The organism is Ralstonia sp. 25mfcol4.1 (assembly GCF_900104095.1).
In the GTDB taxonomy this organism is placed as follows: Bacteria; Pseudomonadota; Gammaproteobacteria; order Burkholderiales; family Burkholderiaceae; genus Cupriavidus.
This window is the reverse complement of sequence record NZ_FNJO01000005.1, coordinates 171,776-229,053: the sequence shown is the minus strand read 5'-3', so window position 1 is coordinate 229,053 and position 57,278 is coordinate 171,776. Positions and strand designations below refer to the sequence as shown.

Annotated in this window: 49 protein-coding genes (2 of these 49 running past the window's edge); 18 read left to right on the top strand and 31 right to left on the bottom strand. The window is 66.7% G+C overall.

The window, feature by feature from the left end; all coding sequences use genetic code 11:
- Positions 1–98, bottom strand: partial view of a GlxA family transcriptional regulator gene (locus tag BLQ58_RS11345; RefSeq protein WP_092597819.1) — the start only. Its footprint begins 889 nt before the window's first position; 98 of the gene's 987 nt are visible here — the first part of the coding sequence; its start codon is at positions 96–98; its stop codon lies off the left edge, out of view.
- A gap of 149 nt (positions 99–247) precedes the next feature.
- Between BLQ58_RS11345 and BLQ58_RS11340 the strand changes: the two genes are divergently transcribed.
- Entirely contained in the window at positions 248–889 is a 642-nt protein-coding gene (locus BLQ58_RS11340; protein ID WP_092597817.1) for an HD domain-containing protein, read from the top strand.
- Positions 890–913: 24 nt separating this feature from the next.
- Here the strand turns inward: BLQ58_RS11340 and BLQ58_RS11335 are convergent, their stop codons facing one another.
- The 11 genes from BLQ58_RS11335 to BLQ58_RS11285 form a co-directional block, all read right to left on the bottom strand.
- Positions 914–1,318: a response regulator gene (locus tag BLQ58_RS11335; RefSeq protein ID WP_092597814.1), complete on the bottom strand. Its 405-nt coding sequence runs from the start codon at positions 1,316–1,318 to the stop codon at positions 914–916.
- Positions 1,319–1,501: 183 nt separating this feature from the next.
- On the bottom strand, positions 1,502–2,506 hold the full coding sequence (locus BLQ58_RS11330; protein ID WP_092597811.1) for a D-2-hydroxyacid dehydrogenase: 1,005 nt from the start codon (positions 2,504–2,506) through the stop codon (positions 1,502–1,504).
- 8 nt (positions 2,507–2,514) lie between these two features.
- Complete coding sequence (locus tag BLQ58_RS11325) at positions 2,515–3,513, bottom strand: Bug family tripartite tricarboxylate transporter substrate binding protein (RefSeq protein ID WP_092597808.1); 999 nt, start codon at positions 3,511–3,513, stop codon at positions 2,515–2,517.
- 55 nt (positions 3,514–3,568) lie between these two features.
- Entirely contained in the window at positions 3,569–4,459 is an 891-nt protein-coding gene (locus BLQ58_RS11320) for an amidohydrolase family protein (protein ID WP_092597805.1), read from the bottom strand.
- A 35-nt stretch (positions 4,460–4,494) separates the two neighbouring features.
- Positions 4,495–5,463, bottom strand: coding sequence for a Bug family tripartite tricarboxylate transporter substrate binding protein (locus tag BLQ58_RS11315; RefSeq protein WP_092597802.1), 969 nt, complete (start codon positions 5,461–5,463; stop codon positions 4,495–4,497).
- Between the two features lie 180 nt (positions 5,464–5,643).
- Positions 5,644–6,432, bottom strand: coding sequence for a class II aldolase/adducin family protein (locus BLQ58_RS11310; RefSeq protein WP_092597799.1), 789 nt, complete (start codon positions 6,430–6,432; stop codon positions 5,644–5,646).
- A 47-nt stretch (positions 6,433–6,479) separates the two neighbouring features.
- The gene (tcuB, locus tag BLQ58_RS11305; RefSeq protein WP_092597796.1) at positions 6,480–7,652 is read right to left on the bottom strand and encodes a tricarballylate utilization 4Fe-4S protein TcuB; all 1,173 of its coding nucleotides are present in this window, start codon (positions 7,650–7,652) and stop codon (positions 6,480–6,482) included.
- Positions 7,639–9,078, bottom strand: a complete 1,440-nt coding sequence (gene tcuA, locus BLQ58_RS11300) for an FAD-dependent tricarballylate dehydrogenase TcuA (protein WP_092597793.1) — start codon at positions 9,076–9,078, stop codon at positions 7,639–7,641. The genes tcuB and tcuA overlap by 14 nt, the downstream gene beginning before the upstream one ends.
- Before the next feature lie 199 nt (positions 9,079–9,277).
- Positions 9,278–10,867, bottom strand: a complete 1,590-nt coding sequence (locus tag BLQ58_RS11295; protein WP_092597790.1) for a gamma-glutamyltransferase family protein — start codon at positions 10,865–10,867, stop codon at positions 9,278–9,280.
- Between the two features lie 70 nt (positions 10,868–10,937).
- Positions 10,938–11,915 carry a Bug family tripartite tricarboxylate transporter substrate binding protein gene (locus BLQ58_RS11290; protein ID WP_092598111.1) on the bottom strand — a complete coding sequence of 326 codons (978 nt, stop codon included), beginning with the start codon at positions 11,913–11,915 and terminating at the stop codon, positions 10,938–10,940.
- A 287-nt stretch (positions 11,916–12,202) separates the two neighbouring features.
- Positions 12,203–13,468: a 4-aminobutyrate--2-oxoglutarate transaminase gene (locus tag BLQ58_RS11285; RefSeq protein WP_092597787.1), complete on the bottom strand. Its 1,266-nt coding sequence runs from the start codon at positions 13,466–13,468 to the stop codon at positions 12,203–12,205.
- 140 nt (positions 13,469–13,608) lie between these two features.
- On the opposite strand from BLQ58_RS11285, the gene BLQ58_RS11280 reads away from it, so the two are divergent.
- Both BLQ58_RS11280 and BLQ58_RS11275 read left to right on the top strand, forming a co-directional pair.
- A complete protein-coding gene (locus BLQ58_RS11280) occupies positions 13,609–15,132 on the top strand; it encodes a MocR-like pyridoxine biosynthesis transcription factor PdxR (RefSeq protein WP_092597784.1) in 1,524 nt (507 codons plus the stop codon).
- Positions 15,133–15,227: 95 nt separating this feature from the next.
- The gene (locus BLQ58_RS11275) at positions 15,228–16,247 is read left to right on the top strand and encodes a protein kinase family protein (protein WP_092597781.1); all 1,020 of its coding nucleotides are present in this window, start codon (positions 15,228–15,230) and stop codon (positions 16,245–16,247) included.
- A 23-nt stretch (positions 16,248–16,270) separates the two neighbouring features.
- On the opposite strand, the gene ybaL is transcribed toward BLQ58_RS11275, so the two are convergent.
- Both ybaL and BLQ58_RS11265 read right to left on the bottom strand, forming a co-directional pair.
- Positions 16,271–17,998, bottom strand: a complete 1,728-nt coding sequence (gene ybaL / locus BLQ58_RS11270) for a cation:proton antiporter domain-containing protein (protein WP_092597778.1) — start codon at positions 17,996–17,998, stop codon at positions 16,271–16,273.
- 155 nt (positions 17,999–18,153) lie between these two features.
- Positions 18,154–18,990, bottom strand: a complete 837-nt coding sequence (locus BLQ58_RS11265; protein WP_139186095.1) for a hypothetical protein — start codon at positions 18,988–18,990, stop codon at positions 18,154–18,156.
- Between the two features lie 96 nt (positions 18,991–19,086).
- Here BLQ58_RS11265 and BLQ58_RS11260 point away from each other — a divergent pair, with 96 nt between their 5' ends.
- Positions 19,087–19,956, top strand: a complete 870-nt coding sequence (locus BLQ58_RS11260; RefSeq protein ID WP_254775903.1) for a lysozyme inhibitor LprI family protein — start codon at positions 19,087–19,089, stop codon at positions 19,954–19,956.
- Between the two features lie 49 nt (positions 19,957–20,005).
- Here the strand turns inward: BLQ58_RS11260 and BLQ58_RS11255 are convergent, their stop codons facing one another.
- Both BLQ58_RS11255 and BLQ58_RS11250 read right to left on the bottom strand, forming a co-directional pair.
- Positions 20,006–20,308 (bottom strand): hypothetical protein, encoded by a 303-nt coding sequence (locus tag BLQ58_RS11255; protein ID WP_254775902.1) that lies wholly within the window; start codon positions 20,306–20,308, stop codon positions 20,006–20,008.
- A 42-nt stretch (positions 20,309–20,350) separates the two neighbouring features.
- Positions 20,351–23,095 (bottom strand): aminotransferase class I/II-fold pyridoxal phosphate-dependent enzyme, encoded by a 2,745-nt coding sequence (locus BLQ58_RS11250; protein ID WP_092597770.1) that lies wholly within the window; start codon positions 23,093–23,095, stop codon positions 20,351–20,353.
- 329 nt (positions 23,096–23,424) lie between these two features.
- On the opposite strand from BLQ58_RS11250, the gene BLQ58_RS11245 reads away from it, so the two are divergent.
- Positions 23,425–25,041, top strand: coding sequence for a bifunctional aspartate transaminase/aspartate 4-decarboxylase (locus tag BLQ58_RS11245; RefSeq protein ID WP_092597767.1), 1,617 nt, complete (start codon positions 23,425–23,427; stop codon positions 25,039–25,041).
- Between the two features lie 63 nt (positions 25,042–25,104).
- Entirely contained in the window at positions 25,105–26,793 is a 1,689-nt protein-coding gene (gene aspT, locus BLQ58_RS11240) for an aspartate-alanine antiporter (protein WP_092597764.1), read from the top strand.
- A gap of 36 nt (positions 26,794–26,829) precedes the next feature.
- On the opposite strand, the gene BLQ58_RS11235 is transcribed toward aspT, so the two are convergent.
- The gene (locus tag BLQ58_RS11235; RefSeq protein WP_175459887.1) at positions 26,830–27,804 is read right to left on the bottom strand and encodes a Bug family tripartite tricarboxylate transporter substrate binding protein; all 975 of its coding nucleotides are present in this window, start codon (positions 27,802–27,804) and stop codon (positions 26,830–26,832) included.
- Positions 27,805–28,162: 358 nt separating this feature from the next.
- Between BLQ58_RS11235 and BLQ58_RS11230 the strand changes: the two genes are divergently transcribed.
- Both BLQ58_RS11230 and BLQ58_RS11225 read left to right on the top strand, forming a co-directional pair.
- Positions 28,163–30,007, top strand: coding sequence for a CocE/NonD family hydrolase (locus tag BLQ58_RS11230; RefSeq protein ID WP_092597761.1), 1,845 nt, complete (start codon positions 28,163–28,165; stop codon positions 30,005–30,007).
- A gap of 39 nt (positions 30,008–30,046) precedes the next feature.
- Positions 30,047–31,060 carry a LysR substrate-binding domain-containing protein gene (locus BLQ58_RS11225; RefSeq protein WP_254775901.1) on the top strand — a complete coding sequence of 338 codons (1,014 nt, stop codon included), beginning with the start codon at positions 30,047–30,049 and terminating at the stop codon, positions 31,058–31,060.
- On the opposite strand, the gene BLQ58_RS11220 is transcribed toward BLQ58_RS11225, so the two are convergent.
- Positions 31,022–31,960 (bottom strand): LysR family transcriptional regulator, encoded by a 939-nt coding sequence (locus tag BLQ58_RS11220; protein ID WP_254775900.1) that lies wholly within the window; start codon positions 31,958–31,960, stop codon positions 31,022–31,024. The genes BLQ58_RS11225 and BLQ58_RS11220 overlap by 39 nt on opposite strands.
- 121 nt (positions 31,961–32,081) lie before the next feature.
- On the opposite strand from BLQ58_RS11220, the gene BLQ58_RS11215 reads away from it, so the two are divergent.
- Both BLQ58_RS11215 and ggt read left to right on the top strand, forming a co-directional pair.
- Positions 32,082–33,065, top strand: a complete 984-nt coding sequence (locus BLQ58_RS11215; protein ID WP_092597755.1) for a Bug family tripartite tricarboxylate transporter substrate binding protein — start codon at positions 32,082–32,084, stop codon at positions 33,063–33,065.
- Between the two features lie 10 nt (positions 33,066–33,075).
- Complete coding sequence (ggt, locus tag BLQ58_RS11210; RefSeq protein WP_254775899.1) at positions 33,076–34,701, top strand: gamma-glutamyltransferase; 1,626 nt, start codon at positions 33,076–33,078, stop codon at positions 34,699–34,701.
- A gap of 41 nt (positions 34,702–34,742) precedes the next feature.
- Here the strand turns inward: ggt and BLQ58_RS11205 are convergent, their stop codons facing one another.
- Positions 34,743–36,557: an ATP-binding cassette domain-containing protein gene (locus tag BLQ58_RS11205; RefSeq protein WP_254775898.1), complete on the bottom strand. Its 1,815-nt coding sequence runs from the start codon at positions 36,555–36,557 to the stop codon at positions 34,743–34,745.
- Positions 36,558–36,752: 195 nt separating this feature from the next.
- Here BLQ58_RS11205 and BLQ58_RS29115 point away from each other — a divergent pair, with 195 nt between their 5' ends.
- Positions 36,753–36,890: a hypothetical protein gene (locus BLQ58_RS29115; RefSeq protein WP_175459886.1), complete on the top strand. Its 138-nt coding sequence runs from the start codon at positions 36,753–36,755 to the stop codon at positions 36,888–36,890.
- Positions 36,891–37,029: 139 nt separating this feature from the next.
- On the opposite strand, the gene BLQ58_RS29675 is transcribed toward BLQ58_RS29115, so the two are convergent.
- The 7 genes from BLQ58_RS29675 to BLQ58_RS11165 form a co-directional block, all read right to left on the bottom strand.
- The gene (locus tag BLQ58_RS29675; RefSeq protein WP_092597749.1) at positions 37,030–38,655 is read right to left on the bottom strand and encodes a methyl-accepting chemotaxis protein; all 1,626 of its coding nucleotides are present in this window, start codon (positions 38,653–38,655) and stop codon (positions 37,030–37,032) included.
- A 334-nt stretch (positions 38,656–38,989) separates the two neighbouring features.
- On the bottom strand, positions 38,990–40,189 hold the full coding sequence (locus BLQ58_RS11195; protein WP_092597746.1) for an MFS transporter: 1,200 nt from the start codon (positions 40,187–40,189) through the stop codon (positions 38,990–38,992).
- A 370-nt stretch (positions 40,190–40,559) separates the two neighbouring features.
- Positions 40,560–41,501 (bottom strand): LysR family transcriptional regulator, encoded by a 942-nt coding sequence (locus BLQ58_RS11185; RefSeq protein ID WP_092597740.1) that lies wholly within the window; start codon positions 41,499–41,501, stop codon positions 40,560–40,562.
- A 195-nt stretch (positions 41,502–41,696) separates the two neighbouring features.
- Positions 41,697–42,914, bottom strand: coding sequence for an alanine transaminase (gene alaC, locus BLQ58_RS11180; RefSeq protein ID WP_092597737.1), 1,218 nt, complete (start codon positions 42,912–42,914; stop codon positions 41,697–41,699).
- Positions 42,915–43,035: 121 nt separating this feature from the next.
- Positions 43,036–43,425 (bottom strand): hypothetical protein, encoded by a 390-nt coding sequence (locus BLQ58_RS11175; RefSeq protein WP_092598099.1) that lies wholly within the window; start codon positions 43,423–43,425, stop codon positions 43,036–43,038.
- A gap of 72 nt (positions 43,426–43,497) precedes the next feature.
- The gene (locus tag BLQ58_RS11170; RefSeq protein WP_092597734.1) at positions 43,498–44,334 is read right to left on the bottom strand and encodes a siderophore-interacting protein; all 837 of its coding nucleotides are present in this window, start codon (positions 44,332–44,334) and stop codon (positions 43,498–43,500) included.
- A gap of 2 nt (positions 44,335–44,336) precedes the next feature.
- The gene (locus BLQ58_RS11165; RefSeq protein ID WP_254775912.1) at positions 44,337–44,948 is read right to left on the bottom strand and encodes a PadR family transcriptional regulator; all 612 of its coding nucleotides are present in this window, start codon (positions 44,946–44,948) and stop codon (positions 44,337–44,339) included.
- A 271-nt stretch (positions 44,949–45,219) separates the two neighbouring features.
- Here BLQ58_RS11165 and BLQ58_RS11160 point away from each other — a divergent pair, with 271 nt between their 5' ends.
- Positions 45,220–45,813, top strand: coding sequence for a 2-hydroxychromene-2-carboxylate isomerase (locus BLQ58_RS11160; RefSeq protein ID WP_092597731.1), 594 nt, complete (start codon positions 45,220–45,222; stop codon positions 45,811–45,813).
- Between the two features lie 45 nt (positions 45,814–45,858).
- On the opposite strand, the gene BLQ58_RS11155 is transcribed toward BLQ58_RS11160, so the two are convergent.
- The 3 genes from BLQ58_RS11155 to BLQ58_RS11145 form a co-directional block, all read right to left on the bottom strand.
- Positions 45,859–47,403, bottom strand: a complete 1,545-nt coding sequence (locus tag BLQ58_RS11155) for a methyl-accepting chemotaxis protein (protein WP_092597728.1) — start codon at positions 47,401–47,403, stop codon at positions 45,859–45,861.
- 148 nt (positions 47,404–47,551) lie between these two features.
- The gene (locus tag BLQ58_RS11150) at positions 47,552–48,052 is read right to left on the bottom strand and encodes a DUF6644 family protein (protein WP_092597725.1); all 501 of its coding nucleotides are present in this window, start codon (positions 48,050–48,052) and stop codon (positions 47,552–47,554) included.
- A 3-nt stretch (positions 48,053–48,055) separates the two neighbouring features.
- A complete protein-coding gene (locus BLQ58_RS11145; RefSeq protein ID WP_092597722.1) occupies positions 48,056–48,430 on the bottom strand; it encodes a DUF6152 family protein in 375 nt (124 codons plus the stop codon).
- A 166-nt stretch (positions 48,431–48,596) separates the two neighbouring features.
- Here BLQ58_RS11145 and BLQ58_RS11140 point away from each other — a divergent pair, with 166 nt between their 5' ends.
- Complete coding sequence (locus BLQ58_RS11140) at positions 48,597–49,745, top strand: DSD1 family PLP-dependent enzyme (protein ID WP_092597719.1); 1,149 nt, start codon at positions 48,597–48,599, stop codon at positions 49,743–49,745.
- Positions 49,746–49,759: 14 nt separating this feature from the next.
- Here BLQ58_RS11140 and BLQ58_RS11135 read toward each other — a convergent pair whose 3' ends face one another.
- Positions 49,760–50,242: a hypothetical protein gene (locus BLQ58_RS11135; protein ID WP_092597717.1), complete on the bottom strand. Its 483-nt coding sequence runs from the start codon at positions 50,240–50,242 to the stop codon at positions 49,760–49,762.
- 471 nt (positions 50,243–50,713) lie between these two features.
- Between BLQ58_RS11135 and BLQ58_RS11130 the strand changes: the two genes are divergently transcribed.
- Positions 50,714–50,896, top strand: a complete 183-nt coding sequence (locus tag BLQ58_RS11130) for a hypothetical protein (RefSeq protein WP_092597714.1) — start codon at positions 50,714–50,716, stop codon at positions 50,894–50,896.
- Between the two features lie 64 nt (positions 50,897–50,960).
- Positions 50,961–53,111 carry a phosphocholine-specific phospholipase C gene (locus BLQ58_RS11125; RefSeq protein ID WP_092597711.1) on the top strand — a complete coding sequence of 717 codons (2,151 nt, stop codon included), beginning with the start codon at positions 50,961–50,963 and terminating at the stop codon, positions 53,109–53,111.
- A gap of 1 nt (position 53,112) precedes the next feature.
- Here BLQ58_RS11125 and BLQ58_RS11120 read toward each other — a convergent pair whose 3' ends face one another.
- Positions 53,113–54,372 carry a glutamate carboxypeptidase gene (locus BLQ58_RS11120; protein WP_092597708.1) on the bottom strand — a complete coding sequence of 420 codons (1,260 nt, stop codon included), beginning with the start codon at positions 54,370–54,372 and terminating at the stop codon, positions 53,113–53,115.
- A gap of 193 nt (positions 54,373–54,565) precedes the next feature.
- Here BLQ58_RS11120 and BLQ58_RS11115 point away from each other — a divergent pair, with 193 nt between their 5' ends.
- The 3 genes in view from BLQ58_RS11115 to BLQ58_RS11105 are tightly spaced (at most 23 nt apart) and all read left to right on the top strand, a layout consistent with a single transcriptional unit that may run on beyond the window.
- The gene (locus tag BLQ58_RS11115; RefSeq protein WP_092597705.1) at positions 54,566–55,480 is read left to right on the top strand and encodes a LysR substrate-binding domain-containing protein; all 915 of its coding nucleotides are present in this window, start codon (positions 54,566–54,568) and stop codon (positions 55,478–55,480) included.
- Between the two features lie 23 nt (positions 55,481–55,503).
- A complete protein-coding gene (locus BLQ58_RS11110) occupies positions 55,504–56,535 on the top strand; it encodes a M14 family zinc carboxypeptidase (protein ID WP_092597703.1) in 1,032 nt (343 codons plus the stop codon).
- A protein-coding gene (locus BLQ58_RS11105; RefSeq protein WP_092597700.1) for an alpha/beta fold hydrolase crosses the window boundary here: on the top strand, positions 56,532–57,278 show its 5' portion. 3 nt of this gene lie beyond the right edge of the window; 747 of the gene's 750 nt are visible here — the first part of the coding sequence; it begins with the start codon at positions 56,532–56,534; its stop codon lies beyond the right edge, outside the window. The genes BLQ58_RS11110 and BLQ58_RS11105 overlap by 4 nt, the downstream gene beginning before the upstream one ends.

The window sequence follows — 57,278 nt, the reverse complement described above, 5'->3', positions numbered from 1 at the left end:
TGGACATTGGCTTCGGCAAAAACGTCAAGCGGGCCGGATACGTCCAGCAGCTGGACGCCTTCGACGGCCAACAGGCCGATGGTACGGGTAGCGGGCATGGCGAAATGGGGCCTTTCAGGCACGGCCGAGCAGTTTGTCCGGATTGTCCGGATTGTCCGGGTATGTCTTGATTCGTCGCATCACGACGATTGAAGACATGCTACTGCGAACCCTAGACTCGAGGCAACCCCAATGAACAGGAGCCACCATGCGTTTCACCGCCGCCGACATTGCCATTCCCGACAGCCAGCTGGCCCGGGACATCACCGAACTCGTGCGCGACACCGAGTCGCCGCTGCTTTTCCACCACTCCAGCCGCGTCTACTACTGGGCCGCGCTGGCTGGCCGCCACCGGGGACTCGCATATGACCCCGAACTGCTCTATGCCGGCGCGATGTTCCACGACATGGGCCTGACCCAGGCCCACAGCAGCGCCGACAAGCGTTTCGAAGTCGACGGCGCCAACGCGGCCGCCGATTTTCTGCGCAGCCGTGGCATTGGTGAATGGGAAGTGGAAAAAGTGTGGACCGCCATCGCGCTGCACACCACGCCCGGCATCCCCGAGTTCATGGCTCCGGAGATCGCGCTGGTGACGGCCGGCGTCGAGATGGACGTGCTGGGCATCGGGTACGACACGTTTGCCGAGGCCGATCGCGAAGCCGTGGTGCATGTCCATCCGCGCACCGCCCGCTTCAAGGAAGACATCATCCAGGCGTTCTACGACGGCATCCGGCACAAGCCCGACACCACGTTTGGCAACGTCAAGGCCGATGTGCTGGCCGACAAGGACCCGCATTTTCATCGTGGCAACTTTTGCAGCGTCATCCGGGCGTCGGCCTGGAAGGGCTGATGCCGGCCTGCCGGCGTGTGTCCGTCAGGCCGGCTGGCGGCTGACATGGTGGCTGACATGCTGGCTGACATAACGGCCCAACAGGTGCGTCAGCATGTCCCGGCCGACGGGCTTGGCCAGCACCATGTCGATGCCTGCGGCGCGGCACTCCCGGCGCGTCTTGCTGTCGGCCGTGGCCGTCACCGCGATGATCGTCAGCCGACGGCAGCCCGGCTGCTCGGCATGACGAATCGCTCGCGCCAACGCCAGGCCACTCATGCCCGGCAGGCCGACATCGGTCAACAGCAAATCCGCGCCGCCCTGCAGCGCAGCCCAGGCATCGTGGCCGTCCTCGCAGGCCACGACCTCGCATCCGCCAATGGCACGTAACTGCTCGACAAGCACCAGCAGGCATACAGGATTGTCTTCGGCGACGACGATGCGTGGCAACGTCTGGAGGGTTGCCGCCTGTGCGGCCGTCGGTGCGGCTGTCGGTGCAGGGGTCGGTGCGGGGGTCGCGGTATTGGGCACGGTCGTGGCGGGTCGAAAATGCGATGACCTATTGTCGACGCGTTTGCCGCCGCGCAGGTTGCTGAAATTTCCGCAATACCATGCAGACGCGTCTGAAATTGATCACTCCACCCGGTTTACAAGGGTTTCGCCCGTCGACCAACGTCGCAGATTATCCAGGAAGATATCGACCACGCGCGCGGCATTGCCGTCCGAGAAGCCCGCGCTGTGCGGCGTGGCAATGACGTTTGGCAGCGACCAGACTGGCGACGACGCCGCCAGCGGCTCATGGGCGAACACGTCCAGGTACGCGCCGCCAAGTCTTTGGGCGCGCAAGGCATCGATCAGTGCCGGTTCGTCGACCACCTCACCGCGCGCCACGTTCACCAGCCGAGCCCCGGCGGGCAGCCGCTGCAAGGCGGCGCGATCGACCAGCCCGCGCGTGCGATCGGTCAACGGACAGGCGAGGATCAGCCAGTCGGTATCCGGCAGGACGGCGTCGAACTGCTCGAACGTGACCGCCTGGAATCCGGTCTCCATCGGCGAGGCACGCTGTCTGACCACCGTCACCGCCAGCCCCAGCACGCGCAGCACCGCACCGATCTGCTGCCCGATCGGGCCCCACCCGACGATGGTGGCACGCTGGCCCTGCAGGTCCCGCGGCAGCCCGCTACCGATCAGCGGCGCCCAGCGCGACTCCCGTTGCGCGTCGATCAGTTGCGGAAGATGGCGCGCCAGCGCCAGCAGGCCGGCCAGCGCCGTCTGGGCCACTACGCCGGCGTTGGCACCCGACGACGTGGTAACCGTCACGCCCCTCTGGCGCAGCTGTCCAAAGATCGCGCGATCCGCGCCCGCCGAATGCGTATGGGTCCAGCGTAGCGACGGTGCATCCAGCATCGCCGTATAGAACCGCTGCGTGGCGGGCAGGATCTCGTGCTTGGTGGACAGCCCGGTCACGTCGCGCGACACAAAGGCCACGTCGGCGTCGACGGTGTGCGGTTCGTCCACCTGGGGCACGAGCACCGCTTGCCACGGCACACCGGCCGCCGCCATGGCCGTGTCGATAGCCGCGTGGTGCGACTGCAAGGCAGCGGCGGACAGCAGGATACGCAGGGCTTCGTTTGACATGGCGCGGCTCAATCCACCGTGGCGCCGGAGGCTTTCACCACGGCCTTCCACTTGACATATTCCTTGCGCGTGAAGTCGCCGAACTGCTTCGGCGACCCGCCCACCGGATCGGCGCCCTCGCGGATCATCTGCGCCTGCAGCGACGGCAGCGCCTCGTTGACGGCCTGGTTGACCTTGGCGATCACATCCTGCGGCGTGCCCTTCGGCGCAAAGAAGCCGAACCAGGAACCGGCTTCGAAGCCCGGGAAGCCTTTTTCAGCGACCGTGGGCAGGTCTGGCAGCGAGCGCGAACGTTTGGCGCTCGACACCGCCAGTGCGCGCAGCTTGCCGGCCTGGATATGCGGCATCACCGAAGGAATGGTCGCGAACATGAACTGCACGCGCCCGGACAGCAGGTCGTTCAGCGCATCTGCGCCCTTGTACGGAATATGGGTGGCCTGCGTGCCGATCCGCTCGGTCAGCATGAAGCCCGACAGGTGCGACGACGTGCCCACGCCCGTGGAGCTGTAGTTCAGCTTGCCGGGGTTGGCCTTGGCATACGCCACGAACTCCTCGAACGACTTCACAGGCAGCGACGGATGCACCACCAGCACATTGGGCACGTCGGCGATTTGCACAACCGGCACCAGATCGGTCAGCGGGTCGTAGTTGAGCTTCTTGTAGAGCGTCTGGTTGATCGAGATCGGCCCCACCGAGTTGACCAGCATCGTGTAGCCGTCGGCGGGCGACCGCACCACGAATTCGGTGCCGATATTGCCGCCGGCGCCGGGCCGGTTGTCCACCACGAACGATTGCTTGAAGCGTTGGGCCAGCTGCTGGCTGACGCTGCGCGCCAGCATGTCCGTGGTACCGCCCGCCGTGAAGGCCACCACCACGCGCACCGGCTTGGTGGGATAGTCGTCGGCGCGAGCCGGCGCGGCCAGCGTCAGGCCGGCCGTCAGCGCGCAGGCCAGCAGCCTGATGGCGACGTTGTTCCAGCGGGTATTCCGGGGCGTTGTGGGGGGCATGCGATGTCTCCGTTCCAGTCGTTGTCGTTGTGGTGTCTTGGTTGCTTCGGTGCCGTTATCCGAAGTCGTATAGCCGGGCCGGGTTCGCCACCAGCACGCGGTGGCGGGTGGTCTCGTCGGGGATCCAGCGCGACAGCAGGTTGAACAGCACGCCGTCGTCTGGCATCTGCGCCGGATCGAAATAGTTGATGTGCGGCCAGTCGGAACCCCAGACGATCTGCTCCGGATTGGCCGCCAGCAGCGCCGCCACGAACGGATCGACCTCGCGGTACGGCGCGCCGGCGGGCTGCAGGCGGTCGGCGCCCGATATCTTTGTCCAGGCCACGCCCTCGGCCAGCAGCGCGCACAGCGCCTGGAATCCCGCATCGCCCACACCGCGCGACGTGGCCATGCGGCCCATGTGGTCGATCACCAGCGGCAGCCCCAGCGCCTTCAGGCGCGGGCCTAGTTCCACCAGATCGGGAGCGTGGATCCAGATCTGCGCGTGCCAGCCGCGCGCCTTCAGCCGCGGCGCGAGGGCCTCCAGCACGTCGATGCCCACGCCATTGCGGTACACCGCATGGCCGCCGATCTGGTACAGGTTGATGCGGACGCCGCGCACGCCGGCGTCGTGCCAGGCGTCAAGCTTTGCATCGGTGGTATCGGCTGCCGGCACGGCAATGCCGCGCAGCCGGGCGGGGTACTGGCGCAGGGCGTCGATCACCACGCTGTTGTCGGTGCCGCTGGCGCTGGCCGTCACCAGCACCCCACGCGTCAGGCCCAGTTCGTCGAGATGGGCTATGAACGCTTCGGCCGGATGCTCGGCCGGCGTGTAGCTGCGGTCATCGGCCAGCGGGTGGCGGCCATAGGGCCCGAATACGTGGGCATGGCTGTCGCAGGCGCCACTGGGTGCCCGGAACGACAGCGGCGTGATCGATGCCAGCGGGGGCAGGCAGGGGCGTGTCATGGATTCCTTCGCTTGTTCAGGTGCCTTCGGTGCGATTACTCGGCAGCCTTGAGCCGGCCGGCGGTGGCCAGCGCCTGCGCGCGGGCGTCTTCCTTCTGCAGCGATGCCAGCAGTTCCTGCGGCGACGATGCCTGCGCTACGCTGCCCACGTTCTGCAGACGGCTCTTGACGCTGCCTTCGGTCAGCGCCTTGCGCAGCGCGGCGTTAATGGTGTCGATCACCGTGGCCGGCGTGCCAGCAGGCGCCAGCAGGCCGGTAGCCGTGGTGGCCTCGAAATTGGCCAGACCCGCTTCGCGCAACGTCGGCACCTTGGGCAGCGTGGCATCGCGGTCGCGCGACATCACCGCCAGCGCGCGCAACGCGCCGGACTGGATATGCGGTGCCGAGCTGGTCAGCTGGTCCACCACCATGTCGATCTGGCCGCCCATCAGGTCGACCAGCGCCGGGGCCGACCCCTTGTAGGGCACCTGGTTGAGCCGGATCTTCGCGGCATCCTCCAGCTGGAGCAGCGCCATGTGGTTGGTCGTGCCAGGGCCAGCGTGGCCCGCCGCCAGCTTGCCCGGATTGGCCCGCGCATAGGCCAGCAGCGCCTCGACATCCTTGAAACGCGTATCGCCGCCCTTCACGACCACGACCAGCGACGTGGTGGACACCAGGCCCACCGGACTAAAGCTCGCCAGCTTGAAGTTGGTGCGCGTCATCTTGGGCAGCACCACCACCGCGTTGGGCGTGGTGACCAGCAGCGTGGACCCATCGGGCTCGGCCCGCGCCACGGCCGAGGCGCCGATCACGCCGCCCGCGCCGGGGCGGTTATCGACGATCACGTTGCGGCCGAGGGTCTGTTCCAGCGCCGGGGCAATGGCGCGCGCCACGACGTCGAGGTTGCCGCCGGGCGCGAACGGCACGATCAGCGTCACGGGCTTGCCGGGCTGCGCGCGGGCGCTGAGTACATAGGGGGCGGCACCCAGCGCAAGGATCTGCGCCAGCAGGGTTCTGCGGTTCATTTGTCTACTCCAGCCTGCGAAGCGGGGCTTTATCAGGTAATAGTTCTTATGCGCTGCGTTTTTCGCCCCGGCGTAGGGGCGAGAGCTTTGGGGGGTCGAAAGGCCCTGCCCCGGGCCCCCTCAGCCGCAACGTGGCGGCAGGGCGAAAACCGATAGCGAAGGATCGATGCCGTCCGCCCGTCAGTCCCGGAAGCTCGGGTCAAGCCGGTCGAGCTTGCGCAGCAGCGCCGGCCATTCCATCAGGCCGTAGGGACGGCGCGTGCCGGGCTGATAGTTGTTCCAGGTTTCCTCCAGCACCTCGGGCGAGACCTGTTGCAGCGGCGTATTGCACGACATGGCCGCCACCTGCGAGCGGCAGGCCAGTTCCAGCCGGTGCATCCAGTTGAAGGCCTCCCCTACCGAATTGCCCACGGTCAGCGCGCCGTGGTTGCGCAGGATCAGCGCCTCGCCACGGCCCAGGTCTGCAATCAGGGACTCCTGCTCGGCGGTGTCCAGCACCACACCCTGGTAGTCGTGGTAGCCGATCTTCAGGAAGCGCATGGCGGTCTGGGTGATCGGCAGCAGCCCGCATGCCAGCGACGACACGGCCATCGATGCCCAGCTGTGCGTGTGGATCACGCAGGCCACCTCGGGGCGCGCGTGGTGCACGGCGCTGTGGATCACGTAGCCGGCCTTGTTCACGCCGTAGTTCAGCGGGCCGAAGTCGGGCGTCGAAAGGATCTTGCCGGCGTGGTCCACCTTGATCAGGCACGACGCCGTGATCTCCTCGTACATCATGCCGTACGGGTTGATCAGGAACGCGTCTTCCTCGTCCGGCACACGCACCGAGATATGGTTGGCCATCATGTCGGCCATGCCATACAGCTCGACCAGCCGGTAGCAGGCGGCCAGGTCCACGCGCGCCTGCCATTCCACATCGCTGCACTGGCCGCGCATCGACGGGATGCTCAGCACACCGGGTTTCGTCATGATGTGTCTCCTTGGTGGATTCGGTATCTGGATTCAGTGGATGCGGTTCAGTCCGAGCCCAGCGCAAGATCGCTGGGCCGGCGTTTTTCGATATGGAACTTGAGCAGCGCCGCGCTGCGGAAGATGCCGTGCGCGAACTTGCCATAGGGCAAGGTCAGGAACAGCGCCATCACAATGCCGAGGTGGACGGCCAGCAACGCGGCCATGGCGCCGGTGTCGCGGAACGCCAGCAGCGCCAGACCGCTTGCGCTGGTCAGGAACAGCAGCGCGATGAAGCCACGGTCCATCGGCTTCTGCTTCGTATCCATCGTGCGCTCGTCGCGCTTCAGGTTCAGCCAAAGCAGGCCGGCCGGCCCGACCAGCAGGCCGATGCCTCCCGCGATGCCCAGCAGCACCGGCAGGCTCGTGACCGGATACGGCGCGTGCAGGTTCAGCAGGTAGTGGTAGAGCGTGGCCACGGCTGTGGCCGCAAAGCACAGCATGAAGCCGTAGAACGTGAAGTGATGGAAGCGGCGGCGCAACAGCGTGAACGCGTCGTCGTCGTTGTTGCAGCCCTGCCCGTGCCCGCCATCCAGGTACTTCAGCTTCAGCGCATCGTGTACCGCGCCGCCGGTGGCGGCACCGCGTTCGTCGCCGCTGCGCGTGCCGGGCGTGACCTTGCGCCAGAACCGCGTCACGCCGATGCCCAGCGCCCCGCAGGCAAACAGGAACACCACGCCGAACATTGCCGCCAGCAGGTTGTGCGGGAAGATGGCGTAGAAATTGCCGGCCAGCGGTTCATGCCAGAGCGTGCCGCGCATGGCCAGCACCATCAGCAGGAACAGCGCCAGGCCGCCGGCCAGTGCCAGCGCCATCGTCATGCCGGCGCGCCGGTACAGGCCACCCAGCGCGGCCGGAAACGCGTAGTCGCCATACGTCTGCACGCGGACCTTGGCCATCGCCTGCGGGATGTTGACGGCAAACTCATGGGGCGGCGCGTACTGGCACGCGTGATAGCAGGCGCCGCAGTTGTGGCACAGGTTGGCCAGGTAGTGGATATCCGCCTTGGGGAATTCCAGCCGCCGCGTCATGGCCGGGAAGACCGCGCAGAAGCCTTCGCAGTAGCGGCAGGCATTGCAGATCTGCAAGGTACGGGCGACTTCGGCTTCGTCGCCGGTCAGGGGCAGCGCACCGTTGGCCAACGCCGCAGCCTCGCGCGTCAGTGCTTCAAGATGTTGCATGTTCCTCTTCCCGTGGTGCCTGAATTGCCGTGCCTGCGCGGCTGGCCGCGTTTGCCGCCCTGGCGGCCTGGGTGCCGGCGATACGGCCGAATGCCGTGCCGATGGCCATGCCCACGCCGGCCGTATAGCCCTTGCCGAGCACGTTGCCGGCCATCATCTCGCCCGCCACGAACAGGTTCTGGCTGGGCTTGCCGCCGAAGTGCACGGCCGACTCCTGGTTCACCTTGAGTCCCAGATAGGTGAAGGTGATGCCGGGACGCAGGGCATAGCCGAAGAACGGCGCGGTGTCGATCGGCCGGGCCCAGTGCGTCTTGGCCGGGGTCACGCCTTCGGTGTGGCAGTCATCCAGCGTCGTATGGTCGAACTTGCCCACGCGGCAGGCGGCGTTGAAGTCGTTGACGGTGCGCATGAAGGTGGCTTCGTCCAGGCCCAGCTTGCGGGCCAGTTCGGGCAGCGTATCGGCCTTCACGCCCGGGAACACCGGCGGCATGAAGCGGCCCACGGCCTTTGCATCGATGATCGAGTAGCCGATCTGCTGCGGCTGCTGCGCCACCAGCCGGCCCCAGATCGCGTAACGCTTGGGCCAGAAGTCCTCGCCCTCGTCATAGAAGCGCTCGGCATTGGCGTTCAGCACCACGCCCAGCGACACGCAGTCGATCCGCGTGCAGATGCCGCCGTCATAGAGCGGCGCGCGGGCGTCGATGGCCACGCAGTGCGACTGCGACGGATCGCCGATGGCATCGGCGCCCTGGGCGATCATGTGCTTGAGCAGCACGCCCATGTTGAAGCGGGTGCCGCGAATCAGGAAGTTGTCCGCCGGCCATTCGCCGCGCTCGTTCTGGCCCCAGGCCTCGCGCAGCCATTCGCGGTTCGATTCGAAGCCGCCGGCTGCCAGCACGCAGGCGCGGGCCTCGATCCGCTCGCTGCCGATGCGCGCCGCCACGAAGCGGCTGCCGTCGAGTTCGATGGCATCGACCGGCGCGTTGTAGCGGATCTGCACGCCCAGCCGTTCGGCGCTGCGGTAGTACGCATTGACCAGCGCCTTGCCGCCGCCCATGAAGAACGCGTTGGTGCGCGCCACATGCAGGGCCCCCGACAGCGGCGGCTGGAAGTGCACGCCGTGGCTGCGCATCCAGTCGCGGCAGGTCGACGACGCACGGATGGCCAGCCGGGCCAGCTTCTCGTCAGTCAGGCCGCCAGTGACCTTGAGCAGGTCCTGCCAGTATTCCTCTTCGGGGTACGCGTCGACCAGCACGTCCTGCGGCGCGTCGTGCATGCAGCGCAGGTTGCGGGTGTGGGATGAATTGCCGCCGCGCCATTCGCGTGGCGCGGCTTCCAGCAGCATGACGCTGGCGCCGGCCTCGCGGGCCATCAGTGCGGCGCAGAGGGCGGCGTTGCCGCCACCGATTACGAGGACGTCGATCATGCGCGGACGCCCTGCCTGCGGGGATTGTGAGTGGGGATGGACACGGCTGTCTATGCCTTCGTGAGTCTGTCCGCGACTCTATCCGCAGGGCGAAACGCTGCTAAGCCCTTGTCCGGCATGGGGGTATCACGAATCGTGATGGGTGTCCTGCGATACCCCCGCTGCGGTGCCGGGCCCCTCCCCGGTCACCGTCCGATGGTCAGAATCCCACGGCCTGCCCGTCGCGCCGCGAGTCCGATGCGGCGATAAAGCCATGTTCCGCCTTGTAGATCAGCTGGGCGGAGCCGAATTCCAGGCTGTCGCGCGGCGCCACCTCCACCCGGTGGCCACGCTCGCGCAGCGCCGCTACCACATCGGCGGGCAGGTGGTGTTCGACGTTGACCACCGGACCGTGCTCCACCCGGAAGCGCGGCGCGTCGCTCATCGCCTGCGGGTTCTGGCCGAACGCGGCCAGCCGGGCCATCATCTGTACGTGGCCCTGCGCCTGCATCGACCCGCCCATCACGCCGAACGACATCACCGGCGCGCCATTGCGGGTGACAAAGCCCGGAATGATCGTGTGCATCGGCTGCTTGCCCGGCGCCACGCAATTGGCATGGCCCGGCTTCAGGTTGAAGCCTTCGCCACGGTTGTGCAGCGAAATGCCCGTACCTGGCACCACGACGCCCGAGCCAAACCCGCGATAGTTCGACTGGATGAAGGACACCATCGACCCCGCCGCGTCGGCTGCCGTCAGGTACACGGTGCCGCCCATCTTCGGCATGCCGGCCGACGGGGCGCCCGCGCGCTTCAGGTCGATCAGTGCGGCGCGTTCGGCCAGGTATGCCGGGTCCAGGAACGACGCCGGCGCGTACTGCATCGTGGCCGGGTCCGACACGTGCCGGTGCAGGTCGGCAAAGGCCAGCTTCATGGCTTCGATGCTGACGTGGTAGAAATCGGCGCTGTCCACGCCCATGGCTTCCAGGTCGAAGCGATCCAGAATGCCCAGGCCGATCAGCGCGGCAATGCCCTGCCCGTTGGGCGGAATCTCGTGGAGCGTGTAGCCGCGGAAGTCCTGCTTCATCGGCTCGACCCATGCAGGCTGATGCGCGGCCAGATCACCGGCACGCAGCGCGCCGCCCGTTTCCTGGGCAAACGCCACGATGCGCTCGGCCAGTTCGCCCCGATAGAAGCTCTCGCCATCGCTCTCTGCAATCTTGCGCAGCGTGGCGGCCTGCTCCGGAAAACGCCACCGCTCGCCGGCCTGCGGCGCCCGGCCATTGGGCATGAAGGCCTTGGCGAAGCCGGGCTGGTCGCGCAGCACCGGCACCTGTGCTGCCCATTGGCGCGCGATCTGCGGCGAGACCATGAAGCCCTGCTCCGCGTATTCGATGGCCGGCACGAACAGCCGTGCGAACGGCAGCTTGCCGAAACGCGCCGATAGCGCCTTCCAGCCCGCCACCTGGCCGGGCACCGTTACGGTGTCCCAGCCGACCGACGGCATGCGGTCGCGTCCGGCAAAGTAGTCGGGCGTCCAGGCCGCGGGCGCGCGGCCGCTGGAATTCAGGCCGTAGAGCTGCCCTTCATGCCAGACCAGGGTGAACATGTCGCCCCCGATGCCGTTCATGACGGGCTCCACCACGGTCAGCGCAATGGCCGTGGCAATCGCGCTGTCGATGGCGTTGCCGCCTTCGTAGAGCATGCGCAAGCCGGCCTGCGCGGCCAGCGGCTGGCTGGTGCTGACGGCGTTGGCGGCCAGCAGCGGCATCTTCTGGGACGGATACGGGAAAGACCAATCGAAAGGCAACATGGGCGGAACAGGTAAGGAAATAAGGACATGGCGCCCCGGCTGGAAGCGCCACGAGGTTGCTGCGGCAGCGTTACTGCAGGGCGACGCCGGACTGCTTCACGAGTTTCTCAGTGCGCGGGATCTCCGCGTTGATCATCGCTGTGAAGTCGTTGACACTGCCGCCACGCGGCTCGGCGCCGGTCGCGGCCAGCTTTTCGCGGAATTCGGGCGTGGCCAGCAGCTTGTTGATCGATGTATTGAGCTTGACCACCACATCGGCCGGCGTGCCCCTGGGTGCCACGATGCCATACCACGGCGCGATATCGAAGCCTGCGTAGCCCTGCTCGGCAATGGTCGGGATTTCGGGCGCCTGCGGCGAACGCTTTGCGGTGGACATGCCCAGCGCGCGCAGCTTGCCCGCCTTCACGTAGGGCAGGCCCGTCATGATGGTGTCGAAATACATCGACACCTGGCCCGACAACAGCGCCGGAATCGCCTCGCCCGCGCCCTTGTACGGCACGTGGACGATGTCGATGCCGGCCGCGGCCTTGAGCATTTCACCGGCGATATGCGACGTCGTACCGGTGCCGAACGATGCGTACGACAGCTTGCCCGGGTTGGCCTTCGCATAGGCCACCATCTCGGGCAGCGTCTTGAACGGCAGCGATGGATTCGACAGCAGGATGTTCGGAGTGATCGCCACCACGGCAACCTTCTCGAAGGCGTCCGGATCGTAGCTGAGCTTCTTGTACAGGAAGCGGTTGGTCACCATCGACGCCGGCCCCGACATCAGCAGCGTATAGCCGTCGCCCGACGCACGCGCCGCGACTTCGCTGCCGATCATCGCGGCGGCGCCCGGCCGGTTTTCCACCACGAAGCTCTGGCCGTACTCCCTGGCCAGGCCCGCGCCCAGTTGCCGCGTGATCAGGTCGGTGGCCGAACCGGCCTGGAACGGCACCACGATGCGCACTGGCTGCGTTGGCCAGTCGCGCGCGCCTTGCGCCAGCGCCAGCGACGACGCGGCGATCAGGCCGATGGAAAGTAGTGCTCGGAAAGAAGAGAAACGCATGTCTGTACCCTCATTGAATCGAACGATGGCGATCCGCGCGAACACGCTGGATGCCATCATTCCGTCCGCAATTTGCGTGCCACTGGCATCGCTGCGTCGTTGACACGAGCCCCGTCCGCCCCCTTCAGTTCGATGAAGTTTGCGTATCTGGCGCACCGGTTTGGTTAGTCTTTCCGGTGCGCCCGCAGGCTGGTGTTGTCTCCCTGGTGCCAAGGCACTATTGGTGTGCCCGGCGTTCTCTCTGGATGGCTCGCGCTGCGTCTTGCCGCAGGCCCACGCCAGTGGCTTCAGTCGATCAGCGCCCTGGTCAGCACGGCCAGCGCCGCATCGAACTGCGCCTGCGGAATCGTCAGCGGGTACAGGAAGCGGATGACGTTGCCGTAGGTGCCGCAGGTCAGCAGGATCAGACCCGCTTCCATCGCACGCGTCTGCACGCGCTTCGCATGCTCCGCACTGGGCTCGCCGGTGGCCGGATCGACGAACTCGGCAGCGATCATCGAACCCAGGCCGCGCACCTCGGCCATCGCCGGGCACTGCGCACGCAACGCTTCGAGATGGGCCCGCAGTTGCGCGCCCAGTTGCGTGGCGCGTTCGCACAGCTGCTCGTCGGCGATGGTGTCGATCACGGCGTGGGCAGCGGCCACGGCCAGCGGATTGCCCGCATAGGTGCCGCCGAGCCCGCCAGGCAGCGGTGCGTCCATGATCTCGGCACGGCCACACACGGCTGACAGCGGCATGCCGCCGGCCAGGCTCTTGGCCATCGTGATCAGGTCCGGCTGCACGTCGTGGTGCGACATGGCAAACAGCTTGCCGGTGCGCCCGAAGCCGGTCTGCACTTCGTCTGCGATCATCACGATGCCGTGGCGATCGCATACGGCGCGCAGGCCGCGCATGAAATCCGCGGGCGCCGGCTGAAAGCCGCCTTCGCCCTGCACCGGCTCCACGATGATGGCGGCCACGCGTTGCGGATCGATGTCGGTCTTGAACAGCATTTCCAGCGCCTGCAGCGCCTGTTCCGTGCTCACGCCGTTCAGCGTGCCGGGAAACGGCGCGTGAAATATGTCCGACGGGAACGGTCCGAAGCCCACCTTGTACGGCACCACCTTGCCGGTCAGCGCCATGCCCAGCAGCGTGCGGCCGTGGAATCCGCCAGCGAACGCGATGACGCCCGGACGGCCCGTATGGGCGCGCGCGATCTTGATCGCGTTCTCCACCGCTTCCGCGCCGGTGGTAAACAGCGCGGTCTTGTTGAGGCCGGTAATCGGCACCAGCGCGTTGATGCGCTCGGCCAGCGACACGTAGCTCTGGTACGGCACGACCTGGTACGCAGTATGGGTGAAACGCTCCAGCTGGGCGGCCACGGCCTGCATCACGCGCGGATGCCGGTGACCCGTGTTCAGCACGGCGATGCCGGCGGCGAAGTCCGTATAGGCGCGGCCTTCGACGTCCCACAGCGTCGCGTTCTCGGCGCGCTCGGCGTAGAAGTCGCACATCACGCCCACGCCCCGGGGCGTGGCAAGGCTGCGGCGTTGATTCAGTTCGATGTTTTTCATGGTCGGAATGCAAAGGGGGCAGGTCGGCGCCGGCAGCGGCCGCGCCGGATATCCGTCCGGCACTGCACAGCGATTCCGCACATTTCAATCACATTTGGCCCTACAATCCAGCGCCACTTTCATAAATTCAATGGTGCCAATTGAAGTCGATCTGCGGTGACCTGCTGCTCCAGCGCCTCGGGCCCGATGGCCTGGCGGCCTTTGGCAAGCCCCTGAACCGGGGCCTCTATGCGTGCATCCGCGGGGCCATCCTCGATGGCAGCCTGCCCCCCGCCACCCGGCTCCCGCCGCAGCGCGATCTGGCGGCGGAAATGGGCCTGTCGCGCAACACGGTGATGTATGCGTACGAGCAGCTCCTGGCCGAAGGCTATCTGCGTGCCCGCACAGGCAGCGGCACGTTTGTGGCCGATACGGCGCCCGAGAGCTATCTCAACGCGACGGCCGCCATGGTGGCGGACGCCGGGCCGCGCGAGATGCCCGGGCTGTCGGCCCGGGGCCGCCGGCTGATCGACAATGCCTCGGCATCGCCCACGCAGTGGGGAGCGTTCATGCCGGGCGTGCCGGATCTGCGCCGGTTTCCGCACCGCCGCTATGCCCAGATTTCGGCACGGCTGTGGCGCAATCCCCAGCCGGAATGGCTCAGCTACAGTCACGGCGGCGGCTTGCCGGCCTTGCGCGAAGCCGTGGCAAACCACCTGCGCGTGGCGCGCTCGGTGCGCTGCGACGCCGGACAGGTGCTGATCACCGAGGGCATCCACCAGGCCATCGATCTCGTGGTGCGCCTGCTCGGGTCGCCCGGCGACCAGGCGTGGGTGGAAGAGCCCGGCTACTGGGGCATTCGCAGCGTGCTGCAGGTGTGCGACATCGGCATGGTGCCAATGCCCGTGGACGACGACGGGCTGACGCTGCCGGACACCGATACCACGGCCGATGCGCCCGCGCCCCGCTTTGTCTTCGTGACACCGTCCCACCAGTATCCGATGGGCGCTGTCATGAGCCTGAAGCGCCGTCGCGCGCTGCTGGAATTCGCGCGCCAGCACGGCAGCTGGATCGTCGAGGACGACTACGACAGCGAATTCCGCTTTTCGGGCCAGCCCATCCCGTCACTGCAGGGGATGGAGCCAGATGCCCCAGTGATCTACATCGGCACCTTCAGCAAGACGTTGTATCCGGGGCTGCGCATGGGATATCTGGTGTTGCCACGCGCCCTGGCCGCATCGTTCCAGACCGCGCACGCCGACCTGTACCGCGCCGGCCACCTCATGACACAGGCCACGGTGGCGGAGTTCATGCAGGCTGGCGACTATGCCGCTCATATCCGCCGCATGCGGCCGCTCTACGCCCGGCGCCGTGCGATGCTGGCCGACCTGATCGAGCGCTACCTGGGCCCCGCCGCGCTGAACCGCCAGGGCAGCAACGCGGGGCTGCACCTCGTACTGCGGCTGCCCGACGATGCCGACGACGTGGCCATTGCCGCCACGGCGCGCGACCGCGGCATCATCGTCCGTCCGCTGTCGCGATACTACCTGGGGCAGGCGGTCCAGAAGGGCCTGCTGCTTGGCTACGCCTGCGTGCCCGAGGAACATATCGGCCCGGCGTTCGATGTGCTGCTGGGCTGCCTGCCGGGCCCGAACCGGCTGACGGGGACGCAGGCCCGTCAGTAAGGCGCCAGCCAGGGCCATTGCCTACAATCCAGTAGCAGCTACCGTGGCGGATGCCCTCCGCCCTCTGGACGCGGACACTGGCCGGGAGCGGAACAATGGGTCTGATCGGATGGATGCGCGAGCGAACCACGCACGCGGACGAACACGACAAGCACGCGATTGCCGAACTCGCGGAGCGCGTCACCCGGCTCAATCCCCGCCTGCGGCTGGTATCGCACTATGAGCGGCAGTTGCGGCCTGCCCTGGCCCAGGCGCTGACGCACGTGCGCACGCTGGTCCACGACGTTCCTGCACCGCGCGAAGCCAGCGACCATGCATGGGGCATCGACCCCTATATCCACGCCTTCTTCGGCACACCGCACGATGTGGCGCTGACGTTCAGCCGCTCGCCCGAACTACGGGAATTTTTCGGCACATCCCCGGCTACGCAGACGGCCACCGCCGTGCTTGGCATGACCATGACCGAGCGACGCACGCTAGGGGTAGCGCTGGAAGGCGAAGTGATGCGATCCGACGTGCCGCAGACAAACATCAGCTTCAGCGAGCACCGGATCACGATCATCGCCGATTCGGACGCGGCCTTGCGCGACGAGATCGTGCGCCGGATGTTCGACCAGTTGGCGCTGGAGTCCCTGGCCCGGTTCACCTCGGGCAAGACGCGCCGCGACGAACTCGATCGCGAGCAGACCTTGCTGCTGGCGCGCCTGCACCTGTTCGAGCGCCAGGGCACAGGCATGCGGTCGGTGGTGGGCGGCGATGCGCCGGTCAGCGCCGCCGAGGCCGCGTCGCTGCGCGAACAGATCGCAACCAACGAACAGGCACTCTCCGAGCTGAGCGCGACCCCCGGCACGCTGGAGCGGCAGCTCGAATGCCTGCATGAAACGCTTGCCGACGCGCCAGCCCGATTTTCCATCGCACATCGTCCGCTGCGCCTGAGCGCGACGAATGTGCTGCTGGCGCCGGACAGCACGACGCCGGCCAGTGACCTCGACCTGCTGACCGCCCACGTGCCGGGCGATCCGCCGCTGGTGCGCGCGTTCACGCTGGTCAACTTCGCGCGTGGCGACATGGTGTCGCCACGCGCCCTGCTCGACGAGGCCGAACGCTACCTTTGAGCGTCCAGTCGCCCGCCCGCTTGCTACAGGGCCACCGCGCTGGCGCCATTCACGTTCTCGGGCACGAAACGCCCGAGCACATGGCCGGACATGCCCTTGGCCAGTTCCTCCTCGCCATAGAACACGGTGCCCAGCCCTTCCTTGCGCAGCAGCTTCGACTCGTCCTCGCTGTGGGTGCGCAGAACCACCTCGACATGCGGATTGAGCGTGCGGGCGGTCTCCACCATTTGCCGTACGTACAGCGGTTCCGGCACGGCCACCACCAGCATGGCTGCATGGGCGATATGCGCCTGGATCAGCACGGCCGGGTCGGCCGCATTGCCCGACACCGCCGCAAAGCCGGCCTTGCGCAGGCTCTCCACCAGCTCGCGGTTTTCGTCGGCAATCACGAACGGGATGCCTCGCTCCTGCATCGCCTTGGCGATCCGGCGGCCCACTCGCCCGTAGCCGACCAGCACCACCTGGCCCTGCAGATACTTGCGCTCGGTCGTCACCGGCAGTTCGGCATACGGGTCGCCACGCTGTTCCAGGTTGCGGGCAATGGCCGAACGCGCCAGAATCCAGCGCCGCACGGGCTCCAGCGCCGCAAACAGCAGCGGATTCAGGGCGATGGAGATCAGGGCGCCCGCCAGGATCAGGCTCATGCCCTCTTCCGGCAGCAGGCCGAGCGTCACACCAAGCCCCGCGAGGATGAACGAGAATTCGCCAATCTGGGCCAGACTGGCCGACACCGTCAGCGCCGTATTGAGCGGGTAGCGGAACGCCAGCACCAGCGCGAATGCAGCCAGCGACTTGCCCACCACGATAACGGCCACCACGGCCAGCACGTGCAGCGGCTGTTCCACCAGGATCTCCGGCTTGAACAGCATGCCGACCGAAACGAAGAACAGCACCGAGAACGCATCGCGCAGCGGCAGCGATTCTTCAGCCGCGCGGTGACTGAACTGCGATTCGCGCATCACCATGCCGGCAAAGAAGGCGCCGAGCGCGAACGACACGCTGAAAATCTCGGCCGCGCCGAACGCGATGCCAATTGCTACCGCCACCACCGCCAGCGTGAACAGCTCGCGCGAGCCGGTCTTGGCCACCTGCCACAGCAACCATGGCAACACCCGACGCCCCGCGATCAGCATCAGCGCGATAAAGGCCACCACCTGCAGCAGCGTCTGGAACACCGTCATGCCGATCGACTGCGAAGCCTGCGCGTCGGCGTTCACCGTCCCGCCCAGTAGCCCGGCCAGCGGCGGCAGCAGCACCAGCACCAGCACCGTGGCCAGATCCTCCACCACCAGCCAGCCGACCGCGATGCGGCCATTCATGGTTTCCAGCACCCCCCGGCTTTCCAGCGCCTTGAGCAGCACCACCGTACTGGCGCACGACAGCGACAGCCCGAAGATCAGCCCGGTGCCCCAGTGCCAGCCCCAGCCCCACCCAATGGCCATGCCCAGCAGCGTGGCAATGGCCATCTGTACCACGGCGCCGGGTATGGCGATGCGTTTGACGGCCAGCAGGTCGCTCAACGAGAAATGCAGGCCCACGCCGAACATCAGCAGCATCACGCCGATCTCGGAAAGCTGGGCGGCCAGGTGGACATCCGCGACAAAGCCGGGCGTGCCGGGGCCAATGATGATGCCCGACACGAGATAGCCGACCAGCGCCGGTATCTTCATGCGCTCCGCGAGGAATCCGAGCACAAGCGCGATACCAAAGCCTGCGGCGAGCGTGGTGATGAGGGTCAGGTTGTGATCCATGGGCAGGGGCGTCCGGGAGGTCAAGCGGCAAAGGGGCGTTCACGAATTGTAACTGCCATGCCGGTATCGCATCGCGAACGTCGTCCCGACAGGCATGATCCGGCCCGCGCGGCACGGCAACCCGGCCGCCCGCCGATGGCATCGTTATGCTGCGGCTACCGGGCGCCGGATTCGCCGTTCTCGATGATCGGCCGCAACAACGTGAAGTCGTTGGGATAGAAAGGCGGCACCGCCGAGGGGCTCTTCTTGCGCGCCACCTCCACGAACGGCCGGTCCGCCTCGATCGCGAGCATCAGGTCGAACCGTTTGACGCCGGCAGCCTTGGCGCGTTCCACATCGCGCTCGCTTTTGGCCCGGTAGGCAATCGTTCGCATCAGCAGGTCATAGAGCAGCCGGGGCCGGCGCTCGACCGCCAGTTCCGCATCGTGGCGGCGCCTTGCCAGCACCGCCTGCCACAGCGCGGAGTCTTCGAGACCAGCCGTGTGCTCGGCTAGCGCAACCAGTTGCACCTTGCCGGTGCGCGGCGAGTACGCGACGCCCTGGGCATCCAGGAACGCCCGGATATCCGGCAGACGCTGGCCAAGCAGTTCCTCGGTGCGGGTCTTCGCCTTCTGCGGCTGATCGATGTCGGTCCAGTGCGACGGGAACGCGCCCATCTCGCCAAAAATGGCCGCCCAGTCGTCGTACTCGGTCCAGGTCCAGTCCCGGCCCTTGAAATAACCCGAATACACCTGCTCGAAATAGCCGGCCATGTTCAGGCCGTCTGACCCGCTGCGCTTGACGATGGCGAGAATCTCGGCGGCGTCGGCACGGGAGATGCCGACCACGTTCTCCATCACGCGATTGAAGACGCGCTCGTAGGAACTGGTTGTATCCTGAACATACAGCGCAGGCGGCGTGACCGTCGGCGCCGGCCTGGCTTCAGCCGGCCCGCGTCTGGCCTTGCGAAAGAATTTGAAGAACCCCACTTCTCTGATGTGTGCACCGGGCAACACTATATCGGTTGATCCGTGACATTTTTGCATATTTGCGAGAAAAGCGAGGCGGCGATGCCATCTGCCGATAGTCATGCCGGACCAGCCGGGCCTGTGCCATTCCTGCTCGCCTTGCGGGCATTACTGGTGCTGGGCGGCCTTTTTTCCGCCGCCGCCACCGCCATGGAATTTCGCATCTACCACCAGCCCGAACTGAACCGGCGAATGATCGTTGGTCAAGGTCGCATCGAGGACGGTGACGCCGACAAGTTCGGGGCCGTGGCCCGGATCGCAGACCGCGACGACGAAGGCCTCGTCACGCTGATCCTGGACAGCCCCGGCGGCAACGTCGAGGCCGCCTTCCGGCTGGTGGACGCGATGGACAAGGTGCGCGTCTACACCGCGGTGCCTGACGGTGCCCGGTGTGCGTCGGCCTGTGCGTCGATCGTTTTTGCGTCGGGGGAGCGCCGCAGCATCCTGGGATCCGGACTGCTGGGCTTCCACAGTTGCTACAAGCGCCAGGGGGCCGCCCTGCTGTCGGATTCCCTGTGTAACGAGATCGTCGCGGCAAACGCCATGCAGCGAGGCGTGACCCATGCCGCCATCAACCGCTTCGTGGCGGACCACGGCGCGCACGAGATGGCCTGGGTGGGCCGCAACGTCGTATGCCGGTCGCTGCAAGGGCTCTGCAAGCCGGGGCCCATCGAAAAACGGAATGACACCCACGCCGCCCTGACGCGCAGTTTCGATTGCAGCCGGCTCACTTCGATCGCTTCGCAACTGGTGTGCGGCGATACCGATCTGGCGCGGGCCGACAAGGAGCTGGCCGACTTGTATGGCCGCAAGCTCGCGTCCACGGCCAACAAGACGCGCATTCGGGATGACCAGCGAACCTGGTTGCGCGACGAGCGCAACCGGTGCAGTGACAAGGCCTGCCTGCAGCGCGCCTACCGGAACCGGATCGATGTGCTGAAGCGAGCCTGAAGGGGGCCCGGGAGCTGGCGGGGCCGCCCGCCAGCAATCCGCGGGTCGCCTAGTACTTGATATCCCGCGCCGCCTCCCGGCCGCCCTGCTTGGTCTGCCGCTTGTCCTGCCGGCATGCCGAATTGCTCTTCTGGTCGGCCGCGCGACAATCCTGCTTGGTCTCGCGCGCACCCTGACGCGTATCCTGCCGCACGTCGCGTGCCTGGCGCCGTTGCTGGGCCTGCTCGGTGGCCCACGCTGGCGTGGCAGGCAGCGCGGCTACCAGCGCCAGCCATGCCAGCACGCAGGCCTTCGCATGGCCCCTGCCCCGTCCTTTCCCCTGCCAGTTTCCGTTACGTATCACAGTGGCCATCACAGTCGCCTCATCGGACATGAAAAATCGTTGCGCAGCAGGTCATGACTTGCGCAATGCCTCCAGCGCCTCGGGCCGGATCAGTTCCAGCCCGCGTGCCGCGTTGAACCCGTGTATCTCCTTGACATCGAGCTTGCGCATGAACGCGATGGTCTCCGGCGTGATGACCTGGCCGGGCACCATGATCGGAAAGCCGGGCGGATAGGGAATCACGAACTTCGCCGACACCAGCTCGGGCCCGTCGGCCAGCCGCTGGTCGATGAGCGGGTCATTGAGCTTAATGTATTCGCAGCATTCCGGCCGATAGGCCAGGTAATACGCGGTGCGCATGTCCCCTTCGGGCGTGGCGCTCTTGCTGTCAAGCCGCAGCGCGTTGTGGAAGCGGCTGAAGTTCGGCAGGTCGGGCACGTCTTCCACCAGCGCCTTGACGCGCGCCGCAAATGTTGCACGCTCGTTCTCGCCGCCCTCTTCGAGCCGCCGGTCGATATCGCGCGACAGATCGGCCAGGGCCTTGATCAGGTGCGCCAGGTCGCTTCGGGTGTTGTTGATGTTGATCTGCACCAGCACGCTGTTGCGTGACGTCTTGTTGATCTGGATGTCGTACTTTTCGGCCAGCAGCCCCTTGAACTGCGTGCCATCGTAGCCGGCGTTGCCGCACAGCAGCGTGATGCGTGTGGGATCGAGGAAGAATTCATCCTCGCGCATGGCCTGTGCGGTGTCTGCCAGCGTCCTGCCCGGCATCGCGTAGTCGGCGTACCCCGACACCCGGTACACCTCGGGAATCATCTCGGCCGGCGTCGCCGCGCGGAAGTACTTCGAGATCAGCGGGTGATCGTTGATTTCCTGGCGCAGTTCGATGGCCAGCTGTAGCGCACGCTGTACCAGCTCATAGCCTTCCAGCTCCATCTGGCGTCGCGCCAGGTCGATCGACGCAATGATCTGCAGGTTCGGTGACGTCGAAGTATGGGTGAAGAACGCCTCCTTGAACGGCGCCTCCACCTTGTGGAAGTCCTGGTCGGCCACAACGATGATCGACCCCTGCCGCAAGGCCGACATCGACTTGTGGACGGAATCCGTTTCGTACACGCGCACGCGCGTCACGTCGGGGTCGGGCAACAGTGGCATGTCCAGCAGGCGAGCGTCCGTATCGGGAATGTCCTTCACCGACGCCTTGAACGCCTCGTACTGCTCGCGGTAGGCCGGATCCCGCATCATCTTGCGCACCTTGTACGCAGCGCCCATGGCGGTGCGCATGCGCAGCAGCGGCGAGAATCGCGCGTAACCGAACCACGCCTCGTCCCACAGGAAGATCAGGTCTGGCTTGATCGCCAGGCACTCCAGCATGGTGCGCCGCACGTTGGCGATGTGGCCATCGAATGTGCAGTTGGTCAGCACCAGCATCCTGGCGCGATCCAGCTTGCCTTCGGCCTTCAGCGCCAGCAGCGCCTGCTTGATGGGGCGAATGGCCAGGCTGCCGTACATCGAATACTGGGTCAGCGGATAGGCGTCGATGTAGAGCGGCTGCGCGCCGGCCAGCACGATGCCGTAGTGGTGCGACTTGTGGCAGTCGCGGTCGATCAGCACGATGTCGCCGGGCGACAGCAATGCCTGGTGGACGATCTTGTTGGCGGTGGACGTGCCATTGGTCACGAAGAAGCTGCGGTCGCCGCCGAAGGCGCGCGCGGCCTTTTCCTGCGCGCGCTTGATGTTGCCGGTGGGCTCCAGCAGGCTGTCCAAGCCGCCGGTCGTGGCCGACGATTCGGCCAGGAAGAGGTTGGCGCCGTAGAACTCTCCCATGTCGCGGATCCAGTTCGACTTGAAGATCGACTTGCCGCGCGCTACGGGCAGCGCATGGAACGTGCCGACCGGCCGCTGCGCATAGTGCTTCAGGTTGTCGAAATACGGGGTTTCATAGCGGTCTTTCACACCCTCCTGGATCGCCAGGTGGATCTCCATCGGCTCCTCGGCGCCATAGAAGATGCGCCGGATCGGCGCGGCCTCTTCCGACCCCGCCAGATGGCCGACATCGCGGTCGGTCGACAGGAAGACATCCAGCTCCGGCCGCAGGCGGCGCAGCACGCGCGCCAGCGCCGTTCCGGTGTCACCCACCCCCGCGTCGGTACCCACCGGGGTATTGCGCGTGATGATCTCCCGCAGCGCCGGCGAGGTGAACTGTGATGCAAACGCGAAGCCATCAACGATCACCACGGCCTGCAGGTTGTAGTTGAAGATGGCGGCCAGCAATGCGTCCTCGAAGCTGCCGACGACGACGGTCTCGCTGACGAACTGGTCCTCGTCGCGCCGCAGCCGGCGGAACGAAGCGCGCAGGTCGTCCCACGTGGACCGCTCGCCGGCCGCGACGATCAGCACTTCGAAATACGGCTTGCGGCTCTGCCCCCTGCCGATGGACGGCGGCAGAAACTCGGGCAGGCGGGTTTCGCCCTCGTCCTCGACCAGCCACGCGTCGCTGCCGTCACGATAGCTGTTGGACAGCAGCGCGGTGCTGATACGCCCCACCAGCCGTGCCAGCGTGTTCCAGTCCCGCTCGGCAAACCGGGCCTCCACCTGCGAGAAGATCTGGGTGCCCGGATAGCCATTCAGTTGCTCCAGCGGCCGCAGGTCATCAAGGACGTCCCTTCCGGCCCCCATCCAATCGTCCGCCCGTTCCGGCGCCGCAGCCAGCGACTTCGCCAGCCGGTGAAGCGTTCGCCAGCGGTCGATCCGGCCTTCGGAAGCCGCCAGGAACTGGTGGAGATCGCGCTTCGATGTCTGCTGGTCCGCTTCCATGTCCGGTCACCTCAGAGAATTGGCGTGCGAATGCCTGCATGACGGCCATGCAGTCATTCAGAGAATCTGGCAGTCGGCGCCCGTTTTTCCATTGGACCTTGGCCTAACGCATCCCCCCAAATGCCGCAAAAAAGCCATCCAATAGCCCTTTGGCCCAATTGAGCACAAACGCTTGGCCGACTACGTTGTGTATCTGGGAATAGTGCGTGGCACCCGGAATTGATTTTGCCGATTCGCCAAGATGCCCATTCGTCACGCAGCCACCGATATGCGCCAGTCTGGGCGGCCGCTTTCGCGCTGCAACATTGGATCAAAACCGGAGATACATGATGAGCAAGCGGGATACCTCCAAGCTGGCCAGCCTTTCGCCATTCGAGCTGAAGGACGAACTGATCAAATTAGCCGGCAGCGTGTCCAACCGGCTCATGCTCAATGCCGGGCGCGGCAATCCGAACTTCCTGGCGACCGTGCCGCGTCATGGCTTCTGGCAACTGGGGCTGTTCGCCATGCGCGAATCGGAGCGGTCGTTTTCGTACCTGACCGAAGGCGTGGGCGGCTTTCCGCGCCGCGCCGGCATCGAGGAACGCTTCGACCTCTTTGCCCGCGAGCATCGCGACGTGCCAGGTGTGCGCTTCCTGGCCGGTGCCGTTTCCTATGTCCGCGACCAGCTCGGGCTCGACGGCGGCGATTTCCTGTACGAGATGTGCGAGGGCATCCTGGCCTGCAACTACCCGGTGCCCGACCGCATGCTCAGGTTGTCGGAAAAGATCGTCAAGCAATACATCCGCCGGGAAATGATCGGCAAGCATCCGTTCCTCGGGGATTTCGATCTTTATGCCGTGGAAGGCGGAACCGCCGCCATGACCTATCTGTTCAATTCGATGCGCGTCAATCACCTGCTCAAGGCAGGCGACACGATTGCACTGGGCATGCCGATCTTTACGCCCTATATCGAAATTCCTGAATTGGCCGAATACCACCTGACCGAATTGTCGATCGATGCCGATCCGGCCGATGGCTGGCAATACCCGAAAAAGGAACTCGACAAGCTGCGCGACCCGAAGGTCAAGGCATTCTTCCTGGTCAACCCAAGCAATCCGCCGTCGGTCAAGGTCAGCGACGAAAGCCTGAAATATATCGCCGAGATCGTCAAGGAGCGTCCGGACCTGATCATCCTGACCGACGATGTCTATGGCACGTTCGCCGACAACTTCGTGTCGCTGTTCGCCATGTGCCCGCACAACAGCATCCTGGTCTATTCGTACTCGAAGTATTTCGGCGCCACGGGATGGCGGCTGGGCGTGATTGCAACGCACAAGTCGAATCTGTTCGACGAAAAGCTGGCCGAACTGCCAAAGGACGAACGCAGCGGCCTGAACGAACGCTACGCGTCGATCACCACGGAACCCGAGAAGCTGCAGTTCATCGACCGCGTCGTGGCCGACAGCCGCACGGTCGCGCTCAATCACACGGCGGGCCTCTCCACGCCCCAGCAGGTGCAGATGGTGCTGTTCTCGCTGTTCTCGCTCATGGACACCGCCGAGAGCTACAAGAAAGCCATGAAACGACTGATCCGCAGCCGCAAGGCCGCGCTGTACCGCGGCATGGGTGCGCCGCTGGCCGAGGTGGACGAGAACGTCGTCGACTACTACACCCTGCTCGATGTCGAACAGATGAGCCGCGAGGTCGGGCCGGAGTTCGTCAAGTGGCTGCTCGAATCGATCCAGCCGCACGAACTGCTGTTCAGGCTGGCCGAAGAGGCTGGCGTGGTGCTGCTGCCGGGCGGCGGCTTTGGCACCCGGCATCCCTCAGGCCGCGTCTCGCTGGCCAACCTCAACGAAGAGGACTACGTCAAGATTGGCCGCTCGGTGCGCAAGCTGCGCGATGAATACCTGGAACGGTATCGCGAGACCGGAGGCAAGGAGACCAGTTCGAAGAAGAAGTAGGCCGGTGTCCCACGACCAGCCAGTCTCGCCGCAAACGCTGAGGTCCGACAAGGAGGCATCACCATGACGTGGTTCGTTGATACGCTCAAGGCCTATCCGGAGATCGCCATCTTCCTGGCGCTGGGTATCGGCTACTGGGTGGGCGGAAAGAGCTTCAAGGGGTTCAGCCTTGGGGCCGTGACATCGACGCTGCTGGTGGCCATCGTCATCGGCATCCTCGGCGTCAAGATCTCCGCGAACGTGAAATCGGTCTTCTTCCTGATGTTCCTGTTCGCGGTTGGCTACGGGGTGGGTCCGCAGTTCGTGCGCGGCATCGCCAAGGATGGGGTGCCGCAGGCGATCTTCGCGGCCATCCTGGCGGTGCTGTCGCTCGGCGCATCCGTGGTGGCCGCCATGGTCGCCGGGTACGACCTCGGCTCCGCGGCGGGCCTGTTCGCCGGATCGCAAACCATATCGGCGTCGATGGGCCTTGCCACCGACGCCATCAACCGGCTCGGGCGATCCCCGGAAGAGACCAAGATGTTGCTGGACGGCATGCCGATTGCCTATGCGGTCACGTACATCTTCGGCACCGTGGGATCGGCCATCATCCTGGCCCAGATCGGGCCCAGGCTGCTGGGCATCGATCTGGTGGCGGCCTGCAAGGAGTATGAGCAGATGCTGGGGGCCGGGTCAGCCGGCGGCGCCGGCACCGAATGGCACGAGTTCGAGGTGCGCGCCTACTCCGTGGCGCCCAATAGCCCGTTCATCGGCAGGTCCGTGGGCGATCTCGAAGCCGGCACGCACGACGGTGTGCGCGCTTTCATCGAGCGCATCCGGCGCGGCGGCAAGATCATCGAGGTAGACCAGCACACGCTGATCGAAGGGGGCGACGTGGTGGCCATCGGCGGCAAGCGCGACCAGCTGATTGCGCGGCTGGGCCCCAGCGGCCGCGAGGTGGAGGATGCCGAGCTGCTGAACATCCACACCGAAGGCGTCGATATCTATATCACCAACAAGGAAGTCGACGGCAAGCCGCTGCAGGAACTGGCGCGCTGGCCCGGCGCGCGCGGGGTGTTCCTCAAGAAGATCAAGCGTGGCCCGACCGAGACCGTGATTCCGGTGTTGCCCAAGACTCAGCTCTATCGCGGCGACGTGATCACGCTGGTGGGCCGCACGCAGGACATCAACGCCACCGCAAAGCAACTGGGCTATGTAGACCGCCCCACCACCGTCACCGACGTTGCCTTCGTCTCGCTGGCCATCACGGTCGGCGCGCTGATCGGTGCCATCGTGATCCACGTGGCCGGCATTCCGTTGACGATTTCCACGGCGGGCGGGTCGCTGATCGCCGGCATCATCTTCGGCTGGTTCCGCGCCATCCATCCCACGTTCGGACGTATTCCCGAGCCGACGCTCTGGTTCATGAACTCGGTCGGCCTGAACGTCTTTATCGCCGTGGTGGGCATCTCGGCCGGGCCGGGCTTCATCGCCGGGCTGCAGAAGCTCGGCGTGAGCCTGTTCCTGTGGGGCATCTTCGCCACCGCCGTGCCGCTGATCATCGGCATGTTCCTGGCGAAATACGTGTTCCGCTTTCACCCGGCCCTGATCCTGGGCATCTGCGCCGGTGCGCGAACCACCACGGCGGCGTTGGGGATGGTGTGCGAAGCGGCCAAGAGCCAGGTGCCCGGACTGGGCTATACCGTGACGTACGCGGTGGGCAACACGCTGCTGACCATCTGGGGGATGGTGATCATCATGATCCTGTCCTGATGAACCGGCCATCCTGCCGCATGCCGGCAGCCGCCATCACGACGCCTGGATACCGCGCTTGCGGATGAAGTCGCCCCAGACCTTCGACTCCGACGATGCACGCTGCTTGATCGCATCGGCACTGCCCACCACCGGGAACAGGTAGAGCGATGCCAGCCTGGCCTTGATCTGCGGGTCGGCCAGCGCTGCCTGCACGGCGCCGTTGAGCCGCGCCACGATCTTCGGATCCAGACCGGCCGGGCCAACCAGCGCGTACCAGCTAGGCATCAGCGGCACGTCGATGCCGGCCTCCTTGAGCGTGGGCACGTTGGGCAGTTCCTTCACGCGCTGCGGCCCGACAATGGCCACCGGCACCACCGTACCGCCGGTTACCTGCGGCAACGCGGCACCCAGCACGCTCACCATCGCGTCTACCTCGCCCGCCACCACGCCGGTCAGCGCCGGGCCGGAGCCCTTGTAGGCCACGTGAGTCATTTTCAGGCCCAGCTTGTCCGCCACGACTTCCATGGCCAGGTGCGTCGAATTGCCCACGCCCGCGCTGCTGAACGTCAGGCCGCCCGGCTTGTGCTTCGCCTTGTCGATGAAGCTCTGCATCGACGTGATGCCGCTGGCCTTGCTGGCCACGATCACGAACGGCGTATCGACCACGGGCGAGATGAACGTGTAGTCCTTCTGCGGGTTGTACGGCAGCGACGCGTACAGGTGCGGGTTGAAGCTGATCTGCGATACGCCCGTCAGCAGTACCGTGTAGCCGTCCGGTGCCGCCTTGGCCACCGTGCTCATTGCCACGATGCCGTTCGCGCCGGGACGGTTGTCCACGACGATGGATTGCCCCAGGTCTTGCGACAGCCGGTCACTGAGCAGCCTTGCCACCACGTCGCCGCCAGAACCCGCCGACTGCGGCACGATCATCCGGATCGGCCGGCCGGGATATGCATCCTGCGCCTGCACGGCGCCATGGCACAACACCGCCGAGGCGATGAACGCGCAAGCCATCAAACGTCGGTACATCAATACTCTCCAATTGAATCGAAGCCAGTCACGAAATTTTCATGACGATGGTAGGGATCTGCGCGATCCGAGACCAATACGGATTGTCGATGCCAACATAGGCCGGAGCTATGCCCGGGAGAAACCCTGAGGCACCTGCCCAGCCATGGGGTCCATGCGCACCATCGCAACGCAGCATCGGCGCGGCGCGCACCGGCCTTGTGCGCGGCACGCAGGTTTTCCCGCGGATCGGGCGTGGCAACGCGTTTGGTCATAGGGCCGACCTATGACCGGATCGGAATTTCGTCTTTCCGCAACCCCGCGACGGCTCCGTACCATGGGGCCGTTATCCAGGCCCTTCCGCACCAATACACCAGTCATGTCCGACATCGATACCCGTGGCAACGCGTGGCTGACGCCGCCGTCCGCCTATCTGGCAAGCCGCCCGTCCACCTTCTCCGTACCGGCCCGGCCAGCGTCCTGCTATCTGCTCATGCGCGACGGCTGCCGCCTGGCCGCCGACGTCTACCTGCCGCAGCCGTTACCCGGCACCGCCGCGCCGCAAGCCTTCCCCACCGTGGTCATCTTCACGCCGTACTACCGACGTTTCAGGCTTTCCCGCGCGGGTGCCGAGCCGAGCCCGAACGGCGCCAAGTACCGCGATGCCTTCGTGCCCAAGGGCTACGCGGTGGTCGTGGTCGATGTGCGCGGCACCGGTGCCAGCTTCGGCACGCGCGACGCGCTGCGGTCGCCCACCGAGCGCGACGACTACTACGAAGTGGCCGAGTGGATCGCCAGCCGGCCGTGGTCGAACGGCAAGATCGGCTCCACCGGCATCTCGTACCTGGGCGCGGCGGCCTGCTTCCTGGCCAGCACCGGCCACCCGGCAGTGAAGGCCATTGCGCCGCTGTTCTCGGTGTCCGACATCTACAGCGAACAGCTGTACCCCGGCGGCATGCTGTCGAAGGTGTGGGTGGAAGCCTATGACGAACTGATGCTCGCGCTCGACCAGGACCGTCGCGACCTGGTGGCTGGCTTCCCCTACTTCAACGACCCCTCCTTCGCAGGCCCCGAGCGTACCGACGAGGACACCGAAGGTGCACTGGTGGCCGCCGCCGTCGCCGAGCACCGCAACAACTTCACGCTGGCCGACCTGGCGCCCGAGTTCGCCTACCGCGATGGCGCGGCCTTCCACGACCCATCGCTCGATTCCGGCAGTTGCAGCCCTTACCGCTATCTGGACGGCATCGCGCCTGACGTCGCCGTGTATTCGATCTCGGGCTGGTACGACGGCGGCGGCTATGCCAATGGCGCCATCACGCGCTTCCTCTCGCTGCCGTCCCATGACAGCCGCCTGCTGCTGGGTCCGTGGGACCACGGCGCGCGCACCAACGTATCGCCCTGGCGTGAGCGCGCCGCATCGGATTTTCCCTTGCTGGGCGAAGTGCTGCGCTTCTTCGACCATCACCTGCTTGGCCTGCCCACCGGCCTGGAACGCGAAGCCCGCGTGCATTACCACAGCATCCATGACGACCAGTGGCAGCCGGCCGACGTCTGGCCGCCCACGCCGGTCAGCACCCGGCTGTACCTGACCGACGGCGGCGCGCTGTCGGTCACACCACAGGCCGGGGCCGCCGCGACCACGACGCAGGTGCGCTTCGACTGGACCACCGGCCGCCAGACGCGCTACGAGCGGCTGGGCGCCGCCAATATCGAGGACTACTACGCGGACTGGGGCGAGCATGAGGCAGCGCTGCCTCATTTCGACTCGGCGCCACTGCCATCGCCGATGGCGATTGCGGGCCACGTCGTGGCCCATCTGCAGGTGTCCTCGTCGCAGCCCGACGCGGCGGTATTCGTCTATCTGTCGGAAGTGGAAACCGATGGCACGGTACGCTATATCACCGAGGGCATGCTGCGTGCGTCGCACCGCAAGACCGAGCCGTGCCCGCCGGAGTACCGCACCAGCTGGCCCTATCGCGCGCACCGCGCGGCCGACGCCGAACGGCTGACGCCGGGCGCACCCGTCGCGCTGGACTTCGCGCTGCTGCCGGTGGCATGGACGCTGGCCGCCGGCAGCCGCCTGCGCGTTTCCATCGCGGGTGCCGACCGTGGCCACTTTCCGCAAGTGCCCCACGGCCGACCGCCGCGGCTGACCCTGGGTCTGGGTAGCGGCGGCTGCCATATCGACGTGCCCGTGGCGGCGCAGGCACGCGGCCGTTGACGGCGGCACGATGCCTGCCCCGGCACGTGAAGTGCTAGAGTGGGCATCCGTCCCCAGCTTTCCGCAGTCATGGATTTCCGGCAGCTTCGCTATTTCGCGCGCATCGTCGAACTCGAGAGTATTACCGCCGCGGCCGATGCGCTGCATATTGCCCAGCCGTCGCTGAGCCAGCACGTGGTCAATCTGGAGTCCGAACTGGGCGCCAGGCTGCTGGTTCGCGGGCCGTTTGGCGCCCGGCCCACCGAGACCGGCCAGATCCTGTACCGGCACGCCAAGATGGTGCTGCGCCAGATGGAGGAAGCGCATGCGGCGGTACGCCATGGCCGCGATGTGCCGTCAGGCCACGTCAGGGTGGGCCTGCCCACCAGCACGTCGCGCGTGCTGGCCGTACCGCTGCTGCAGTTCGTCACCCGCAACGTGCCGGACGTGACGGTCGAGATCGTGGAAGGCAGCAGTGCCGACCTGGCCGAACTCGTCACGGCGCAAAAGCTCGACCTGTGCATCGCCATGGACGCCCAGCAGCGGCCTAACATGCATCTCGTGCCGTTGCTGGACGAAGACCTGATGGCCGTGGGCCCTGCCTCGGCGCAGCGCGACACGGCGCTGACGCTGGCCGAGATGGCCGCGCTGCCGCTGCTGCTGCCGAGCTTTCCCAATTCGGTGCGGGTGCTGACGGACCGCGCGTTCGTCGCCGCGGGGCTCGAACTGAAGCTCGTGGCCGAAACCAGCGCGGTGTCGGTGCTGTTGTCGGCGGTCAGTGCCGGTATGGGGTGGACCATCCTGCCCTGGAGCGCGCTGGCCACCGAACCGCCCCATGCGTTCGCGTGCGTGCCGATCTCGGACTCGTCGCTGGTGCGCCGCGTGTTCCTGTGTGTGGCGGGCGCCGCGCGGCTTGGCCTGGCGTGCAAGACGGTGGAAGATGCGCTGCTGCAGCTGATCCTGGACGCCATCGCCACGGGCACGTGGAAAGGCGTCAGCCCCCTGGGCAACCTGACAGGCGCCAGCGCCGACGCGTTATCGGCCCAGCTTCCCGGCCTCGCTGCGAAGCAGTGACACGAAGTCGAGCAGCATCTCGTCGGCGCCGCCCCGGCGCCATACCGCTCCCACCGGCCCGAACGATCCGACATCGGCCAGCGGCAGCATAGAGACAAGGCCGCGGCTCTGCAGATGGGCCGCCATCGCCGCAGGGCAGACGCCCACATGGTCGCTGCCGCGCACCACCGATTCCAGCACCACGATCGACCCGGTTTCGATCTTTGGCTTGATGCCGGCGCCGCCGCGTTCCAGCAGGGTGTTTTCCAGCCGCACCCGCATCAGCGTATCGCGCGGCGGCATCAGCCAAGGGTAGCCGAAGACGTCGGTCCAGCTAACGCTGCGCGCCGTGGCCAGCGGATGGCCAGGCCCGACCACGATGGCGATGTCGTCGGCAAACAGCACCTCGTGTTCCAGATGCTGCCCGTAGGCGCGGACGTCGATCGAGCCGACCACCAGGTCGTACTCGCGCTCCTCCAGGCCGCTCAGCAGCGCATTGAACACGCCTTCGGTCACCTGGAACGAGACATCCGCATGGCGCGCCTGGAAGGCCAGCACCGCGCGCGGAATCAGATGGGCGATACCGGCCGTCACGCTGCCGATGTGCAGGCGCGCCACGTCGCCCTTGGCCAGCGACAGCAGTTCCGCGTTGGTCCGGCCCACTTCGCCCAGCACGCGCAGCGCCAGCTTGCGCACGGCCTCGCCCGCGGCCGTCAGCTTCATCTGCTTGCCCCGAAGCACGAGCTTGGTGCCAACCAGATCCTCCATCTCGCCCAGCCAGTGCGACATGGCCGATTGCGTCATATGCAGCCGTTGGGCGGCGAGCGTCAGTGTGCCGGCCTCGTGGAGGACCAGGAACGATTCCAGGTGACGCATCCGCAACCGGCGCGCCCAGGCTACGGTGTCCGGAGACTGCAACATGAACAAATACTCATACAAGGTTCGGAACATTTCATTGGCCGTTCCGCGCATCCCGCGCCAATATTGACGCTTCTGCGGCCGCGGAACAATCCATGGAACCACTGATCAAGAAGGACACGACATGAGAAAAATCTCCATCATGGGGAAACTGCTGGCCGGGATGCTCGCTGTGGGTGCATCGGCAACGGGCTGGGCATGCGGCGAAGCGGGGAACACGCGGCCGATCAAGCTGGTGGTTTCGCAGCAGGCCGGCGGCAGCACCGATACGCTCGCACGCATGTGGGCCGAGACGGCCTCCAGGGAACTGGGTACCACCGTGCTTGTGGAAAACAAGGCCGGCGCCGGTGGCGTGATCGCGGCCAAATACGTGCTGTCCCAACCTGCCGATGGATGCACGCTGTTCCTGGCCGGCGTCTCGCAGATGGTGCTGAACAAGTTCGCCTATGCCCCGCTGTCCTACAAGCCCGAATCCGACTTCACCCCCGTGTCGGTGCTGACCACGGTGCCGTTCGTGCTGGTGGCCAATCCGCAAACCGGCTTCCGCTCGCTGGCCGACCTGGTGGCTGCCGCAAAGGCCAAACCGGGCAAGATCAATTTCGCGTCGTCGGGCAACGGCAACTCCACTCACCTGGTGGTCGAACTGTTCCAGAAGAACCAGAACATCCACATGACCCACGTGCCGTACAAGGGCGAACCCGATGGCGTGGTGGCCACCGTTGGCGGCCAGACGCAGGTCATGGCGCCGGTGCTGAGCACGGCCATGCCGCAGATTCGCGCTGGCAAGCTGGTGCCGCTGGTGCTGTTCGCGCCAAAGCGGCTGCCAGACCTGCCGGACGTGCCGACCGCCTCCGAGCTGGGCCTGTCCGGGCTGGATGACCTGGGCTGGATGGGCGTGGCCGCCAAGGCCGGCACGTCGCCCGATGTCGTGAAGCGCCTGCACGCCGCGTCGCAGGTCTTCCTGGCCGACAGGGGCACGCTCGACAAGCTCAAGACCATGCAGGTAGTGCCGATGCCCGGGCCGTCCGGCATGCTGATGCAGATGACCGTGCGCGATACCGCCAAGGTGCAGGAAGCACTGGGTTCGGTCGACTTCCAATCCCGCTGAGGACCGTCCCATGACAAATCCTGGAATGGTGGTCTGCCCGCAGCCGGAAGCGGCCGAGTCGGGCGTCGAGATCCTGAAGGCCGGCGGCAACGCGGTGGACGCAGCCGTGGCCTGCGCGCTGGCGCAGACCGTGGTCGATCCGCTGATGTGCGGCATCGCGGGCTTCGGAACCGGCGCGGTCTACATGCGCGATGCCGGCGCACACGAGTACTTCGACTTCCACGCCACCGCCCCGGCCAGCGCGCGCCCCGACATGTGGGCCGACCTGCTCGAAGGCGAGGCACGCGACGGCTTCGGCTTCTTCATCAAGGACCGGCTCAACGACATCGGCTATCAGTCGATCGCCACCCCCGGCACGCTGCGCGGCCTGGAGGCGATGCACGCCGCTCACGGCCGCCTGCCATGGCGCGAGGTGGTGGCGCCGGCCATCGCCTGGGCACGCGACGGCTACTTCGTGCGCCCCGGCATGCATGCGTTCTGGATGGACGAAGCCACGCTGGGCCGCGCCAGCAACCGCGAGCGCCTTGCCTTCAGCGAATCGGGCCGCCGCGTCTACTGCCGCGAAGACGGCTGGCCCCGGCCCATCGGCGCGCCCATTGTCAACGCCGATATGGCCGATGTACTTGGCGTGATTGCCCGCGAAGGCGCCGATGCCTTCTACCGGGGATCGATCGCCGATGCCATCGTCGCCGACATGCAGGCCAACGGCGGCCTGCTGAGCCGCCAGGATCTGGCCGACTACCGCGTGATCCGCCAGAAGCCGCTGTTCGGCCGCTATCGCGACCGCGTCATCGCCACCAACCAGCCGCCCGGCGGCGGCGCGATGCTGCTGGAAATGCTGCACGCACTGGAGCACTTCGACCTGGGCGCGATGCCGCACAACTCGCCGGAATACCTGCGCATCGTCTGCGAAGTCATGAAGCAGGCCACCGTGGACAAGGACATGCATCTGGGCGATCCGGCCTTCGTCGACATCCCGCTGGAACGCCTGCTGTCTGCCGAGCGCGCTGCGCAGACCGCCGCCGCCGTGCGTGCGCACCAAAAGGTATCGGTCACGCGCGTGAACCCCGGTCACGCGGTGCCGCGCGATACCACGCACCTGTCAGTGGTGGATGGCGACGGCAACTGCGTGTCGCTGACCCATTCGCTGGCCATGCCATCGGGCGCCATCACGCCCGGACTGGGATTCATGTACAACGGGTGCATGGGCGTGTTCGACCCCCGGCCGGGCCGCGCCGGCAGCATCGCACCGGGCAAGCGCCGCTTCACGTCGTCGTGCCCCACCATCGTGTTCCGCGACAACCAGCCCGAGATCGTGCTTGGCGCACCGGGCGGCACGCAGATCGCCATGGGCGTACTGCAGGTCATTCTGAACGCGGTGGATCACGGCATGCCGATCCAGGACGCCGTGTCTGCCCCGCGCTTCTCGTCGACCAGCAACGCCATCGACGTCTGCAACCGCATTCCGCGCGCGGTCTGCCGGCAGCTCGAACAGCAGGGCTACGAGGTGATCCGCAATCCGTACAACTACACGATCGGATGGGTCCATGCGGTGCATATCGAGGGCGCCACGCTGCGCGGCGGCGCGGACCCCGGGCGCGATGGCGTCGCCTACTCGACCGACTCGCTGATGTAATGGCACCGTGCCGGCCGCCGCTGGCGGTCGGCCTTGCCGGGTCAGTCGCCGCGCCTGGCCAGCACTTCGTCGCGGGGCCCGGCATCGACCACGCGCCCGGCTTCCACCACGACCAGGGTGTCGAACCGCGCCAGCAGGCTCGGCCGATGGACAGAAGCGACGATGCAGGCCGACGGAAACGCCGCGAACATCCGATCGAACACGCGCCCTTCGGCCTGCGGGTCCAGCGCGCTGGTCGGCTCGTCGAGCAGCAACAGCGAACTGCCCTGCGCGGCCAGTGCGCCACGCGCCAGGGCCAGCCGCTGCCGCTGGCCGCCGGACAGATTGGCCCCGCGCTCGCTGAGCGGACTGGCCAGCCCATCGGGCATGCGCTGGAGCACTTCGTCGAACACGCCCGTATGCACGGCCGCCTGCAGCGCCGCCGCATCGGCGGGCTCGCCGAAGGTCAGGTTTTCTTCCACGCTGGCCTCGAACACCTCGGCCTCCTGCGGAATCAGCGTGGCCAGCGCGCGCAGTTCGATCCAGTCCTCGGGCATGCCGTCCCGGCGCAACTCGCCGTGCTGCGGGCGATAGAGGCCCGCCAGTGCGCGCAGCAGCGTGCTCTTGCCGCCGCCGCTGGGGCCGACCAACGCAATGCGCGCACCGCGCCGCAGTAGCAGGTCGATACCGTGCAGCCCGCCGCGCGCATCGTCGGCGTAGCGCCACGTCGCGCCGCGCAGCTCCAGCGTCTGCCATGGGGCGTCGGGTATCACGGCGGGTACTGCCGCGTCCGGATCGCCGGGCGTCGCCCAGATCGGCTCGGCGCTGCCGTAGTCCGTATGCATGCGCGCGAAGCTCTGGAAATTGGAGGCCATCGCGCCGACCACGGTGGCGGCCTGCTGCGCATACTGGTAGATCATAAAGACCGTGCCCAGCAGCACGGCCTGTCCCGGCTGCCGCGCCTGCAGTACGTACACCACCACCAGGATCCACGTCAGCCCCATGCCAAGCAGATCGACGGCGAACCATTTGCCTTCGTTGACCACCACCGCGCGGCGCAGCGGCGCCATCACGGCCGCCATGCGATGGCCGAGCAGCTTGCGCGACGCGGCTTGCAGCCGCAGGCCGATCACCGTGCCGGCATTGCCGACGAAATCGAGCAGCGCGGCGGCATAGCGGCGCTCCGCGTCATTCTCGGCGCGTGCCAGCTGCATCAGGGTACGGTCGAATCGCAGGATGATCAGCGCGATGACCACGTAGCCGGTGACCGCGATCACGCCGCTGGTGCGCGACAGCAGCGCCAGCGCGACGATGGGCCCCACGAAATTGAACGCGCTCTGCAGGTAGCCGAACTGGTTCTGTGCAAAGTCGGATAGCGCGCGGCTGGACTGCACCACGCGGTGCTGCAGTTCGCCCGAGTGCCGGCCATCTCGCCACGCCAGCGGCGCCGACGCAATGCGCGCGTAGAGCTGGTCGGACAACCGCTCGCGTACCCGCACACCCACATTGCGCTCCAGCACCCGGCCGGGTCCGTGCAACAGCCACGACAACAGGTAGATGCCAATCAGATAAACGATCCAGCGGCCCGCCACTTCCATATGGCCCTGCTGCAGCGCGTTGATGGCCTGCGCGGCCAGCCAGGGCATGGTCAGCCGCAGCAGTTGCGCCGCCGACAGCAACCCGCCAGCGCCGAGCATCTGGCCCCGTACGCCGTGGGCGTGGCGCCAGAGCGCGCGATACAGGTCGCGTGCCGCGCTGCCGAGACCGATGGCGGGCGCACGGGCCGGTTTGCCGGACGAATCGGATGGATGGGATAAATCGGATGAATGGGACGGATCCGATGGATCGGGCGGGGCGGACATTTCTGGCACCGTCATGCGGTCATCTCTCCTTTGCCGGGCGCGCAGGCCATCGCCGTGGGCAACGGCGCGCGCGCAGCCTGCCATTGTGCCAAGCCTGGGCGCCGATGTCTGGCGTCGTTGCAATGACGGCCGGCGGCCCTGCATGGCACGCATCCTGCACACCCACCGCCCTGTCGGCCCGTCGGGCCCCGGACTTCGAGGAGGACACCCATGCAGCAAGGCGACGTGCAGGACCGCGAAGAAAAGATGCAGAAACTGCGTGGAAACCGCCGCTATACGTGGACGCACCCGATATTCCTGATCGCCATCGCGCTGATCATGGTGGGCTACGCGGCCACGTTCTGGTAGCCCTGCGCCGGGCCACGACGGGCCCGGCCAGAACGTGCAAGCCGTGTAAGGATTACAGGGCCCAGCCCCGGGGCGGCGGAACACGAAAAAGCCGGAGACTGGCTCCGGCTTACCTCGTACTTCCTATCCCGGCCTGCGATCAGGCCAGCGCGGGCGCCACGCTCCGGCTGAAATCGGGGACGCCGCCGCTGCGCGACAGACCGCGCCGCTCAGACAACTTGAACACCGACACCGATGACAGCAGGCTGCGGCTCTGCTCGTCAAGGGCGGTGGCCGCAGCCGCTGCCTCTTCTACCAGGGCCGCGTTCTGCTGGGTCACGTCGTCGATCTGCGTCACCGCCGCGTTTACCTGCTCGATGCCGCTGGTCTGTTCCGTCGAGGCCGCCGAGATATCGGCCACCAGTTGCGATACCTGCCGCACCGCTTCCACGATCTCGTGCATGGTCTGGCCGGCGCTATCGACCAGCGTGGAGCCCTCCTGCACCTTGCTGACCGAGCCTTCGATCAGCTCCTTGATCTCCTTGGCGGCGGCCGCACTACGCTGGGCCAGCGTGCGCACCTCGCCGGCCACCACGGCAAACCCGCGTCCCTGCTCGCCGGCACGCGCCGCTTCCACGGCGGCGTTCAGCGCCAGGATGTTGGTCTGGAACGCGATGCCTTCGATCACGCTGATGATATCGACGATGCGGCCCGAGCTTTTCGAGATATCGCCCATGGTGCTGACCACGTTGCCCACCACCTGGCCGCCCTTCTCGGCCAGCGACGATGCGCTTTGCGCCAGCTTGTCGGCATGGCCCGCGTTGTCGGCGTTCTGCCTGACCGTGACGGCCAGTTCCTCGATGCTGGCCGCGGTCTGTTCCAGCGCGGAAGCCTGTTCCTCGGTGCGCTGCGACAGGTCGACGTTGCCCTGGGCAATCTGCCCCGACGCCGCCGCCACTGCCTCGCTGGATGCCTTGATGTGGTGGACGATATCGGCCAGCGTCAGGCGCATGCGATTCATCGCGTGCAGCATGCTGGACGTATCGCCCGGCTGCAGCACGACTTCCAGCGCCAGATTGCCTGCCGCCACCTCGCCGGCCACCTGGGCCGCGTAGGCTGGCTCGCCGCCCAGCTGCCGCACCAGGCCGCGCGCCAGCACCAGTGCCAGCGCAACGACCAGCACCGCCATCGTCAGCAGCGCGCCGACCATCATGTTGCGCGCCGACGCAAAGACCTGCTCCACATGCGTGCCGCTGGCTTCGGAACCGGTCACGTTGAGTTTGACCGCCTGGTCGATCCTGGCTTCCAGCTGGCTGCGCACCTGGAACGATTCACCACGCAACATGGCCACCGCACCCTGACGGTCGCCGCCGCGCGACAGCGCCAGCAGCTTGTCATGGACGGCCAGGTACTGCGTCATGAGCGCCGTCATCTCGCGATACGTGAGCCGTTCGGCTTCCGTGGAAAGCAGACTGGCGAAGATCTTTTCGGCGTCACGGAAGGCATCGAGCTGCTTGGCCATCAGGCCCTCGTACCGACGGAATTCCTCTTCCGACGCCGACAGCACATGCTGCAACTCCGACGTGCGATAGGCATTCAACTGGCTCTTCATCTCAAGGGAATGGCGCACCGACGGCAACCAGTTGTCCTTGATATCCCGCGTGGCATCGCCCACACGCCCCAGTTCGAACAGCGCGAAACCGCCCATTCCACATGTCATCGCCAGCACCACCGCGAAGGCTGACATGATGCGCTGGAAGACGGTCATTCGTTGAAAAAGTTGCATTGGCGTTACCTCCCGATATCTGGATTTACTGGCTGGGCATGATGTTTTCCGCGAAGTTTCCCGTTCGGGCCGTATCCTCGGTCTCTCCAGTTATCGGCTAACGGTGGGTTGTAGGATCAACTGAACGAAACTGCGGCCCCTCCGAAGTGGGGGACGCCCGGCAGCAGACCCGCATGCTCCTGGCCGGCAAATTGCGGCGCTTCCGGCTCGACGAGTTGCCAATGGCGCCAACGTATTCCCGCGCTGCGCGCCGGGGCGTAACCAAATTGCCTGGCCGCCCAATGCCCCACGTCGCCTGGCCCCCACCCGATGACCGGTCGCTGACGCTCCGCCGTCACGGCTTGGCGAGCGACCGCGTGTGCCAGCGCCCCGGCGCCGCGCTGGCCAGCACCAATGCCGCCAGCAGCAAGGCAGCCATGCTCCACGCCACGGCCGGCATCCACGGCAACCAGCTCGCCAACGGCGTGGCCTTGCTGGCGCCCGAGTACACCGTCGCGATGCGGACGAATGCGGCAACCGCCGCCACGGCGAACACCAGCCCGGTGAAGGCACCTTCGTGGCCGACATGTCCTGCATCCAGCGCGGCACGAAGCATCGCGCCGAACAGCACGCCCCACAGCCCACCCGCCACGCATTGCGCGACGAGCAAGGCCTGCAGCGAACCGGCAGCGGCAACGCCGAACAAGGCCAGCGCGCCACATGCGGCGGCCACCAGCAACACCAGGCGGGCGGGATGCCGCCGCAGCGCGGCCAGTTCGGGCACGAGGACGCAGAGCGCGAAGCCGATCCAGAATGCGGGCGCCACCTGCACGAGCTTTGCAGGCGATACGTAGCGCAGATAGGCCGGCGTCGAGTTGACGGCCGTGTGGATCTGGAAGCCCAACGCCAGCAGGCCGAAGGCCGCAAACAGCAGCCACGTATGCGTCGATCGCGGCCGATGGCCCGATGCGGGCGACGGGTCGGCCGTGCCACTGCTGTCCGACGCGGCTGCAGGTTCGATCCATCGCAGGGCCATCACGGCAATCACCAGTGCCGTGCTGGCCGCAATGAACGGCAGCGTCGGCGATGCGTCACGCAGCCGCGCGGTCAGCACCGGGCCGATGGCGCCGGCAAGCCCCACACCAAGCAGCGAACAAGCCACCAGGAACGACGCGACGCTGCCATGCAGCCGCCGCGCGATCAAGACCATCGGCGGGGCGCGCAGCGCCGACGATGTGGCCGCCCACAGCGCGGTCAGCGCCACGAGCCAGACGGGAGACGCCGCGCGCGGCATCATTACGAAGGCCAGCGCCGACACCACGGACACCGCCAGCACCCAGCCGCCCAGCCGCCGCATCGCATCGGCCACGCGATCGGCCATCACGCCCAGCGCAAGATCGGTGATGACAAAGATCACCTGGTCCATCATCAGGATCCAGGCCACCTGCGACCGCGGCAAGCCCGCCTGCGCGGCAAGCTCCGGCAGGAAGGCGACGTAGAGCGTCCACGTCAGCGCCAGCAGGCACTGCACGGAACAGAGGATCAATGCGTGCATGACAGCCACCCTGCCCTATGTCGTGGGCGCCGCACGATGCCAGCGCCGTCCACAGCAAGGATAGGAAGCGGCCCGCCCTTTCACCAGCGCAGTGGCGGCCATCGGCCACGAGCCACGAGCCACGAGCCACCAGCCACGAGCCACCAGCCACGAGCCACGAGCCACGAGCCACCAGCCACGAGCCACGAGCCACCAGCCACCAGCCACCAGCCACCAGCCACCAGCCACCAGCGCCCAGCGGCCAGCACAGAGCACAGAGCACAGAGCGGAGAGCGGAGAGCGGAGAGCGGAGAGCGGAGAGTGGCGAGCAGAGAGCGACGAGCGGCCATCGGCCAGCCCGCGCGAGCGGGCCCGCCGACACATGGCGGACCTAGCTTTCCAGCAGCCGCGCCCCGCGCCATTCGCCGGAACGCACCAGGCCGCGTGCGGTATCGGCCAGCACCACGCGCAAGGCCAGCGCGGCGGGTGACAGCTCGTCGTCGGACAAGCTGCACAGCAGGTTCCGGCGCCCCGCCTGCGGATCGTCGATCTGCGCCAGGTGAAAGCGCGTTTCCGCGTCGGGATAGCGCCCCACCGCCGCCCACGGCTGCAGCGTGGCGCCGAAGCCCATGTCCACGGCATCCATCAGCATGGCCAGCGAATCAACCTCCTGGATCACGCGGGGCGTCACCTTGGCGCGCGCAAAAGCGGCGTCGAGCGTGCTGCGCAGGCCGTGGACGCCGCTTGGCATGATCAGCGGCACGTCGGCCAGGTCGGCCATCGTGCGCTGCGTGGAAGGGTCGGCCTTGCCCTGCGGCAGCGTCTGGCGCGACTGGATCAGGAACAGCGTTTCCTCCAGCAGCGGCATCACGGTCCAGCGCCGCGCGGCGTGGGTGCCGAACAGCACGGCCAGGTCGAGCTGCCGCGCGTTGAGCATCGCGGTCAGGTGGCCCGACAGGCTTTCCACGATATGCAGCCGGACCTCGGGATAACGCTCGCGCATCGCGCGGATCAGCGGCACGCCGATCACCGACGCCGTGGTCGGCGCCAGGCCCACGCTCACGGCACCGGACAGGCGTGCCTGATGCGCGGCACGGCGCGCCTGCTCGGCGTGGCGCAGCGTCAGCTGGGCTTCGTGGAAAAAGGCCAGGCCAGCTTCGGTGGGCGTCACGCCCTGTGGCGTGCGGCGCAGCAGGCGGGTGGAGAGTTCGCTCTCCAGGCGGCTGATCTGCTGGCTGACCGCCGATTGCACCATGTCGAGCTCCAGCGCGGCACGGCTCATGCTGCCGAGTTCGACCACCCGCACGAAATACTGAAGCTGGCGCAATTCCATCTGGTCCCCCTGCTGGGCCGACCTGCCCGCGCCAGCGGGGATCGGCTTCGATGTTGTGGGGGACTTATACCAGATACGCCGGCATCGCGGTCCGCGCGACGCCGGCGCGTCGGCCTGTTTCTGGACAAGGCAGGCGCGGTGCCGGCCGACCGGCCCAGGTCCGCCAGGTGGTCAGGCCCCGAAAACCTCTGCGACTCAGGCCGCCGCCGGCTTGACCAGTCCGTCGGCGCGGAACATCGCCTTGATGCCGCGCACGGCCTGGCGGATCCGCGATTCGTTCTCGATCAGGGCAAAGCGCACGTACTCGTCGCCGAAATCGCCGAAGCCGATACCGGGCGACACCGACACCTTGGCCTTGGCCAGCAGCTGCTTCGAGAATTCCAGCGATCCCAGCGCGCGATACGGCTCTGGAATCCGCGCCCAGATGTACATCGACGCCTTCGGAATATCGACCTGCCAGCCAGCCTCGATCAGGCCGCGCGCCAGCACGTCACGGCGCGCCTGGTACTGGGCCGCGATCTCCTTCACGCACTGCTGGTCGCCCTCCAGTGCGGCAATGGCAGCTACCTGCAGCGGCGTGAAGGTGCCATAGTCGTGATAGCTCTTGATGCGCGTCAGCGCGGCCACCAGATCCGGATTGCCCACCATGAAGCCGATGCGCCAGCCCGCCATGTTGTAGCTCTTCGACAGCGTGAAGAACTCCACGGCAATGTCCTTGGCACCAGGCACCTGCATGATCGACGGCGCCTTCCAGCCATCGAACACGATGTCGGCATAGGCCAGGTCATGCACCACGAAGATGTCGTGCTTGCGCGCCAGCGCGATCACGCGCTCGAAGAAGTCCAGCTCCACGCAGGCCGCGGTCGGATTCGACGGGAACCCCAGCACGATCATCTTCGGCTTCGGATAGCTGCCCCGGATCGCGCGTTCGAGTTCGGCAAAGAAATCGATGTCCGGCGTCAGCGGCACCGAGCGGATATCGGCGCCGGCAATCACCGCACCGTAGATATGGATCGGATAGCTTGGATCCGGCACCAGAACCGTGTCGCCACGGTCCAGCGTAGCCAGCATCAGATGCGCCAGCCCTTCCTTCGAGCCGATCGTGACAATGGCCTCCTTGTCCGGATCGATCTCTACGTCGTAGCGGTCGCGGTACCAGTGGGAGATCGCGCGACGCAGGCGCGGGATGCCCTTCGACGCCGAATAACCATGCGTATCGGGCCGCTGCGCGGCCTCCACGAGCTTGGCCACGATATGCGGCGGCGTAGCGCCGTCGGGGTTGCCCATGCTCATGTCGATGATGTCCTCGCCACGGCGGCGGGCGGCCATCTTGAGCTCGGCGGTGATATTGAAGACGTAGGGGGGAAGACGATCGATGCGCGCAAAGCGGCGCTTGCCGGATTCGGCAGTCATGGAGGAGTCCTTTACGTAAGCGCCCGGAACCGTCCGAGCGACGTCGTGGCCGTTGTCTCGGCCACTGGGGACTGATATTAGCCAGCCACGCGCATTTGCACAACGGGCCGGCTGCAAAAAATCAGAACATGCCGCCGGGCGGGCTCGTCGGCCGATCGGGCGGCAGGTTGCGCACGATGCAGTCGAGCGCGTCGGCGTTGGGCTGGCTGCCGCCGAATGCGCCCGCGATCGAATCGCGATACTGGGGCACCGTGATCCGGTTGTAGTACAGCCGCGACGTCTGGTCGAGCCAGTACACGTAGTTGCTGTCGCTATCGTCCGAGCCGCTGCGCAGCCATTCGCCCAGCGGCTGGCTGTTCAGCCGCGTGTTGGCGCAGACGGCCTGGACCTTGTCGAGATAGTTGTTGAGCCCCCGGGCTTCGTAATTGCGGAACGAATCCGGGGCGCAGGCGGTGAGTCCGGCGGCAGCGGTCAGCGCGACAATCGGCAACAACGGGCGAAGGTGGGGCATGGCAGGGTCCGTGGGCAATGGGCGTGCAGTCAGTGTAGCCGCGCTGCATCGCCACGGGAACCAGACTTTAGGTTAGTCGTCCAGCGTTTCGTGAACGGCCGCGTTGCCGCGCTTCCAATAGGCCGATGCCCGGATGCGCGTCTTGTGGATGCCGCGCTCGTTCACCAGGTGCTGGCGTACCTCGCGCATCGCCGCCGCTTCGCCGGCGGCCCACACGTAGCCCTCGCCGGCCGGCAGGCTCAGCCAGCGCAGCGTCGGCGTCAGCAGGCTGCCCTCGGGTGCCGGTTCGTCGGCCTCGCCACGATGTTCGTCGCGATGGATCCAGTGCACCTCGGCATGCGGGCCGGTGGCCAGCGGAATGCGTGCCGATTCATCGGCCACCTCGGCCACGACGATCACGCGCGCATCGGGGCCAAGTTCCTCGACGCGGCGGCCAATGGCTGGCAGCGCGGTGTCGTCGCCGATCAGCAGGTGCCAGTCGAATTCACGCGGAATCACGAACGACCCCCGCGGCCCGCCCACCCCCAGGTACTGGCCCGGCTGCGCCTGTGCGGCCCAGGTCGATGCGGGGCCGTCGCCGTGCAGCACGAATTCGATGTCGAGCTCGCGGGCGGCCGCGTCGTAGCGGCGCGGCGTATAGTCTCGCGCCTGCGGGCGCGGCTGGTCCTCGGGAAACCTGATGCCGTCCGGGCCGACCTGCGGCAGCACCGGCTTGTCGGCACCGGCCTCCGGAAAGAAGACCTTCACGTGATCGTCGAACGATCCGGAAACGAAATCGGCCAGGTCTTCGCCGCCCAGGGTCACGCGCAGCAGTTGCGGGGACACCCGGCGGGTGCGCAGCACCTTGAGCAGGCGCATCTTCAGCGGATGACGCACGCGTTGTACGGTCAGGTCACGGGTATCGCTCATGTTCACTCCGGTTGGTTGGCGCTGCGCTCGCCATGCTCGATGTCGTCGGCCGCGCGTTCGAGGATGGCGGCGATCCGGCGCTGTTCGTCTGCCGTGGCGCCGCTGCGCATCATCAGGGCCTGCTTCAGTCGCCCGCGAGCCTGCACCAGTTCTGGCGCCCAGCCACCCTCCTCGACTTCGCGCTGGGGCTGGCCGCTCATGGCGCGGCGCATGAAATCCATCTTGCGCGCCACGTGCTGCAGGCGTGCCACCATCTGCTCCAGCCGCGCGCGGTTCTGGTCCAGGTAGGCGCGGCCCGCCTCCGACAACTGGTAGCGCTTCTTGTTGCCTTCGAGGTCCACCGTGGCGTAGCCCACGTCTTCCAGGAAGGTCAGCGCGGGGTACACCACGCCGGGGCTCGGCTTGTAGAAGCCCCCCGTGCGCGTTTCCAGCGCCTTGATCAGTTCATAGCCGTGAGACGGCTTTTCATCGAGCAGCGAGAGCAGCAGCAACTGCAGGTCCTCGGCGCTGAACTTGCGGCCACGGCGCAGGTTGTCGCCGTCGAAGCCGTCGCCATCGCCGTCAATTCCACTGCCGCCCTGCGCCCAGAAGCCGCCGCCCCGACCACCCATCATGCCCATCAGCTTCATCGCCATCGCGGCGCGCATGCCGCCATGGTGCATGCTATGCGGACCGGCATGGCCCATGTGATCGTGCATTCGATTGAAATGGTGTCGCATTCGTCACTCCAATATATCGTAAGACGTATCGTAAGATATATATCGTACGATATAAAGTCAAGGCAGACTTGCAGGATGCCGATGTGACAAAGTTCCTGTCACAATGCAAGTCACCTGAGCACACCGAACCACGACGTAGCATCACCAATCACAACGGAGACAGGCGATGACCAGGCAGGTGGAATTCTTTTTTGACTTCGGCAGCCCCTATTCGTACCTGGCGTACAAGGAATTGCCGCGCGTGGCGGCGCGCACGGGCGCCAACATCGTGTGGCGGCCGATGTTGCTGGGCGGCGTGTTCAAGGCCACGGGCAATCACAGCCCGATGGAGATTCCTGCCAAGCGGCAATGGTCGGACGGCGATCTCGACTGCTGGGCCCGTCGCTACGACGTGCCGTTCCGGCTCAATCCGCACTTTCCGATCAATACGCTGGCGCTCATGCGTGGCGCGATCGGCTACCAGCGCAAGGGCGAGGCGGCATTCCACCAGTATGTGGACGCCATCTTCACGGCAATGTGGGAAACGGGCCGGAACCTGAACGATCCGGTCGAAATCGGCAAGGTGCTGGTGGCGGCGGGACTGGACCCGCGCGAGGCGCTGGCGATGCTGGACGACCCCGAGGTCAAGGCCGACCTCAAGCGCGTGACCGACGAAGCCGTGGCGCGCGGCATCTTTGGCGCGCCCAGCTTCATCGTGGAAGGCAAGCTGTACTGGGGCAACGACCGGCTGCTGTTCGTCGAGGAACAGCTGGCCGGCTGATTGTCGGATATCACCCCGGGGCTGGCAGGCGAGCCAGCCGAAGCATCAGGCCAGCCGGAACGTGGCGACGGCCGCGGCCAGATGGTTGGCCTGCGATTCCAGCGAATCGGCGGCGGCGGCGGCCTGCTCCACCAGTGCGGCGTTCTGCTGGTTGACCTGCTCCATTTGCGACACGGCTTCGCTGACCTGCGTGATGCCGCTGGACTGCTCGATCGACGCCGCCGAGATCTCGCTGACGGTATCGGCCAGCCGCTTCACGGCCGCCACGATCTCTTCGATGGTGCTGCCGGCCTGCTCCACCTGCTGGCTGCCGGCGTCCACCTTGTCAACCGACGAATCGATCAGGCCCTTGATTTCCTTGGCGGCATTGGCGCTGCGCTGCGCCAGGCTGCGCACCTCGCCGGCCACCACGGCAAACCCGCGTCCCTGCTCGCCAGCACGCGCCGCTTCCACGGCGGCGTTCAGCGCCAGGATGTTGGTCTGGAAGGCGATGCCGTCGATCACGCCTATGATGTCGACGATCTTCTGCGAGCTGGTGTTGATCTCGCTCATCGTATGCACCACGCCGCGCACCACCTCGCCGCCGCGTGCGGCCAGGTCCGCCGCGTTGCGGGCCAGCGCGCTGGCATGGGTAGCGCTTTCGGCGTTGTTGCCGACTGTGGACGTCAGTTGCTCCATGCTGGCCGCCGTTTCTTCCAGCGCCGACGACTGCTGCTCGGTACGCGAAGACAGGTCCGTGTTGCCGGCCGCAATCTCGCGCGCGCCGGTGGTCACGGCATCGGAGCCCGCGCGCACCTTGGCCACGGTCTGTGTCAGGCCGGCCTGCATGCGCGACACGGCATCGAGCAGCTGACCGATTTCGTTGCGTCCCGCCTGCGGCACCTTGATGGTCAGGTCGCCGTCAGCCACACGCATGATGAGGTCGCGCGCCAGATACAGCGGCGTCACCACCAGGCGGCGCAGCGCCAGGTGCACCACCACGATCAGGCCGGCGGACATGGCCAGGCCCACGCACACCAGCAGGATCACGCGGTTCAGGCGCTGCCGGCCATCGCCTGCAGCCTCGTCGTTCAGCTTTTCGGCGAACTGCTGGAATCGCTCCACGCCCGCCGAATACCTGGCCCCCGACGACGTGATGTCCTTGTCGTTGATGGTCGCGTAGCCGTCCGGATCGCCGTTGCGCAGCGCATCGAGGCCGCGCTGCACCACGTCCATGTGGGCGCGGCCAGCGGCGACGATGTCGTCGCGCGTGGTGGCATCCTGTTCCGGGAAGGCGGCGGCCTTCTCGAACCGGTCAAGTTCGTCCTTCGACCTGGCGATGGACTTGGTGGCACTGGCCAGCGCGTCGTCATTGACCTGGCCGCTGGCCTTGGCCGAACTGTATGCGCGCGTCAGTGCCGAGCGCGCGCGCGTCATGTCCTTGTAGGCGTCGTTGAGCAGGATCGCCCGCGACGAAATCAGGTGGATCCGTTCGGCGGCATCGCTGCTGGCGCTTAGCTGACTCACACCCAACACGGCGCCAAATACGATCATCAGGCCAAAAATCACAAGCGTCGCCAGCAGGCCGTGGCGAATACTCAGGTTATTCATCGGGGGGCTCTACACGTATGGATTCAGCCCAGCCTTAACGTCCCGCTGCCTTAAACCTTGAGGCTCCCGGCACACAGCCTTTGCGTTACATCAAATTCTAAAGTTGGCACGTGTCTCATGCGCCACCCCATGGCGTCGCGACCCTCGGCTAGACGTAGGCGATCAGCCGCCCTGCGCAGATCACCAGCATCCACGTCACCAGCGACAGCACGGCGCAGGTGCGGGCCACCGGGGGCGGCGGGCGCAACGTTTCCCATCCGCTGCTGCCCGCATGGAGCGTCCGGTAGGGGCCGGCGTGGAACCATGCCGCATTGGCCACACCCAGCACGATCAGGCCCAGCTTGGCCACGAAGGCACGATTGCCGATCAAGTCGTCGGCATGGGCCACGAACAACAACGCGCCGCTCAGCAGGATCACCAGGAAACCGGCCAGGGTGGCCGGCAAGGCGTGCCGCAGCAGCAGCGTCACCGGCAACTGGCGCCCCAGTCCGGCCAGGCGCAAGTCCACCACCACGATGGATCCGAACAGCAGCGCCATGCCGGCCAGGTGCAGCATCTCGCAGGCCGGATAGGCCCATGCCGACGCCCGCAACCATACCGCGAACGGCGAGGCCGCGAGCTGGCCGGCCACGGCGGCGATATCCGCCATCGGTCAGCGCAGTTCCACGGTCTGGCCGCCGTCGAACGTGATGCGCTCCACGCGCATCTCATCGGCCTTTTCCTTGCTGGCATAGCCGACCATCGTCACCTGCTTGCCCACCGCCACCTTTTCGGCGGTAGCGCCGCGTGATTCCATGCGCGACACCGGCGCCAGCACGGCCAGCCAGCGTTTGCCCTGCACATCCACGCGGATCGTGGCGTGGGGGTTCTCATAGTGCGTCTCCACGATCTTGCCGGTCACCGTGAGCGGCTTGGTCTCGTCGTAGGTGGACCATCCGTGATGGGCGACCGCGGGCAGGCTGGCCAGCGCCGTCGCGGCGGCCAGCCAAAGCGCCGGGCGGGAAACGGCGATGCGGGGGAAGATCATGGCGAGACTCCTTTGCCCAGGGGCGGAAGTTGGGGCGAGGCAGATGGCGAGAACACCCCCCCATCGTAGATGACCGACGGCGGAGCGCAAGGCGGAGCATCCCGCACGCCGTGGTACGCTGTGGGTCGCCTTTTTCACCCCTCGCTGCAGCGTCTCTTTCATCGCCATGCCCATCGACTTCGATCTGCCACCGGCCGCGCGGCCGGGCCAGCCCGCCGACACCATCGACACCCCTTCCCTGGTCCTGGACCTGGACCGCTTTGCGACCAACGTCGACCGCATGCAGGCCGCCGCCGACCGGCGCGGCATCAAGCTGCGGCCCCATGCCAAGGCGCACAAGTGCCCCGATATCTCGCTGGCGCAGATCGCCCGAGGTGCGGTGGGCATCTGCTGCCAGAAGGTCAGCGAGGCGATTCCGTTCGTGCGCGCCGGCGTACGCGACATCCACATCAGCAATGAAGTGGCCGGGCCTGCCAAGGCGGCGCTGCTGGCCGATCTGGCACGGCATGCCACGCTGAGCGTCTGCGTGGACGACATCGCGCAGGTCGATGCCCTGGCCGCCGCCACCGAAGCGGCCGGCAGCAGGCTCGGGGTCTTTGTCGAGGTCAATGTCGGACAGGGGCGTTGCGGCGTCACCGACCCGGCCTCGATGCTGGCCCTGGTGGAACGCATTGCGCGGCATGGCCAGTTGACGATGCGCGGGCTGCAGGCCTATCACGGCGGCATCCAGCATCTGCGCGGCTGGAACGAGCGGCGCGATGGCGCCGCGCGCGCGGCCGATCGTACGGGCACCTTCATTGCGCGACTCGAAGCCGCCGGGGTGCGCTGCGACGTGGTGACGGGCGGCGGCAGCGGCAGCGTCGAGTTCGACCTCGGCAGCGGCGTCTATACCGAAATCCAGCCAGGCTCCTATGTCTTCATGGACGCCGACTACGGCGCCAACGACTATGCGGGCGCGCTGCGCTTCGAGCACAGCCTGTTTATCGCCACGTCGGTCATGAGCGTGGCGGCCGGCGATCGGGCGGTGGTGGACGCGGGCCTGAAGTCGATGGCCGTGGACTCGGGGCTGCCATGGATCTGGACCGAGGGCAAGCAGTCGGCCACGCTTGACTACGTGGCCGCCAACGACGAGCACGGCATCGTGATGCCGAAACATGAAGACCTGGTTGGCAAGCTGCCCGCACTGGGCAGCCGGATGATGCTGGTGCCCGGCCATTGCGATCCCACGCTGAACCTCTACGACGAGATCGTGGGCATCCGGGCGGGCGTGGTGGAAAGTGTCTGGCCGGTATCCGCACGCGGGCTGAGCCGCTAGGCCTCCACTGAAGATCAGGCGGACTGGGCCACCAGTTCGTCAAGGTCGACCGGTGCCCATGCGGCGCCGGTCCATTTTTCAAATCGCAGATCGTCCAGCGGCACATCGGTCAATGTGCCGATCCAGTCGGTGGGCGCCGCGCCGCAGCGCAGGCCGCTGGCGACCATCGTCATCGCCTCGGGCACGTCGATATCGGCCACCCGCGTGACAGTAGGCCATGGCAGCAGCCGCATGTCGTGCGCGGGCAGGCCAAAGCGGTAGAGACCAAAGCGTGTGTGCAAGGCGGCACGCGACAGCGTTTGCCTGGCCTGGCTCAGTCCGTCGTCGCGTGTTGCGGACGGATCCCATTGCTGGTTGCGCGAGAACCAGAGAATTCCGTCACCGGATCGGGGGGCCGACCCATGTGCGGCAGCAGGCATGAGCCGGCCCGAACGCGCAATGGCGACCAGCGGGGTGCCTACCGTGTAATGCCAGACGTAACCGGTTTCGTTTTCCATATGCAGCTCCTGCGAACGCCCTTTCCGCCTACCACTTTGGTGGCGGCATGCCCCGTTTACAAGCAAGGTCACGGCGTGTTGCAACCGCAACAAAAATCGAGCAAGAGGTCTCGGATCTCGCGTCACTTCCCTGCAGGCCAGAACTGGCGCGGTTTCCCGAAATTCGGCAGGTGTCACTGCTTTGGTGCACCTGTTCGTGGTTTGAGGGAAACGTCTAAAACCATAGCACAGCGCGTGGTGCATCGCAGCAGAAATTGCGGCATGAAAGGTTGCCGAAAGCGTTGGCCACGCCACCTTCGTTCATATTGGCCATGTCCGCAATGTCTGTACATGGACCGCAAAAATCACAAATAGCGGTATCGGAAATCTTGTCCTGGATGTCACCCGGGTGACCTGCCCGCTGCTTACGCTGCGGACGCACTGCGCATCACGCGCTGCAACTTGCCACTCCCCCCGGACGAGACACGGACCATGACCCAAGCCATTCGAACCCTTGCCCGGCGGCACCCGCTGGGCATGCTGGCCGCCCTGCTGCTCTGCACGGCCTTGACCGCCTGCGGCGGTGACAGCGACAGCACGCCGCCGTCGAACACCCCCAGCAGCCCGGGAGCCAGCACGCCCGACGCCAAGCCGCAAATGAAGTGCGCGCCCTGATTGCCACGCCAGACCCGTACGCCAATCCACTGACCGCGCACCCAATCCTTCAGGGCAATCCGACATGACCTCCAGCAGCCGACGCAATTTTCTCAAGATGGCCGGTGGCAGCGCCGCCGCCTCCGCCGCCCTTTCCGCCTTCCCGCCGGCCATCCGCCGCGCGCTCGCCATTCCTGCCAACAACGCGACCAAGTCCATTCGCGACGTGGAATACGTGGTGGTGCTGATGCAGGAAAACCGCTCGTTCGACAACTACTTCGGCACCATGAACGGTGTGCGCGGGTTCGGCGACCGCTTCCCGATCCCGCTGCCGGGCGGCCGTAACGTGTTTCAGCAGACCTATGCCAGCGGCAACAAGAACCGCATCGTGCTGCCCTACCACCTGGACCAGACCGTCGGCAATGCCCAGCGCGTGAGCGGCACGCCGCATAGCCAGCCCGATGCCCAGGCCGCGTATGACCTGGGCCGCATGAGCGCCTGGCCCACGTCCAAGCAAATCCAGTCGATGGGTTACTACACCGAGCAGGAACTGAAATTCCAGTTCGCGCTGGCCAATGCGTTCACGTTGTGCGATGCGTACCACTGCAGCTTCCATGGCGGCACCAACACCAACCGCCTGTTTCACTGGACTGGCACCAACGACCCGTTCGGCACCCATGGCGGCCCGGTCATCGACAACAGCGGCGATTCGCTCGACGCCACCGGCATCAACTACACGTGGACGACGTACCCCGAGCGCCTGCAGGCGGCCGGCGTGAGCTGGAAGGTCTACCAGAACATGCCCGACAACTTCACCGACAACCCGCTGGCCGGCTTCCAGAAGTACCGCGCCGCCAACGCGGCGCGCGGCAACGCCGCGAATGGCTCGCCGTATCCGCCCTACACGCCGGCGGACGACACCACCAACCCGCTGTTCAAGGGCATCGCCAACACCATGCCCGACGGCGGCTTCCTGCAGGCGCTGCGCGACGACATCGCGGCCGGCACGCTGCCGCAGGTATCGTGGATCGTTGCCCCGGCCACCTATTCGGAACACCCGGGGCCGTCCAGCCCGGTGCAGGGCGCGTGGTACACCCAGCAGGTGCTCGATGCGCTGACCGCCAATCCCGATGTATGGAGCCGCACGGTCCTGCTGATCAATTTCGACGAAAACGACGGCTTCTTCGACCACGTGCCGCCGCCGTGCGCCCCGGCGCTCACGGCCAAGGGCGAGCCGATCGGCTACACATCGGACGCGCTCGACCCCAAGACCGAGTACTACAGCGTCGACAAGACGCCATTCGGCCCTGGCCCGCGCGTGCCGATGTATGTGGTATCGCCGTGGAGCCGCGGCGGCTGGGTCAATTCGCAGGTATTCGACCATACGTCGGTGCTGCGCTTCCTGGAGCAACGGTTCGGCGTGGCCGAAACCAATATCAGCGCGTACCGGCGGGCCATCATGGGCGATCTGATGACGGCGTTCGACTTCGTCAACCCGAACGCCAACGTGACGCTGGGCATCACGCCCCTGACGCAGTCCGGCGCTGACGCCGAGCGCGCCGCCCAGGATGCCAAGGCCCAGATTCCCGCGCCCGCCGTGACCGCCCAGCAGATGCCCACGCAGAAGCGCGGCACGCGCCCGTCGCGCGCCCTGCCCTACACGCTGCATACCAGCGGACTGGAAGATCCGGTTACCAACACGTTCTCGCTGCTGTTCAAGAATGACGGCAAGCAGGCCGCCGTGTTCCACGTCTACGACCGTCTGCACCTGAGCGATGTGCCGCGCCGCATTGCCCTCGACGCCGGCGATACCCATAAGGCCGAGATCGACGTCAGCGCCGATGGCGGCCGCTACGACTTCTGGGTGCTGGGCCCGAACGGCTACCACCGCGCCTTCGTGGGCGATGTCAGCGCGCAGAAGGCCGCCGGCGGCGGCGCGGCGCCCGAGATCCGCGTCTGCTATGACGAGGCCAATACTGAAGTCTGGCTGACGCTGATCAACCGTGGCACCGCGGCCTGCACGTTCACGGTCAGGCCGAACGCCTATCGCAACGATGGCCCGACCACCGTCGAACTGCCGCCGGGCAACCCGCATGACCTGCACTGGCCGGTCGGACCGCAGGGCAACTGGTACGACTTCACGGTAACCACCCAGCAAGGCGGATTCAGCCGCCGCTTTGCCGGGCGGCTGGAGAACGGTACGCATACCACGTCCGATCCCGCGATGGGCGTTTGAGTTACCGGCCCAGGCTCAGGTCCATGATCATGCGCGCCTCCAGGTAAAGGCGGCGTGGAATGGCGTCGATCAGGATGTATTCGTCGGCATTGGTGTGATAGCCCATGCCGGGCAGGCCCATGCCCTCCAGCACGGGCTTGCCCGTTAGCGCGGCGTAGGCGGCATCGCTGCCGCCGCCGGTGCGCGCGGTGGCAATGCCGATGCTGCCGCCCACCTCCTGGTAGATCGCCTGCCCTTTCGCGGCCAGCGCCTGGCCGGCGGCCGAGGCATTGAACGCCGGGCGCCCCTTCTTCATGTCGATGGTGATCTCGGCGGCCGGCAGGCGCTTGCGCCGGGCGCGCTCGTCGAGCATGGCGACGATGGCGTCATAGTCGTCGTTGCGGCCATAGCGCATATCGGCAGTCAGCGTGGCCGAGGCGGGAATCGCGTTCGACGCCGAACCGGCCGACGCCAGCGTCCAGTTGAAGCGGATCTCGCGGGCCTTGTCGTCGATGTCCTGCGTGCGCAGGATCAGGTCCGCCGCCTCGGTCAGCGCATTGACGCCCAGTTCGGGCGCGACGCCCGCATGCGAGGCCACGCCCTTGATAGTGACTTCCGCATGGGCGATGCCCGAGGTGGCCAGGCCAAAGCTCTCGGCCGTGGCAAAGGCCGGCTCGTGCGACAGAACATAGTCGTGCGATGCCGCCAGGCGCTGGATCAGCGCATGCGACCCGAACGAGCCGGTCTCCTCGTCGGTATTGAACAGCACGGTCAGCGTGCCGTAGTCGCGGAAGCCGCGCGCATCGAGCAGCCCCAGCGCGTGCAGGATCACGGCGATCCCGCTCTTGTCGTCGGCGATGCCCGGCCCGTAGGCGTGGTTGCCGTCGATCCGGAATGGCGCTTTGGCCAGGAATCCACGCGGATAGACAGTATCCATATGCGCCATCAGCAGGATCTTCGCCGTGCCGGTGCCCTGGAACACGCCGACGATGTTGTCGCCGACCACGCCGGCCTCGGCCGGATAGCGGGTCACGGCGGCGCCCAGATCGGCCAGCCGCGTGGCCAGGTAGTCGCCCATCGCCTTCATGCCCGCCGCGTCGCCGGGGCCGGTTTCGATATTGACCAGCGCCTCCAGCGTGGCCAGCACCGGGGCCTGCTGCGCCCTGGCGGCTGCATCGAGCGCGCTGTCGTAGGTCGGCGGTGCAGCGGCAGTGTCCGAACAGCCGTAAGACACCATCATTGCGCCAGCGATGGCCACCGCGCCAAGCAATCTCCTGTACATGGTGTTGACTCCTGAATGAAACAACCCCCTCGGCGTTGGCGCGGTCCGGGTCTCTGGATGGTCCTTCGCGCCGTGAGGCGGCATTATTGCCAGCCGCCGCACCATCGCGATTGACCGGGCGCATGGATTCGTCACGCTGTCATATTTCCGCCTTATAGTCGCCGGCTATCGCTATTTGCCCCCCGGGAGTTCCATGCTTGGCGACCTGCTGATGACCTTCTACGAGGTAGCGCGACAGGGCAGCATCACCACGGCCGCGCGTCAGCTGCGCGTGAGCCAGCCCACGGTCACCGGGCGCATCCGGCAGCTTGAGGAGCTGTATGGCGTGGAGCTGTTCCACCGCCGCGCCAGCCGCGTCGACCTCAGTGACGTCGGCGTGGCGCTCATGCCCGTGGCCGAGCAGATCATGCAGCAGGAGAGCAATGCCGACTTCCTGCTGCGCAATGCCGGCAACCTGCGCATCGGCAACCTGCGAATCGGCGCCACCGGGCCGTACTACATCCTGCGCAGCGTGGCCGCCTTCCGGCAACGCTACCCGGCTATCGAAATCAGCATCGAGATCGGCAACTCCAGGCAGATGATCGAGGCGCTGTACGAGTACCGCATCGACGCCGCCGTGTCGTCGCACGCGCTGGACGACGACCGCCTGCATCGCGTCACGCTGGCGGCCGACCCGATGGTGCTGGTGGTACACCCCGTGCATCCGCTGGCGCGCCGGCCCCGCGTGGAGGTGCCAGAGCTGTCGGCCTGCCATCTGCTGGTGCGCGAACAGGGGTCGATGACGCGCGAGGCCACCGAGGCGGCGCTGCGCGCGGCCGGCGCGGGCATGCCGCCCCATACGGTGATCGGCAGCCGCGAGGCCATCTGCGAGGCGATTCGCCACAATCTCGGCGCCAGCGTCATGCCGGAGGGCGAAGTGCCGCGCGATCCGGCGCTGGTCGTGGTGCCTTTCGCCAGCGCGGCGCCGGTGATCCACGAATACCTGTACTGCCTGAACGGCCGCCGCCACACCCGGCTGGTGGGCGCGCTGCTCGATTGCCTGGTCGCGCCCGCGGGCGCGGCCGCGCTGCATTGCGAGACGCCGCCGCCAGCGCCTATATTGAACTGACCCTTCCCCCTGAGCCCCCGCCGATGACCGGTCCGGTCCCTTCCAGTTTTCCGGAGTACGACCAACTGCTGACGCTGCTGGAAGTGGGCGCACCGTGGTTCGACACCCGCACCGCGTGCCATGTCAACGTGCCAGGGCGCACGTTCGCCGTGCCGGTGGCCAGCCTGGGCACGCAGGCGCCCGATGCACCGGCCATCGGCATCTTCGGCGGCATCCATGGCCTGGAACGCATTGGCACGCAACTGGTGCTTGACTACATGCGCTCGCTGCTGTGCCGGCTGAGCTGGGACGACCTGCTGCACCGGCAACTGGAAAGTGTTCGGCTGGTGTTCATGCCGATCGTCAATCCCGGCGGCATGTATAGCGCCACGCGCGCCAATCCGAATGGCGTGGACCTGATGCGCAACGCGCCGCAGAATGCCGATGCCCGCGTGCCCTTCCTGGCCGGCGGCCAGCGCATCGGCAGCTGGCTGCCCTGGTATCGGGGCCGGGCGGGATCGCCAATGGAAGCCGAAAGCATGGCGCTGCTGCGCGTGGTGGAATCCGAACTGCTGCCCCGTCCGCTAAGCTTTGCCGTGGACTGCCATTCCGGCTACGGCTGGCGTGACAGCATCTGGTTTCCGTATGCGCGCACGCATACCCCGATGGCCCACCTGCCCGAGATGTACCTGCTCAAGACCATGTTCGAACAGGCTCACCCTCACCATGGCTATGCCTTCGAGCCGCAGAGCCACCAGTACCTGCTGCATGGCGATCTCTGGGACTACGCCTACGATCGCACGCCGCCGGCATGCCTGTTCCTGCCGATGACGCTGGAGCTGGGGTCCTGGCTCTGGATCAAGAAGAATCCGCGTCAGTTGTTCTCGCGGGCCGGCATCTTCAATCCGATCAAGGCACACCGCACCGCGCGCGTGCTGCGGCGCCATGTGAGCCTGTTCGACTTCCTGGGACGCGTGGCGGTGGCGCCCGACCGCTGGCTGCCACAGGGGCCGCACCGCCAGCACTTGCTGGAACAGGCGCGCGCGCACTGGCAGAGCGGTAAGCCCGCGCCATGAGCGGATGGATCTTCCTGCGCGGCCTGACGCGCGAGTCGCGGCATTGGGGCGACCTGCCCGCGCGCTGGTCTGCCCACGGGCTGCCCGCGCCGCTGATGCTCGACCTGCCGGGCAACGGCGGCGCACGCCACCTGCCCATACCCGGCCATGTGCGTGGCATGACCGCTGCCGTACGGGCCGCCGCACAGGCCACGGGCCGCAGCGGACCGTGGCACATCCTGGCGATGTCGCTGGGGGCCATGGTGGCCACCGACTGGGCCCAGGCGTGGCCCGCAGAGGTCAGTGGCCTGGTGCTGATCAATACAAGCATGCGGCCATTCAGCCATCCCGCCGAGCGGCTGCGGCCGCGCAACTGGGCAGCCCTGCTGGACATGGCCCGCCACTGGCATGACCGCGCACGCTGCGAGCGCGTCATCCATCGGCTGACCTGCGAACGGCTCGATACCCGCGACGCCGACCTGGCGCGCTGGGTGGAAATCGGCCAGAGCGCCCCGGTGTCGCGCGAAGCGGCCTGGCTGCAGCTATTGGCCGCGGCCCGCTTCCGCGCGCAAGGCCGGGCGCCGGCCTGCCCGACGCTGGTGGTGTCATCCGATGCGGACCGGCTGGTCAACCCCCACTGCTCCGCGCGTCTGGCGGCAGCCTGGGGCGCACCCCACGCACGACATCCCTGGGCCGGGCACGACCTGCCGCATGACGATCCGCAATGGCTGTGCGAAACGGCTGGCGCGTCGATACACCGGCTC

Coding starts and splice junctions, on each gene's coding strand:
- BLQ58_RS11110 (WP_092597703.1), top strand. CDS start 55,504: ATGACCGGTCCGGTCCCTTCCAGTTTTCCGGAGTACGACCAACTGCTG.
- BLQ58_RS11340 (WP_092597817.1), top strand. CDS start 248: ATGCGTTTCACCGCCGCCGACATTGCCATTCCCGACAGCCAGCTGGCC.
- BLQ58_RS11150 (WP_092597725.1), bottom strand. CDS start 48,052: ATGGCGGATATCGCCGCCGTGGCCGGCCAGCTCGCGGCCTCGCCGTTC.
- BLQ58_RS11250 (WP_092597770.1), bottom strand. CDS start 23,095: ATGGAAGCGGACCAGCAGACATCGAAGCGCGATCTCCACCAGTTCCTG.
- BLQ58_RS11170 (WP_092597734.1), bottom strand. CDS start 44,334: ATGAGCGATACCCGTGACCTGACCGTACAACGCGTGCGTCATCCGCTG.
- tcuB (WP_092597796.1), bottom strand. CDS start 7,652: ATGCAACATCTTGAAGCACTGACGCGCGAGGCTGCGGCGTTGGCCAAC.
- BLQ58_RS11175 (WP_092598099.1), bottom strand. CDS start 43,425: ATGCCCCACCTTCGCCCGTTGTTGCCGATTGTCGCGCTGACCGCTGCC.
- BLQ58_RS11115 (WP_092597705.1), top strand. CDS start 54,566: ATGCTTGGCGACCTGCTGATGACCTTCTACGAGGTAGCGCGACAGGGC.
- BLQ58_RS11330 (WP_092597811.1), bottom strand. CDS start 2,506: ATGTCAAACGAAGCCCTGCGTATCCTGCTGTCCGCCGCTGCCTTGCAG.
- BLQ58_RS11215 (WP_092597755.1), top strand. CDS start 32,082: ATGAGAAAAATCTCCATCATGGGGAAACTGCTGGCCGGGATGCTCGCT.
- BLQ58_RS11255 (WP_254775902.1), bottom strand. CDS start 20,308: ATGGCCACTGTGATACGTAACGGAAACTGGCAGGGGAAAGGACGGGGC.
- alaC (WP_092597737.1), bottom strand. CDS start 42,914: ATGACTGCCGAATCCGGCAAGCGCCGCTTTGCGCGCATCGATCGTCTT.
- aspT (WP_092597764.1), top strand. CDS start 25,105: ATGACGTGGTTCGTTGATACGCTCAAGGCCTATCCGGAGATCGCCATC.
- BLQ58_RS11205 (WP_254775898.1), bottom strand. CDS start 36,557: ATGACGGTGCCAGAAATGTCCGCCCCGCCCGATCCATCGGATCCGTCC.
- BLQ58_RS11140 (WP_092597719.1), top strand. CDS start 48,597: ATGCCCATCGACTTCGATCTGCCACCGGCCGCGCGGCCGGGCCAGCCC.
- BLQ58_RS11165 (WP_254775912.1), bottom strand. CDS start 44,948: ATGATGGGTGGTCGGGGCGGCGGCTTCTGGGCGCAGGGCGGCAGTGGA.
- BLQ58_RS11125 (WP_092597711.1), top strand. CDS start 50,961: ATGACCTCCAGCAGCCGACGCAATTTTCTCAAGATGGCCGGTGGCAGC.
- BLQ58_RS11325 (WP_092597808.1), bottom strand. CDS start 3,513: ATGCCCCCCACAACGCCCCGGAATACCCGCTGGAACAACGTCGCCATC.
- BLQ58_RS11160 (WP_092597731.1), top strand. CDS start 45,220: ATGACCAGGCAGGTGGAATTCTTTTTTGACTTCGGCAGCCCCTATTCG.
- BLQ58_RS29675 (WP_092597749.1), bottom strand. CDS start 38,655: ATGCAACTTTTTCAACGAATGACCGTCTTCCAGCGCATCATGTCAGCC.
- BLQ58_RS11145 (WP_092597722.1), bottom strand. CDS start 48,430: ATGATCTTCCCCCGCATCGCCGTTTCCCGCCCGGCGCTTTGGCTGGCC.
- BLQ58_RS11135 (WP_092597717.1), bottom strand. CDS start 50,242: ATGGAAAACGAAACCGGTTACGTCTGGCATTACACGGTAGGCACCCCG.
- BLQ58_RS11315 (WP_092597802.1), bottom strand. CDS start 5,463: ATGAACCGCAGAACCCTGCTGGCGCAGATCCTTGCGCTGGGTGCCGCC.
- BLQ58_RS11120 (WP_092597708.1), bottom strand. CDS start 54,372: ATGTACAGGAGATTGCTTGGCGCGGTGGCCATCGCTGGCGCAATGATG.
- ybaL (WP_092597778.1), bottom strand. CDS start 17,998: ATGGATCACAACCTGACCCTCATCACCACGCTCGCCGCAGGCTTTGGT.
- BLQ58_RS11235 (WP_175459887.1), bottom strand. CDS start 27,804: ATGTACCGACGTTTGATGGCTTGCGCGTTCATCGCCTCGGCGGTGTTG.
- BLQ58_RS11195 (WP_092597746.1), bottom strand. CDS start 40,189: ATGCACGCATTGATCCTCTGTTCCGTGCAGTGCCTGCTGGCGCTGACG.
- BLQ58_RS11290 (WP_092598111.1), bottom strand. CDS start 11,915: ATGCGTTTCTCTTCTTTCCGAGCACTACTTTCCATCGGCCTGATCGCC.
- ggt (WP_254775899.1), top strand. CDS start 33,076: ATGACAAATCCTGGAATGGTGGTCTGCCCGCAGCCGGAAGCGGCCGAG.
- BLQ58_RS11220 (WP_254775900.1), bottom strand. CDS start 31,960: ATGTTGCAGTCTCCGGACACCGTAGCCTGGGCGCGCCGGTTGCGGATG.
- BLQ58_RS11230 (WP_092597761.1), top strand. CDS start 28,163: ATGTCCGACATCGATACCCGTGGCAACGCGTGGCTGACGCCGCCGTCC.
- BLQ58_RS11320 (WP_092597805.1), bottom strand. CDS start 4,459: ATGACACGCCCCTGCCTGCCCCCGCTGGCATCGATCACGCCGCTGTCG.
- BLQ58_RS11295 (WP_092597790.1), bottom strand. CDS start 10,867: ATGTTGCCTTTCGATTGGTCTTTCCCGTATCCGTCCCAGAAGATGCCG.
- tcuA (WP_092597793.1), bottom strand. CDS start 9,078: ATGATCGACGTCCTCGTAATCGGTGGCGGCAACGCCGCCCTCTGCGCC.
- BLQ58_RS11155 (WP_092597728.1), bottom strand. CDS start 47,403: ATGAATAACCTGAGTATTCGCCACGGCCTGCTGGCGACGCTTGTGATT.
- BLQ58_RS11245 (WP_092597767.1), top strand. CDS start 23,425: ATGAGCAAGCGGGATACCTCCAAGCTGGCCAGCCTTTCGCCATTCGAG.
- BLQ58_RS11310 (WP_092597799.1), bottom strand. CDS start 6,432: ATGACGAAACCCGGTGTGCTGAGCATCCCGTCGATGCGCGGCCAGTGC.
- BLQ58_RS11285 (WP_092597787.1), bottom strand. CDS start 13,468: ATGAAAAACATCGAACTGAATCAACGCCGCAGCCTTGCCACGCCCCGG.
- BLQ58_RS11130 (WP_092597714.1), top strand. CDS start 50,714: ATGACCCAAGCCATTCGAACCCTTGCCCGGCGGCACCCGCTGGGCATG.
- BLQ58_RS11185 (WP_092597740.1), bottom strand. CDS start 41,501: ATGGAATTGCGCCAGCTTCAGTATTTCGTGCGGGTGGTCGAACTCGGC.
- BLQ58_RS29115 (WP_175459886.1), top strand. CDS start 36,753: ATGCAGCAAGGCGACGTGCAGGACCGCGAAGAAAAGATGCAGAAACTG.
- BLQ58_RS11275 (WP_092597781.1), top strand. CDS start 15,228: ATGGGTCTGATCGGATGGATGCGCGAGCGAACCACGCACGCGGACGAA.